Source organism: Mammaliicoccus sp. RAM2 (genome assembly GCF_045897195.1).
GTDB classification, from domain to species: Bacteria; Bacillota; Bacilli; order Staphylococcales; family Staphylococcaceae; genus Mammaliicoccus; species Mammaliicoccus sciuri.
Window position 1 is genome coordinate 1 of the sequence record NZ_JBJNWI010000010.1, and the last position, 57,671, is coordinate 57,671.

At 32.4% G+C, this 57,671-nt stretch carries 60 protein-coding genes and 1 riboswitch (1 of these 61 running past the window's edge); of the genes, 51 read left to right on the forward strand and 9 right to left on the reverse strand.

Annotation, left to right across the window (positions count from 1 at the left end; all coding sequences use genetic code 11):
• Window positions 1–230: 230 nt before the first annotated feature.
• Window positions 231–332, reverse strand: a complete 102-nt coding sequence (gene prli42 / locus ACJTHF_RS13140; protein ID WP_151452370.1) for a stressosome-associated protein Prli42 — start codon at window positions 330–332, stop codon at window positions 231–233.
• A gap of 95 nt (window positions 333–427) precedes the next feature.
• Here prli42 and ACJTHF_RS13145 point away from each other — a divergent pair, with 95 nt between their 5' ends.
• Together ACJTHF_RS13145 and gndA are read left to right on the forward strand one after the other, a co-directional pair.
• Window positions 428–1,543, forward strand: a complete 1,116-nt coding sequence (locus ACJTHF_RS13145; protein WP_058592324.1) for a M20/M25/M40 family metallo-hydrolase — start codon at window positions 428–430, stop codon at window positions 1,541–1,543.
• 110 nt (window positions 1,544–1,653) lie between these two features.
• Window positions 1,654–3,057: an NADP-dependent phosphogluconate dehydrogenase gene (gene gndA, locus ACJTHF_RS13150; protein WP_078355821.1), complete on the forward strand. Its 1,404-nt coding sequence runs from the start codon at window positions 1,654–1,656 to the stop codon at window positions 3,055–3,057.
• 50 nt (window positions 3,058–3,107) lie between these two features.
• On the opposite strand, the gene ACJTHF_RS13155 is transcribed toward gndA, so the two are convergent.
• A complete protein-coding gene (locus tag ACJTHF_RS13155) occupies window positions 3,108–3,968 on the reverse strand; it encodes an effector binding domain-containing protein (RefSeq protein WP_058592326.1) in 861 nt (286 codons plus the stop codon).
• A gap of 28 nt (window positions 3,969–3,996) precedes the next feature.
• Window positions 3,997–5,481 (reverse strand): glucose-6-phosphate dehydrogenase, encoded by a 1,485-nt coding sequence (zwf, locus tag ACJTHF_RS13160; RefSeq protein ID WP_058592327.1) that lies wholly within the window; start codon window positions 5,479–5,481, stop codon window positions 3,997–3,999.
• Window positions 5,482–5,676: 195 nt separating this feature from the next.
• Between zwf and rnz the strand changes: the two genes are divergently transcribed.
• Entirely contained in the window at window positions 5,677–6,594 is a 918-nt protein-coding gene (gene rnz, locus ACJTHF_RS13165) for a ribonuclease Z (RefSeq protein WP_048539753.1), read from the forward strand.
• Between the two features lie 58 nt (window positions 6,595–6,652).
• Here the strand turns inward: rnz and proC are convergent, their stop codons facing one another.
• Entirely contained in the window at window positions 6,653–7,468 is an 816-nt protein-coding gene (gene proC, locus ACJTHF_RS13170) for a pyrroline-5-carboxylate reductase (protein WP_048539754.1), read from the reverse strand.
• 139 nt (window positions 7,469–7,607) lie between these two features.
• Between proC and ACJTHF_RS13175 the strand changes: the two genes are divergently transcribed.
• Entirely contained in the window at window positions 7,608–8,366 is a 759-nt protein-coding gene (locus tag ACJTHF_RS13175; RefSeq protein ID WP_078355820.1) for an SDR family NAD(P)-dependent oxidoreductase, read from the forward strand.
• Window positions 8,367–8,404: 38 nt separating this feature from the next.
• Here ACJTHF_RS13175 and ACJTHF_RS13180 read toward each other — a convergent pair whose 3' ends face one another.
• Complete coding sequence (locus ACJTHF_RS13180; RefSeq protein WP_078355819.1) at window positions 8,405–9,316, reverse strand: aldo/keto reductase; 912 nt, start codon at window positions 9,314–9,316, stop codon at window positions 8,405–8,407.
• 77 nt (window positions 9,317–9,393) lie between these two features.
• Between ACJTHF_RS13180 and ACJTHF_RS13185 the strand changes: the two genes are divergently transcribed.
• From ACJTHF_RS13185 to xerD, 3 genes are all read left to right on the forward strand, one after another.
• Window positions 9,394–9,936, forward strand: coding sequence for an NUDIX hydrolase (locus ACJTHF_RS13185; protein WP_232157135.1), 543 nt, complete (start codon window positions 9,394–9,396; stop codon window positions 9,934–9,936).
• Window positions 9,937–10,036: 100 nt separating this feature from the next.
• On the forward strand, window positions 10,037–10,477 hold the full coding sequence (locus ACJTHF_RS13190) for a Fur family transcriptional regulator (RefSeq protein WP_025907044.1): 441 nt from the start codon (window positions 10,037–10,039) through the stop codon (window positions 10,475–10,477).
• Between the two features lie 91 nt (window positions 10,478–10,568).
• Window positions 10,569–11,483, forward strand: coding sequence for a site-specific tyrosine recombinase XerD (gene xerD / locus ACJTHF_RS13195; RefSeq protein ID WP_106417470.1), 915 nt, complete (start codon window positions 10,569–10,571; stop codon window positions 11,481–11,483).
• 86 nt (window positions 11,484–11,569) lie between these two features.
• Here the strand turns inward: xerD and ACJTHF_RS13200 are convergent, their stop codons facing one another.
• The gene (locus ACJTHF_RS13200; protein ID WP_232157136.1) at window positions 11,570–12,073 is read right to left on the reverse strand and encodes a DUF309 domain-containing protein; all 504 of its coding nucleotides are present in this window, start codon (window positions 12,071–12,073) and stop codon (window positions 11,570–11,572) included.
• Window positions 12,074–12,170: 97 nt separating this feature from the next.
• On the opposite strand from ACJTHF_RS13200, the gene ACJTHF_RS13205 reads away from it, so the two are divergent.
• From ACJTHF_RS13205 to ACJTHF_RS13245, 9 genes are all read left to right on the forward strand, one after another.
• Window positions 12,171–12,905, forward strand: coding sequence for a segregation and condensation protein A (locus tag ACJTHF_RS13205; RefSeq protein WP_058592333.1), 735 nt, complete (start codon window positions 12,171–12,173; stop codon window positions 12,903–12,905).
• Complete coding sequence (gene scpB / locus ACJTHF_RS13210; protein WP_078355816.1) at window positions 12,892–13,452, forward strand: SMC-Scp complex subunit ScpB; 561 nt, start codon at window positions 12,892–12,894, stop codon at window positions 13,450–13,452. Before ACJTHF_RS13205 ends, scpB begins: the two co-directional genes overlap by 14 nt.
• The gene (locus ACJTHF_RS13215; RefSeq protein ID WP_048539762.1) at window positions 13,452–14,189 is read left to right on the forward strand and encodes a pseudouridine synthase; all 738 of its coding nucleotides are present in this window, start codon (window positions 13,452–13,454) and stop codon (window positions 14,187–14,189) included. Before scpB ends, ACJTHF_RS13215 begins: the two co-directional genes overlap by 1 nt.
• Before the next feature lie 114 nt (window positions 14,190–14,303).
• On the forward strand, window positions 14,304–14,840 hold the full coding sequence (gene resA, locus ACJTHF_RS13220) for a thiol-disulfide oxidoreductase ResA (RefSeq protein WP_058592335.1): 537 nt from the start codon (window positions 14,304–14,306) through the stop codon (window positions 14,838–14,840).
• Between the two features lie 13 nt (window positions 14,841–14,853).
• On the forward strand, window positions 14,854–16,497 hold the full coding sequence (locus tag ACJTHF_RS13225; RefSeq protein ID WP_078355815.1) for a cytochrome c biogenesis protein ResB: 1,644 nt from the start codon (window positions 14,854–14,856) through the stop codon (window positions 16,495–16,497).
• Window positions 16,490–17,707 carry a c-type cytochrome biogenesis protein CcsB gene (gene ccsB, locus ACJTHF_RS13230; protein ID WP_048539765.1) on the forward strand — a complete coding sequence of 406 codons (1,218 nt, stop codon included), beginning with the start codon at window positions 16,490–16,492 and terminating at the stop codon, window positions 17,705–17,707. The genes ACJTHF_RS13225 and ccsB overlap by 8 nt, the downstream gene beginning before the upstream one ends.
• 27 nt (window positions 17,708–17,734) lie before the next feature.
• Entirely contained in the window at window positions 17,735–18,442 is a 708-nt protein-coding gene (locus ACJTHF_RS13235) for a response regulator transcription factor (protein ID WP_025907062.1), read from the forward strand.
• Window positions 18,442–20,184 carry an ATP-binding protein gene (locus tag ACJTHF_RS13240; protein ID WP_078355814.1) on the forward strand — a complete coding sequence of 581 codons (1,743 nt, stop codon included), beginning with the start codon at window positions 18,442–18,444 and terminating at the stop codon, window positions 20,182–20,184. Before ACJTHF_RS13235 ends, ACJTHF_RS13240 begins: the two co-directional genes overlap by 1 nt.
• 74 nt (window positions 20,185–20,258) lie before the next feature.
• A riboswitch (FMN riboswitch) is annotated at window positions 20,259–20,388 on the forward strand.
• A gap of 78 nt (window positions 20,389–20,466) precedes the next feature.
• Window positions 20,467–21,015 carry an ECF transporter S component gene (locus ACJTHF_RS13245; protein WP_058592338.1) on the forward strand — a complete coding sequence of 183 codons (549 nt, stop codon included), beginning with the start codon at window positions 20,467–20,469 and terminating at the stop codon, window positions 21,013–21,015.
• 41 nt (window positions 21,016–21,056) lie between these two features.
• Here the strand turns inward: ACJTHF_RS13245 and ACJTHF_RS13250 are convergent, their stop codons facing one another.
• Entirely contained in the window at window positions 21,057–21,305 is a 249-nt protein-coding gene (locus tag ACJTHF_RS13250) for a ferredoxin (RefSeq protein WP_016913182.1), read from the reverse strand.
• 104 nt (window positions 21,306–21,409) lie between these two features.
• Here ACJTHF_RS13250 and ACJTHF_RS13255 point away from each other — a divergent pair, with 104 nt between their 5' ends.
• From ACJTHF_RS13255 to ACJTHF_RS13275, 5 genes are all read left to right on the forward strand, one after another.
• Window positions 21,410–22,366, forward strand: coding sequence for a helix-turn-helix domain-containing protein (locus ACJTHF_RS13255; protein ID WP_048539768.1), 957 nt, complete (start codon window positions 21,410–21,412; stop codon window positions 22,364–22,366).
• Window positions 22,347–23,720, forward strand: coding sequence for a RecQ family ATP-dependent DNA helicase (locus tag ACJTHF_RS13260; RefSeq protein WP_078355813.1), 1,374 nt, complete (start codon window positions 22,347–22,349; stop codon window positions 23,718–23,720). The genes ACJTHF_RS13255 and ACJTHF_RS13260 overlap by 20 nt, the downstream gene beginning before the upstream one ends.
• A gap of 86 nt (window positions 23,721–23,806) precedes the next feature.
• A complete protein-coding gene (locus ACJTHF_RS13265) occupies window positions 23,807–25,300 on the forward strand; it encodes a LysM peptidoglycan-binding domain-containing protein (protein WP_078355812.1) in 1,494 nt (497 codons plus the stop codon).
• A 24-nt stretch (window positions 25,301–25,324) separates the two neighbouring features.
• Window positions 25,325–25,963, forward strand: coding sequence for a CBS domain-containing protein (locus ACJTHF_RS13270; protein ID WP_058592342.1), 639 nt, complete (start codon window positions 25,325–25,327; stop codon window positions 25,961–25,963).
• A gap of 421 nt (window positions 25,964–26,384) precedes the next feature.
• On the forward strand, window positions 26,385–27,371 hold the full coding sequence (locus tag ACJTHF_RS13275; protein ID WP_048539772.1) for a YpdA family putative bacillithiol disulfide reductase: 987 nt from the start codon (window positions 26,385–26,387) through the stop codon (window positions 27,369–27,371).
• A 45-nt stretch (window positions 27,372–27,416) separates the two neighbouring features.
• Here ACJTHF_RS13275 and ACJTHF_RS13280 read toward each other — a convergent pair whose 3' ends face one another.
• Window positions 27,417–28,385 carry an asparaginase gene (locus ACJTHF_RS13280; protein WP_058592343.1) on the reverse strand — a complete coding sequence of 323 codons (969 nt, stop codon included), beginning with the start codon at window positions 28,383–28,385 and terminating at the stop codon, window positions 27,417–27,419.
• Window positions 28,386–28,459: 74 nt separating this feature from the next.
• Between ACJTHF_RS13280 and cmk the strand changes: the two genes are divergently transcribed.
• From cmk to ACJTHF_RS13430, 30 genes are all read left to right on the forward strand, one after another.
• Window positions 28,460–29,113 (forward strand): (d)CMP kinase, encoded by a 654-nt coding sequence (gene cmk / locus ACJTHF_RS13285; protein WP_025907081.1) that lies wholly within the window; start codon window positions 28,460–28,462, stop codon window positions 29,111–29,113.
• A gap of 78 nt (window positions 29,114–29,191) precedes the next feature.
• Window positions 29,192–30,349 (forward strand): 30S ribosomal protein S1, encoded by a 1,158-nt coding sequence (rpsA, locus tag ACJTHF_RS13290; RefSeq protein WP_048539774.1) that lies wholly within the window; start codon window positions 29,192–29,194, stop codon window positions 30,347–30,349.
• Between the two features lie 127 nt (window positions 30,350–30,476).
• Window positions 30,477–31,787, forward strand: a complete 1,311-nt coding sequence (gene der, locus ACJTHF_RS13295; protein WP_025907085.1) for a ribosome biogenesis GTPase Der — start codon at window positions 30,477–30,479, stop codon at window positions 31,785–31,787.
• A 19-nt stretch (window positions 31,788–31,806) separates the two neighbouring features.
• The gene (locus ACJTHF_RS13300; protein WP_048539775.1) at window positions 31,807–32,811 is read left to right on the forward strand and encodes an NAD(P)H-dependent glycerol-3-phosphate dehydrogenase; all 1,005 of its coding nucleotides are present in this window, start codon (window positions 31,807–31,809) and stop codon (window positions 32,809–32,811) included.
• A gap of 17 nt (window positions 32,812–32,828) precedes the next feature.
• On the forward strand, window positions 32,829–33,035 hold the full coding sequence (locus ACJTHF_RS13305) for a DUF2768 domain-containing protein (protein WP_025907089.1): 207 nt from the start codon (window positions 32,829–32,831) through the stop codon (window positions 33,033–33,035).
• Window positions 33,028–33,753, forward strand: a complete 726-nt coding sequence (locus tag ACJTHF_RS13310; RefSeq protein ID WP_058592345.1) for a hypothetical protein — start codon at window positions 33,028–33,030, stop codon at window positions 33,751–33,753. Before ACJTHF_RS13305 ends, ACJTHF_RS13310 begins: the two co-directional genes overlap by 8 nt.
• 127 nt (window positions 33,754–33,880) lie before the next feature.
• On the forward strand, window positions 33,881–34,153 hold the full coding sequence (locus ACJTHF_RS13315) for an HU family DNA-binding protein (protein ID WP_016912122.1): 273 nt from the start codon (window positions 33,881–33,883) through the stop codon (window positions 34,151–34,153).
• Between the two features lie 131 nt (window positions 34,154–34,284).
• Entirely contained in the window at window positions 34,285–34,755 is a 471-nt protein-coding gene (locus ACJTHF_RS13320; RefSeq protein ID WP_058592346.1) for a hypothetical protein, read from the forward strand.
• Window positions 34,756–34,795: 40 nt separating this feature from the next.
• On the forward strand, window positions 34,796–35,500 hold the full coding sequence (locus ACJTHF_RS13325; protein ID WP_048539778.1) for a demethylmenaquinone methyltransferase: 705 nt from the start codon (window positions 34,796–34,798) through the stop codon (window positions 35,498–35,500).
• 12 nt (window positions 35,501–35,512) lie between these two features.
• Window positions 35,513–36,475 carry a polyprenyl synthetase family protein gene (locus ACJTHF_RS13330; RefSeq protein WP_078355810.1) on the forward strand — a complete coding sequence of 321 codons (963 nt, stop codon included), beginning with the start codon at window positions 35,513–35,515 and terminating at the stop codon, window positions 36,473–36,475.
• A gap of 75 nt (window positions 36,476–36,550) precedes the next feature.
• Window positions 36,551–37,003 (forward strand): nucleoside-diphosphate kinase, encoded by a 453-nt coding sequence (gene ndk / locus ACJTHF_RS13335; RefSeq protein WP_025907103.1) that lies wholly within the window; start codon window positions 36,551–36,553, stop codon window positions 37,001–37,003.
• Between the two features lie 553 nt (window positions 37,004–37,556).
• A complete protein-coding gene (gene aroC / locus ACJTHF_RS13340; protein WP_078355809.1) occupies window positions 37,557–38,723 on the forward strand; it encodes a chorismate synthase in 1,167 nt (388 codons plus the stop codon).
• Between the two features lie 8 nt (window positions 38,724–38,731).
• Window positions 38,732–39,805 (forward strand): 3-dehydroquinate synthase, encoded by a 1,074-nt coding sequence (gene aroB, locus ACJTHF_RS13345; RefSeq protein WP_058592367.1) that lies wholly within the window; start codon window positions 38,732–38,734, stop codon window positions 39,803–39,805.
• Between the two features lie 15 nt (window positions 39,806–39,820).
• Window positions 39,821–41,059 carry a tetratricopeptide repeat protein gene (locus ACJTHF_RS13350; protein WP_025905474.1) on the forward strand — a complete coding sequence of 413 codons (1,239 nt, stop codon included), beginning with the start codon at window positions 39,821–39,823 and terminating at the stop codon, window positions 41,057–41,059.
• Window positions 41,060–41,071: 12 nt separating this feature from the next.
• Complete coding sequence (locus ACJTHF_RS13355; RefSeq protein WP_037588155.1) at window positions 41,072–41,608, forward strand: YpiB family protein; 537 nt, start codon at window positions 41,072–41,074, stop codon at window positions 41,606–41,608.
• The gene (locus tag ACJTHF_RS13360; protein ID WP_058592350.1) at window positions 41,608–42,039 is read left to right on the forward strand and encodes a DUF2487 family protein; all 432 of its coding nucleotides are present in this window, start codon (window positions 41,608–41,610) and stop codon (window positions 42,037–42,039) included. Before ACJTHF_RS13355 ends, ACJTHF_RS13360 begins: the two co-directional genes overlap by 1 nt.
• A 397-nt stretch (window positions 42,040–42,436) precedes the next feature.
• Complete coding sequence (locus ACJTHF_RS13365; RefSeq protein WP_037588153.1) at window positions 42,437–42,940, forward strand: ubiquinol-cytochrome c reductase iron-sulfur subunit; 504 nt, start codon at window positions 42,437–42,439, stop codon at window positions 42,938–42,940.
• A 13-nt stretch (window positions 42,941–42,953) separates the two neighbouring features.
• Window positions 42,954–43,628 (forward strand): menaquinol-cytochrome c reductase cytochrome b subunit, encoded by a 675-nt coding sequence (qcrB, locus tag ACJTHF_RS13370; RefSeq protein WP_016912349.1) that lies wholly within the window; start codon window positions 42,954–42,956, stop codon window positions 43,626–43,628.
• Between the two features lie 37 nt (window positions 43,629–43,665).
• Window positions 43,666–44,454 (forward strand): menaquinol-cytochrome c reductase cytochrome b/c subunit, encoded by a 789-nt coding sequence (locus tag ACJTHF_RS13375; RefSeq protein ID WP_048539783.1) that lies wholly within the window; start codon window positions 43,666–43,668, stop codon window positions 44,452–44,454.
• 58 nt (window positions 44,455–44,512) lie between these two features.
• Entirely contained in the window at window positions 44,513–45,106 is a 594-nt protein-coding gene (locus tag ACJTHF_RS13380; RefSeq protein ID WP_048539784.1) for a DUF1405 domain-containing protein, read from the forward strand.
• A 53-nt stretch (window positions 45,107–45,159) separates the two neighbouring features.
• Window positions 45,160–45,846, forward strand: coding sequence for a zinc metallopeptidase (locus ACJTHF_RS13385; RefSeq protein WP_037588148.1), 687 nt, complete (start codon window positions 45,160–45,162; stop codon window positions 45,844–45,846).
• A 181-nt stretch (window positions 45,847–46,027) separates the two neighbouring features.
• Window positions 46,028–46,342: a nucleotide pyrophosphohydrolase gene (locus ACJTHF_RS13390; RefSeq protein ID WP_107603374.1), complete on the forward strand. Its 315-nt coding sequence runs from the start codon at window positions 46,028–46,030 to the stop codon at window positions 46,340–46,342.
• 19 nt (window positions 46,343–46,361) lie between these two features.
• A complete protein-coding gene (bshA, locus tag ACJTHF_RS13395) occupies window positions 46,362–47,483 on the forward strand; it encodes an N-acetyl-alpha-D-glucosaminyl L-malate synthase BshA (RefSeq protein ID WP_232157139.1) in 1,122 nt (373 codons plus the stop codon).
• Window position 47,484: 1 nt separating this feature from the next.
• Window positions 47,485–48,696 (forward strand): CCA tRNA nucleotidyltransferase, encoded by a 1,212-nt coding sequence (locus ACJTHF_RS13400; RefSeq protein WP_107603372.1) that lies wholly within the window; start codon window positions 47,485–47,487, stop codon window positions 48,694–48,696.
• Window positions 48,683–49,651 carry a biotin--[acetyl-CoA-carboxylase] ligase gene (locus ACJTHF_RS13405; protein ID WP_107603371.1) on the forward strand — a complete coding sequence of 323 codons (969 nt, stop codon included), beginning with the start codon at window positions 48,683–48,685 and terminating at the stop codon, window positions 49,649–49,651. Before ACJTHF_RS13400 ends, ACJTHF_RS13405 begins: the two co-directional genes overlap by 14 nt.
• Before the next feature lie 10 nt (window positions 49,652–49,661).
• A complete protein-coding gene (locus ACJTHF_RS13410; RefSeq protein WP_107603370.1) occupies window positions 49,662–52,355 on the forward strand; it encodes a helicase C-terminal domain-containing protein in 2,694 nt (897 codons plus the stop codon).
• A 62-nt stretch (window positions 52,356–52,417) separates the two neighbouring features.
• The gene (gene asnS / locus ACJTHF_RS13415) at window positions 52,418–53,710 is read left to right on the forward strand and encodes an asparagine--tRNA ligase (protein ID WP_048539790.1); all 1,293 of its coding nucleotides are present in this window, start codon (window positions 52,418–52,420) and stop codon (window positions 53,708–53,710) included.
• 68 nt (window positions 53,711–53,778) lie between these two features.
• Complete coding sequence (locus tag ACJTHF_RS13420) at window positions 53,779–54,471, forward strand: DnaD domain-containing protein (protein ID WP_048539791.1); 693 nt, start codon at window positions 53,779–53,781, stop codon at window positions 54,469–54,471.
• Window positions 54,461–55,129: an endonuclease III gene (gene nth / locus ACJTHF_RS13425; protein WP_048539792.1), complete on the forward strand. Its 669-nt coding sequence runs from the start codon at window positions 54,461–54,463 to the stop codon at window positions 55,127–55,129. The genes ACJTHF_RS13420 and nth overlap by 11 nt, the downstream gene beginning before the upstream one ends.
• Window positions 55,126–55,473 carry a YpoC family protein gene (locus ACJTHF_RS13430; protein ID WP_107603369.1) on the forward strand — a complete coding sequence of 116 codons (348 nt, stop codon included), beginning with the start codon at window positions 55,126–55,128 and terminating at the stop codon, window positions 55,471–55,473. The genes nth and ACJTHF_RS13430 overlap by 4 nt, the downstream gene beginning before the upstream one ends.
• A 230-nt stretch (window positions 55,474–55,703) precedes the next feature.
• Here the strand turns inward: ACJTHF_RS13430 and ACJTHF_RS13435 are convergent, their stop codons facing one another.
• Window positions 55,704–57,671 carry the 3' portion of a transglycosylase domain-containing protein gene (locus ACJTHF_RS13435; RefSeq protein WP_058592356.1) on the reverse strand. Its footprint extends 354 nt past the window's final position, so the window shows 1,968 of its 2,322 coding nt (coding positions 355–2,322); the start codon falls outside the window, past its right edge; it ends in the stop codon at window positions 55,704–55,706.

A 57,671-nucleotide genomic window follows, 5' to 3' on the forward strand; every position in this document is an offset into this window, starting at 1 on the left:
ATGGCTTAATGAAGGACTTAAGCCACGATATACCCAAACTCTTGGCTTAATGAAAGACTTAAGCCATGGAATCCTCAATCTCTTGGCTTAATGAAAGACTTAAGCCATGAAATGACCAATCTCTTGGCTTAATGGTAGACTTAAGCCATGAAATACCTCATTTTCTAGAATTGTCTACCCCAAAACAAAAAGCGCTACTCATCATGAGCTAGCGCTTTTAAATTATATTATTAATTTAATAGGAATGGTAAGATACCTGATAATACAAGTGCAGCTACGATTGCTACTAACATTACGATGATTATGATTTTACGTATATTCTTATTTTGCATGATAACCCTCTCTTTAAACATTAGTTTTGTATATATTTATCAACTATTATACACTAGATTATGAGATATTTAAATAAATGAAAAGAGGGACAATCATGATTAATGAAGAAAGATTATTGAATACTTTTATAGAACTTGTAAAGGTAGATTCTGAATCTAAAAATGAAAGAAAGATTGCTGACTTATTAAAGCAAAAGTTTACGGATTTAGGTTTAGATGTTAAAGAGGATGACTCTCAAAGTGAGACTGGTTATGGTGCTGGTAATTTAATTTGCAAATTAAAAGGTGAGGATTCTAGTAAGACACCGATTTATTTTACAAGCCATATGGATACTGTTACGCCTGGTAATAATATTGAACCTGAATTACGTGAAGATGGTTACATTTATTCTAAAGGTGAAACAATCTTAGGTTCTGATGATAAAGCTGGTTTAGCTGCCATTTTAGAAGCTATTCAAGTTATTAAAGATAACAATATTCAACATGGTGATATCGAGTTTATCATTACAGTAGGTGAAGAATCTGGTTTAGTTGGTGCTAAAGCTTTAAATCCAGATGATATTCAAGCGAAATATGGTTTTGCTATTGATGCGCCTGGTAAAGTAGGTACAACAGTTGTAGCGGCTCCAACACAAGCTAAAATAGAGGCAATTATTAAAGGTAAAACAGCACACGCTGGATTAGAACCTGAAAAAGGTGTTTCTGCTATTAATATCGCTGCTAAAGCTGTTAGTCATATGAACTTAGGACGTATCGATGAAGAAACGACTGCTAATATCGGTAGATTCGAAGGTGGAACAGCAACAAATATCGTAAGTGATCATGTATATATTTTAGCAGAAGCTAGATCTTTAGATGACGAAAAAATGAACCAACAAGTCACACATATGAAAGAAGCATTCGAGAAAACTGCTGAAGAATTCGGATGTTCTGCTGAAGTTAATGTACAAATTATGTACCCAAGCTTTAACTTAACTGAAGAAGACGATGTTGTTCAATTAGCTGTTAAATCTTCTGAAAAAATTGGACGTAAAGCAGACCTTGTTAAACTAGGTGGTGGATCTGACGGAAATGTTATTAGTGGATTTGGTATACCTACTGTTATTTTAGGTGTTGGATATGAATATATTCATACAACAAATGAACGTATGCCAGTTGAAGAATTACAAAAAATTACAGAACAAATCGTTGCAATTGCTGAACTTGCATAAAAATTCAGTATGTAAACGTATTCATTTGAAATTAAAGACTTTATAGACGAAAAACGTATTCAAACTATGTTAAAATGTACTAGAAAATGAAAAAAAGTGAGGTTAATTTCATGACACAACAAATAGGTGTAGTTGGTTTAGCTGTAATGGGTAAAAACTTAGCTTGGAATATTGAATCACGTGGTTACTCAGTTTCAGTGTATAACCGTTCAAAAGAGAAAGTCGACCAAATGGTTGAAGAATCACAAGGTAAAAATATACATCCAAACTATTCAATCGAAGAGTTTGTAGATTCATTAGAAAAACCAAGAAAAATTTTACTTATGGTAAAAGCTGGTGAAGCAACAGATAAAACAATCGATAGCTTATTACCATTATTAGATAAAGGCGACATCCTTATCGATGGCGGAAATACTAACTATTTAGACACGATTCGTAGAAACCAATATTTAGATGAAAGTGGAATAAACTTCATTGGAACAGGTGTTTCAGGTGGGGAAGAAGGTGCATTAACTGGTCCTTCAATTATGCCTGGTGGTCAGAAAGAAGCTTATGAATTGGTAGCACCAATTTTAGAAAGCATTTCTGCAAAAGCAAGCGATGGTTCTCCATGCGTAACATATGTTGGTCCAGACGGTGCTGGCCACTATGTGAAAATGGTGCATAACGGTATTGAATACGCAGATATGCAATTAATCGCTGAAAGTTATGACTTAATGAAACGTGTATTACACATGGATCATAAAGATATTGCTGAAACGTTCAAATCATGGAATGCTGGCGAATTAGAAAGTTACTTAATTGAAATCACTGGCGAAATCTTTAATAAATTAGACGAAGATGGTACACCATTAGTTGAAAAAATTATGGATAAAGCTGGACAAAAAGGTACTGGTAAATGGACTTCAATTAATGCTTTAGAATTAGGTATTCCTTTAACAATTATTACTGAATCCGTATTTGCTAGATTTATTTCTTCATTTAAAGATGAAAGAGTTAAAGCAAGCACAGCGTTTAGTCCAGAATTAACTGAGTTTACTGGTGATAAAGAAGCGTTCTTAGAGCAAATCAGACAAGCTCTTTATATGAGTAAAATATGTAGTTATGCACAAGGATTTGCTCAAATGAAAACTGCTAGTGAAACAAATAACTGGAACTTAAAATTAGGTGAGTTAGCTATGATTTGGAGAGAGGGTTGTATCATCCGTGCACAATTCTTACAAAAAATCAAAGACGCTTACGATAATGATTCATCATTAACAAATTTATTATTAGATCCTTATTTCAACGATATCGTTGCAAAATATCAAGGTTCATTAAGAGAAGTATCAGCAACTGCAATCAAAGCAGGAATTGCAACACCTGGTTTCTCTTCAGCAATCAATTACTTTGATAGTTACCGTTCAGAAGATTTACCTGCCAACTTAATTCAAGCACAACGTGATTACTTTGGTGCGCATACTTATGAACGTAAAGATAAAGAAGGTATTTTCCATACTGAATGGACTAAATAATTTGATATAACGAAACACCCCGTTATCTAAATAAGATAGCGGGGTGCTTTTTAATTCATACTTTTATGATCAATAGGTATCCAAAGTTGGACTTTAGAAGTTTCTTGATCAAAATTAACATCAAGAGGATAAACCTCAACATAAAAATCATCATGTAAATAAGGCATTTTAAGTTGCCATTGATTTTCAATATGGTGCCAAGCTTCACTCACTACAAAATCTAATTCACCTTGTAAATTAAACGTCGCGAAATGATGTCCAGGTAAATAATAATTATCTAAATGACCTGGATATCTTTCGCTAGGTACGCCTACAAAAACTTCAAGTCCATCTACAAGTGGTCTTCGAACAACAAATAGTTGGTTAGGTTTAACATCATTATATTTAATAAAGTCTTCTATGTAATTATTCTCTAATAACATTTCTAATAAGTCAGGTATTAAAAAATGATTATCTAGTTCATTTGAATGATAATGATGATTTTTACCAACTAACTTTAAATCATCTTTGTATTGTAACGAATAATTTAACGGTTCTGTTTCTGTAGAAGTTAATTTAATAGAGACTCTTTTTTTAATTTTAAGCATAGATTGATGTGTCTTCGTTTGTAGCGGACTTATGCCATGATATGCATTAAAATCATGAGCGAATGCATGTGCATCTCTGTATCCATACTTTAAGGCAATATCTAAAATACGTGTATGACCACTTAAAATATCAAATGCCGCTTCAGTCATTCTTCTAGCAAGTTGATATTCAATAGGCGTCATACCAATAACCATCGTAAAAGATTGATTTAAGTGAAAAGGGGACTTTTCAACGTGATCACTCAAAGTTTGTAAATCGATATCGCTTAATAGATGATCTTCAATGTACACAATTGCTCTTTGTAAATCTTTAATTACTTCCAATGTTCAGTCACTCCTGTTGGCAGAAAGATTAGTTAATATCGTCCCACCATTTAAATCCATCAATTGACAATAATAATTGACTCTTAATCGGTCCATTAGTGCCAGCTCTATAATTAGGGAACGGTGCTTTATCATTGTCCCACACATTTTGTATCACATCTACATATTTCCATGTCGCTTTTAATTCTTCCCAATGTGTAAAGTTTGTTGAATCACCTTTAAGGCAATCGAAGATTAAGTTCTCATATGCATCAACTGTGTTCATTTTATCTTGTGCACTCATTGCGTATGATAATTGTACAGGTTCTGTTTCTATACCTTGAACTTGTTTTTTAGCATTTAAGTGTAGTGAAAGTCCTTCATTAGGTTGAATATTTATAACAAGTAAATTAGATTCTAATTCTGAATCACGTTGGTAATATAAATTCATTGGTACTTCTTTGAATTCAACAACTACTTGAATACCTTTTTTCTTCATTCTTTTACCAGTTCTAATAAAGAATGGTACGCCAGCCCATCTGAAATTATCTATCATTAATTTACCTGCGACGAAAGTAGGGGTATTAGAGTCATCTGCTACTTTATCTTCTTCTCTATAGCTTTTAACTTCTTCACCTTCAATTTTGCCTTTATCATATTGCCCTCTAACAAAGTTCTGTTTGACTTCTGACTCATCTAAAGCTCTAATTGAACGCAATACTTTTACTTTTTCATTTCTAACATCTTCACTGTTTAAACTAATAGGTGGTTCCATTGCTAATAATGCAACCATTTGTAACATATGGTTTTGGAACATATCTTTTAATGCGCCACTATTTTCATAGTATCCGCCACGATCTTCTACACCTAATATTTCAGATGATGTTACTTGAATATTAGAAATATATTTATTATTCCATAATGGTTCGAACATCGCATTGGCAAATCTTAACACTTCGATGTTCTGTACCATATCTTTACCTAAATAATGGTCGATTCTGTAAATTTCTTCTTCTTTAAATGAACGTCTAATTTGTTCATTTAATTCTTCGGCAGATGCTAAATCTGTGCCGAAAGGTTTTTCAATAATTAAGCGTTTGAAACCGTCAGTATCTGTTAAACCTGAAGACTTTAAGAAATCTGTAACAGTACCAAAGAATTGAGGTGCCATTGCTAAATAAAATAATCGATTACCTTCTAATTGATATTGTTCGTTTAACTCATTTGAAAAAGCTAATAATTCTTCATAACTAGAAGGGTCACTAACATCGTGCGATTGGTAAAACACATGTTCCATAAATTCATCTAACTTTTCTGTATTCTGTACATGTTTCTCTACTGAAGCTTTAATTTCACTTCTGAACTTTTCATTAGTCCAATCCCTTCGACCAACACCGATTATTGCGATATGTTCGTCTAATTGATTTTGTTGATATAAATGAAAAATAGATGGGAATAATTTACGGTGACTTAAATCACCTGTAGCCCCAAATATTGTAATTAAGCATGGAATATTTCTAGTTTCGGTTGTCATTTATTTACCTCGATTCTCTAACTTTTTCACAATTTACAATATTAATTATTATAACATGTTAGTGATTGATATTCTTCAATTTGAACTTTTAAATTTTCAATTTATTCAGTAAGTTGTATAATCAACATCATTTTTATGTATTTTTATAAATCATTGTACGATACATGTTATAATAATAACGTAAGGAGGAAGACGATGGAACTCACATTTTTAGGCACAAGTGCCGGATTACCGACTAAAGAAAGAAATACACAATCAATTGCCTTTAATTGCCTACCTCACGTAAATCAACTATGGTTGTTTGATGTTGGTGAAGCAACGCAACATAGAATATTACATACTGGCATTAAACTTGGCAAAATAAGTCATATATTTATTACGCACTTACATGGTGATCATATATTTGGATTACCTGGATTATTAACAAGTCGTTCCTTCCAAGGTGGTAAAGATAAACCTTTAACAATAATCGGTCCTAAAGGTATAGCCAAATTTATACAAACGGCATTAGAAATTTCTCAATCAAATTTAAATTATCCGATAACTGTAAATGAATTCAACACTGAAACAGAACTTAATATCGATGGCTTTCATATTAAAGCTTTACCTTTAAAACATGGTATATTATCTGTCGGTTATCGAATCACAGCACCTGATATTGAAGGAAAGCTAGATGTTGAAAAACTTAAAGCTATCGGCATAGAGCCTGGTCCCAAATATCAAGAAGTGAAAGCAAATGAAACTTTTGAATATGAAAATCAAACTTATCAGTCTAAAGATTTCAAAGGTCCTAAGAAAAAGGGTAAAGTGATTACAATCTTTGGTGATACGATGCCATGCCAAAATGAACATATCCTTGCACAAGATGCAGACGTTATTGTTCATGAAACAACATATATCGAAGGCGATAAAAATTTAGCAAATTCATATTATCATAGCCATATTGAAGATGTCTTTCAATTAATGTCTGATGTTCATGTAAAAAAAGGTCTATTCACACATTTATCTAATCGATATGAATTAGAAGATATTCAATCAGTTGAATCATCATTACAGTCAGCAGTTAATCATGACTTTAAATTTGTAAAAGATTATGATCAATTCCAAATATAGAAAAACATCTCATCTTAAAATATATATAAGATGAGATGTTTTTTAAAAGAATATTCAATTAATCTTCATCCGCTTCTGCTAGTTCGATACTTCTCTTAACAGCTGCGTTTAAACAATCTAAGAAAATAGCTTCTATATCATGGTTGCTTAACGCATTTAATCCTGCTTGCGTTGTACCGCCTTTAGACGTAATATTTTTTCTTAATTGATCCATTTTTAAATCAGAACGTTCAATCATTTTACCAGTACCAATAATCAGTTCTTTAATGGATTCTTCAACTTGAGATTGCTCAATACCTAATTTAGTACCTGCATTTACATATTGTTCAAATACATGGTATAAGAATGCTGGTCCGCTACCTGTGATAGCTGTCACTTGATGTAAGTGGTCTTCTTTAACTTCTAATGCTGTACCGAAAGCTTCAATAAGCATCAATACTTCTTGCTTAGAATTAGGATCGAAGTTTGTAGAGAAGCTGATACCCGTTACTGAATGACCAACGTGCGCATTCGTATTTGGCATAATTCTAGCAATTGGATTATCAACTTGTAAATTATCTCTAATATAACTAATCGGTAAACCAGCCATAATTGAAATGAATTTATTATCACTCGTTATAAAAGGTCTAATCCGTTCAGCTAACTTTAAGAAATCATAAGGTTTTGTACTTAAGAATACATAATCTGCATCTTTTAACAATTCTTCATCATCATAACTATAGCTTACGCCTAAAGTTTCATGATAATTTTCCAATGCTTCTTGATTCGACTTATTTGTTAAATAAATATTTTCAGGTTCAATCGACTTACTGTTAACAATTCCAGTGAATATCGCGTTTGCCATATTACCAGATCCATAAAACACAATTTTCATAATAAAATCACTCACTTCCATATGAATTCATTTTAATTATAAAGAAATATAATCTTATGTCAAAATTGCTTGTATCGTATTTAGTTTTTTTGAAGTGTTATGATACATTATACATAACAATGAATAAAGGGTGAGTTAAATGATCGGTAAACATTATTTATTAACTGGTGCCACAGGTTCACTAGGGGAGAGCTTGATACAATCAATGAATAATCATGGTGCTTATGTTTCCATAATTGTAAGAAATGAGGATAAGGCCAATCATTTAATTACTAAATATAAAAATATTAAAGAAGTCTTTATATTAGATATGAATGACACGGCGCAAGTCGAACAATATAGTCTTTCACATAACAACATGTATGACGGGATTATTAATAACGCTGGGTTAGGTTACTTTAAATCTAACGAGGCGCATACAAGTAATGAAATTAAAGACATTTATCATACAAATCTCGTCAATTTAATTATTCTTTTGAACCGTATATTACCTTATTTAAAAAGAGGGGCATCAATCGTTAATATATCATCGATTTCTTCTAAAGTGACAACGCCATATGGTAGCCATTATTCAGCGTCAAAAGCAGCTTTGAGTAGTTTTACAAATGCATTCAGACTTGAACGCGAAGATTTACATGTACTCACAGTAAATCCGGGACCTTTCAAATCACAATTTCATGCTAAAGCAGATCCTTCAGGTCACTTTGAAAAGCTCACATCTCAAATACAACTTAATGTTGAAGATTTGAGCGAACAAATTGTTAAAAGTATGATTAAAAGAAAAATAGAAATAAACGAACCGAAATGGATGGATTTAGGATTGAGATTTTATCAATTAGCACCTCGTACATTTGAAAAATTATTTAAACAAAGTTTTTTAAGTAAAAAGATAGAATAAGAGTCTGGAAAATTTATACTCTCCCAGACTCTTTTCTTTTATTGTAAGTGATTTGTGTATTCAATATTTTTAACGATTGAACGGGCGTGCTTAATTTGAGCTTCTGATAATGTTCCATTATAACTTTGAATACTTTCTGCCAATTGCTCTGGTGAACTTGCACCCGTAATAATAGAGCCAAGTGCATCAAATGATTTCAAATAATTGAATGTAACACTAGATAAGTCATCATATTCTTTATTTAGTTGAGAAATGGTATCGGACAAATCGTTATAATTGTATTCTAACAATCCGTCTTTAAATTTACGATCTAACACTTCGTTTGATTTATGTGTTAATAAACCTTTAGAAACAGGACCTCTTGCTAATATTTTGACACAATGATCATTAATTTTTTCTAATAGATATTCAGGACGATTATCTAAAATACTAAACTGCATCATAATCGTTTCAATATGACTGTTTTTTAAGTAATAATCGATTACATTGGGTCTGATTGACGAAATGCCATATGCTTTTATGAGACCTTGTTCTTTTAATCTTTCGAATGCTTCTATCGTTTCATCTTTATCATCTTCAATAGTACCGCCATGTAACATATATAAATCTAATTGTTCAAGATCCAATCTTTGTAACGATTCTTTAATGCTTTTCATAATGTGTTCTTTAGAAGGATCCCAAAAGTGTTCTTGTTTATCTTTATCAAAATGATTACCTACTTTTGATCCAATGACGATATCATGTTGATTTTGATATTTTTTCAAAAGTTGACCTACGATTTTTTCATTCTCACCGTAATCATATAAATCAGCAGTATCAAAATATGTTATACCTTGTTTGATTGCTTCATCAACAATTGTTTCTGCATGGTTAATATCTGTTCCTAAACTCATACAACCTAATCCGACTTCTGAAATTTCAATGCCACTTTTCAATATATTTTTTTGCATATTGAAGCTCCTTTCGCTACACTTTATTTATTAAGTTTACCAGATAAATTATTTTAATGAAAAGAGGCACACTTATAATGAAACTAACTGAAGAAACGATTTCGAAAGAAACGATATATGATGGTCGTATTATTAAGCTAGAAAAACATCAAGTATCACTTCCAGATGGTCAAACGAGTGAACGCGAAGTCGTATTACATAATGGTGCAGTATCTGTATTAGCTATAACACCAGAAAACGAAGTATTAGTGGTGGAACAATATAGAAAGGCAATGGAAAAGACATTAATCGAAATTCCGGCTGGCAAATTAGAAATAGGTGAGGAACGTGAGTTAGCTGCACTTAGAGAATTAGAAGAAGAAACAGGATACGTCGCAGACAAACTCGAACTTATTGGTGAAGTTTATGGATGCCCAGGGTTCTGTAATGAAAAAGTAAGTATTTATATCGCTAAAGATTTAAAAGAAGGAAAAGTAAATTTAGATGAAGATGAATTCTTAAATTTAACTAAAATTTCAATCAATCAAATACAGTCATTATTATCAGAACATAAAATTGAAGATGCCAAAACAATGATTGCCTTCCAATACTTATTATTAAATTATAATCATTCTAAATAAAAAGATATTTTTTCTTGCTTTTTGAGAAGATTATTGGTATTTTAGTATACGAATACATTACTAATTGATAATGATTATTTTTTAGAAAGAAGGTGTCAAGTTGGAAGAACGCATACAACGTGTGAAAGAACAATTACACAAAGCTTCCTACAAACTAACTCCGCAAAGAGAAGCGACAGTTAGAGTATTACTTGAGAATGAAGCCGATCACTTAAGTGCAGAGGATGTTTACCTAAAAGTTAAAGATAAGGCACCTGAGATTGGTCTCGCAACAGTGTATCGTACATTAGAACTTTTAGCAGAATTAAAAGTAGTCGACAAAATTAACTTTGGCGATGGTGTTGCTAGATTCGATTTAAGAAAAGAAGGGGCAAAACATTTCCACCACCATATGGTATGTATGGAATGTGGTGCAGTTGATGAAATCGAAGAAGATTTATTAGAAGACGTAGAACGTCGAGTTGAAAAAGAATTTAACTTTAAAATTTTAGACCATCGATTAACTTTTCATGGTATTTGTCATAGATGTCACGAAGAATAAATCTATAATGGACGTTACTAAATGAAGTTTTATACTGATTTTAGTGATGTCTTTTTTTATGGTAAAATAATGACAACAATGAGGTGAATTCATGGAACAAATCATAAATGAGTTTATAGATTTTATAAGATTAGAAAAAGGCTTGAGTCAAAATACAATCCAATCGTATCAAAGAGATTTAAAACAATATAACCAATACATAACAGAACATAAAATTAGCCATATAGACAACATTGATCGTATAGTGATACAAAAATATTTTGCACATCTTAAACAAGAAGGTAAGTCAGCTAAAACAATTGCGAGATTGGCAGCGACGATTAGAAGCTTTCATCAATTTGCGATTAGAGAAAAATATGCCGTTAAAGACCCAACAATATTGATTGAAACACCTAAATACGAACAAAAACTTCCAGATGTATTGAGTGAAGATGAAGTGAATCAACTATTAACATTTACACATATTACAAATCCTAGAGATGAACGAGACCGTACGATGCTTGAACTCTTATATGGCACGGGCGTTCGTGTAAGTGAATTGATTCAATTAAATGTAGAAGACGTCAATTTAACGATGGGATTTATTAGAGTCTTTGGTAAAGGAAATAAAGAACGAATCGTACCGCTTGGTGAACATTTAATAGGCATTTTAAGAAACTACATCCAAGAAGTTAGACCAAATTTATTGAAGAAACATGTTACAGATATATTATTCTTAAATGCACGTGGTACAGCTTTAACGCGACAAGGATTTTGGAAAATACTAAAAAAAATCGGCTTAGAAAAAGGGATAACGAAGACTTTAACACCTCATACTTTAAGGCATTCTTTTGCGACGCATTTGCTTGAAAATGGTGCGGACTTGAGGGCAGTGCAAGAAATGCTCGGACATTCCGACATTTCTACAACACAACTTTACACACACATCTCTAAAAAACAAATACGCGAGATGTATTTAACGTATCACCCTAGAGCCAAGAAGGAGAAGAACAATGAAGAACAATAAACAACAACAACATGAATCAAAAAAATATGTCACATTAGCAATTTTATTAACATTTGCTGTCGCATGGGGTCTCATTTATTGGTTATTTATTGTCTAGCGTGACGTTGCTTATATGCTGAAATACGACTTTCTATCACTTCAGTACGATCTCTTAGTAGATGATGGTGTTTAATATACTCTGATACATCTGTATTATAGTTAAATTCAAAATCATCAAAAGAACTTTCTAAAGCACGATAACTTGCATCTGTTAAAGGGAGTTGAATATTTTCATAAGGATGACCTTGCTCAATGCGCATGATTTGAGAATGAATTAAAGATTGAAATGATGCTTTTTCAATACCTAAATGGCTAAAGTCATCATTTAATTCTGCAATTTGTAATGCTTTTTTATAAGTTTTTAGCGCACCTTTCGTATTATCACGTCTATAGTGGTAACATGCTGTAGAGAACAATATTAAACTTACAATTGCATCATGTTTACTAAATTGAGTTTGATCTTTCCAATGATCTTCTAATATATCGTGACATTCAAAATAATGTCTTAAGACATGGAAATGATAGTGAAATGACATTATTTGTGTTTCCATTTAAAATCCCTCTCAGCATAGAATATTTATACGTAATCATGGTATAATAATTTTTAGATTTATGCACGTAAAAGGAATAGAAATGAGGAAGTTTTAAATGTATGAAGTAAAACTTGATGCCTTTGAAGGACCTTTGGATTTATTACTTCATTTAATACAAAAATACGAAATAGATATTTATGATATTCCAATGAAGGAACTAACCGAGCAATACTTAAGTTATATACATCAAATGAAAATATTAGAAATAAATGTAGCGAGTGAATATTTAGTTATGGCATCAGAGTTATTGATGATCAAAAGCAAATTATTACTACCTACACAACCATCAGATATTGATGAATTTGAAGATGATCCAAGGGACGATTTAGTTAGACAATTAATCGAATACCAAAATTATAAAGAATATGCTAAATTATTAAATCATAAAAAACAAGACAGAGAACAAATATTCATCAAAAAGCCAGCAGATTTATCCAAATTTGAAGCCGTTCATGACAAACGTGCACCTTTAGATTTAGATATGACGGATTTAATTATTGCATACCAACGTACTAAACGTAGACAAAGATTTAATAAACCTCAGAATGTCACAGTTAATGAAGATAGTTATACGATTGAAATGGCAACAGCTTCAATACAAGCACAACTTGCCCAACATAAGAGTTATAAATTTTTCGAAACATTACCTTCTGATTTATCTACAAATGTATTGGTAACGTTGTTCTTGGCAATATTGGAAATGATGAAATTAAGACAAATTGATGTATTCCAACAATATCAATTTGGAGAAATAACTATAAATCGAGGCGTGAATTATGTCAGTGAGTAAATTAGGATTATTAGAAGGATTATTATATTCATTAGGTGATGAAGGCATTGAAATCAATCAGTTATGTGAGTTATTAGAATTAACACCATCACAATTAAAAGATTTAGCAAATGAATATGAACGCGAAACATTACAAATCATTTTTTACGGTAATAAATGCATTCTTACTGCAAAGCCAATTATGCATGAATATCTTGAAAAATTAATGATAGATAATATGAATACAAAATTATCACAAGCTGCGTTAGAAACATTATCTATTATTGCATACAATCAACCAGTTACAAGAAGCGATATAGAAGTGATACGTGGTGTGAATTCAGATGCATCTGTGAAGACTTTAATTGCTAAAGGTGTCGTTGAACCGAAACATAATGATCAATCTAGAAGCCAATTATTGTATACGACAGATTATTTTTTAAATGTATTTGGACTAACTTCTTTAGACGAATTACCTAAATCAACAAATGAAGAAAATGAACAAGAAGAAATGGATTTGTTTTTTAGTAGCATGAACGAAAAACAAAACAATGAGGAGCAATCATAATGAGTGAAGAATTAGAGAGATTACAAAAAGTTATTGCAAAAAGTGGATATACGTCACGTAGAAAAGCAGAAAAATTAATAGAAGAAGGACTTGTATATGTTAATCATAAACAAGTGACAGAACTTGGAACTAAAGTGAAAGATTCTGATTATATCGAAGTAGAAGGTATTCCATTAGAAATGCCAGATAAGCTATATATTTTATTCCATAAACCAACCAAAGTGATTACAAGTGTATCTGACGATAAAGGAAGAGCCGTGGTGACAGATTATTTTAAAGATATTAAGACGAGAATTTTCCCAGTTGGTAGATTAGATTATGACACATCTGGTTTATTAATTTTAACGAATGATGGTGAGTTTACAAATTTAATGACCCATCCTCGTTATAAAATTCAAAAGAAATATGTAGCAAAATTAAAAGGCTATTTACTTAGAGAAGAAGTAAAACAATTGGAAAAAGGTATACAGCTAGAAGATGGATTGACACAACCTGCAATTGTAAAAGTAAAAAGTCAAGACAGAGAGCGTAATGTAACGCATGTAGAAATTACGATTACTGAAGGTAGAAATAGACAGGTTAGAAGAATGTTTAGTCATTTTGGACATGAGGTTATTAAACTTACGAGAGTAGAATATGGTCCACTTAATTTAAAAGGCTTAAATGCTGGTCAGGGCAGAACATTATCACCTCATGAAATCAAAGTTTTAAGACATTTGGCACAAGAAGGTAAATAATCTGTAAACGTTCACAATAATGCCACTAAACTGCTTTTTAGTCATGATATACTAAACAAAACACCATAACATTGCATATGTATGGTTTTTTTATTGTGTTAGGGAGGATTTTAAATGAAGAAAAAACAGAAGACTGTACTCCAAATTGTTATAACAGCAGTAATCTTAATTGCAATTATATTTACAGTTTGGTCCAGTCTTACGAAAGATAAGGATAAAGTAGCGCAAGTTGGAGACGATGCGCCACTTTTTGAACTCCAAACAGTTGATGGGAAAAAGGTTAATTTAAAAGATTTACGTGGGAAAGGTGTTTTAATTAACTTTTGGGGGACTTGGTGTGAACCTTGTAAACGTGAAATGCCTGAGTTGGAAAGACAATATCAAAACTACAAAGACAAAGGTGTTGAAGTCGTTGCGATACATGTCAGAAATAATCCTCAACAAATCAAACAATATTTAAGTTCGTTAAAAGAAACACCAACATTCACAGTTGCGATGGATAACGATAATTTAGTAACAGATGCATATGGTATCAATCCATTACCAACTACGATAACGGTTGATAAAGATGGTAAAATAAAAACAAAGCATACTGGTGAACTTTCTAAAAAGCAAATCATAGAAGAAATGGAAAAGGTCAAAGTGAAATAGAGGGGGATTTAAAGTGAGCAACAAGCAAATTGTTTGTGAGTGCGGGCATAAGAACCCAGAAGGAACTCAATTATGCTTAAACTGTGGTCGCTTAATAAATGACGACTATGATAAGAAAAAGACAACCGACGTTATGCGTTACGATGGGCAAGCGATACGTTCAAAAACGAAAAACAGAACAATATTAGATCGCATATGGAATTTCTTCGCTTCAATCAAAACAGGTGTTACGTTACTCGTGTTAACCGTCATAGCAGCTTCAATCGGAACAATATTCCCGCAAGAATATTTTATTCCGATGAACGTGAATCCAGAACAATATTATTATGAACATTATGGTTCTCTAGGTTTACTATATTATAAACTTGGATTCCACAATTTATATAGTTCATGGTGGTTCTTAATTCTGTTAGGTTTAGTAGCGTTCTCTATTATTACATCAAGTATTGATAGAGGGATACCTTTACATAAATCTTTGAAAAATCAAAGAACGAAAAAGCACAGTTCATTCTATAAACGTCAAAGATTAAACTTACATTCAGATGATCAAGTTAATCTAGATGAAATAAGTCAATCTTTTAAAGATAAAAGATACAAAGTTAAACAAGATGGGAATCATATCTTACTTGAAAAAGGACGTTTATCTAGATACGGTCCTTATATCAACCATACTGGTTTAATCATTTTATTATTTGGGGCAATGTTAAGATTCTTACCAGGCTTTTACTTAGATGATATGGTCTATGTGAAAGAAGGAGAAACTAAACCAGTACCTGGTACAGATAGAGGCTATTATATAAAAAATAATGACTTTATATATGAAGAATATGATCAAAAATCTCAATCCAATACAAACCCTGAATCAATTGACCCAAGTTTAAACAAAATTGCTAAGAACTACGAAACAAAAGCTACTTTGTATAAAAACAGTCAAGAAGAAGTGATTGGGTCAGATGCTAATCTAAAAGAAGTCGCTTCAGATTCAATTAAAGTCAATCATCCATTGAAATATGATCACTTACAATTTTATCAAAGTAGCTTTGACAACTCATTGTTAAAAGATATGACATTTAACTTAAAAACAAAAGATGGTAAACCTTTAGGAAAACCATTTACAGTTAATTTGGAAAGTCCGAAAAAGATTTATAAAATAACTGATGATTTAACAGTTAAGTTAAGAAGTTATGCACCCGATTACGAAAAAATAGAAAATGGTGTACTTGCAACTAAATCTCCAAATCCAAATAATCCAGCTTTTGTGTTTGAAGTAACTGATAAAGGTAAACAATCAGAATTTAGTTTCTTAAGAATTAAAGAATCACAAGATATATCTAAAGATAATAAATACGATGTGAAATTTGCGAATGCAACAAATCAATGGGCAACAGTGTTGGCAGTGAAGAAAGACTTAACACTTCCAATATTATTTACAGGTTTCGTTATCTTCTTATTAGGTTTAGCAGTTGGATCATATATTAACCATAGACGTATTTGGATTAATACTGATAACGGTGAATTTAATATCGCTGCACATACAAATAAGAATTATTATGGTTTCTCAAAAGAGATTAACCAAGTCTTAGATAAACATCACATTTCACATATAGAAGATACTAAACAAGACATTCACGAAAGTAAGGAGGCAAACAATGGATAAAGATATGTTTTTAAATATTAGTAATATTAGTTTATATTCTGCTTTTATTTTATACTTAGTTGCGATTGTCCCATATTCATTTTCAATCCGTTCACCTAAGAAAAGAGCAGAAAAAGTAGGGGTGACATTAACTGTCATCGGCTTTGTATTACAAATTCTATACTTTATTACTAGATGGATTGCTGCGGGACATGCACCAGTAAGTAATATGTATGAATTCTTAACGATGTTTGGCATTATGATGGTAGGTGGCTTCCTCGTTATTTACTCTATATATAAGACACCTATTTTAGCGCTATTCGTATTACCAATTGCGATGTTGTTAATTGCATATGCAAGTATGTTCTCTAGAGATGTTTCGCCGTTAATTCCTGCGTTACAATCTAGTTGGTTAGCAATTCACGTTATAACAGTAACGATTTCATATGGTATTTTATCAATCAGCTGTATAGCAGGATTAATTTATTTATTTGCAGCTGTTAGTCCAGAAGAAAAATCTATACATAGTTTCTTTGTAGAAGTCATTATGTATTTCATTGTTATTGTAATTGGGTTTATATTAACAACGATTATTATGAAAGATATCGTTGGTTACGATGACACTTATTTCTTTATCGATAAAAATGATAATAACTCTGTTCAACATTATCATCTTCCAGCATTTGTAACACAACAAGATAGTTTACTTGTAGATCATGTTTCTGGTAGTGATTATGAACCAAAAGAAAGAACAGATATCTTAAAATGGAGCAAGATTGAATTACCTGCTGTTATCAATTCACAAAAATTAAACACTGTTGTTTGGTCAATTGTAGTTGGTACAGTCTTGTATGGTATACTAAGATTGATTTTGAAAGGCAAGACTTTGTTTAGTCTTATCAAACCACTTACGAAAAAAGTCAATCTATCCTTGATGGATGAAATAGGGTATCGTTCAGTAATCATTGGCTTCCCATTATTTGCACTTGGCGGAATATTATTTGCTAGTATCTGGGCACAAATGGCTTGGAGTAGATATTGGGGCTGGGATCCTAAAGAAGTTTGGGCGCTTATAACATTCTTATATTATGCGATATTCTTACATTTAAGATTAGGTAAAGGTTGGGAAGGCAGAAAATCAGCATGGTTAGCTGTTGGTGGCCTTGCAATCATTCTATTTAATGTTATTGCCGTTAACTTAATAGTAGCTGGTTTACATTCTTATGCTTAAAAAATGCTAGAAGGGAGTCAACGAAGCATGACAGATCGTATTTTAGTAGTAGATGATGAAGATAGAATTCGAAAATTAGTTAAAATGTATCTCGAAAGAGAAGGTTATGAGACTGATGAAGCGGATAATGGCCAAGATGCCTTAGATAAAGCTTTAAATGAAGATTATGACTGCATATTGTTAGACTTAATGTTACCTGAAATAGATGGAATTGAAGTTTGTAAGAGAGTAAGAGAAACAAAATCAACACCTATTATTATGCTAACAGCTAAAGGTGAAGAAAATAATCGCGTTGAAGGTTTTGAAATTGGGGCAGATGATTATATTGTCAAACCATTTTCACCTAGAGAAGTTGTCTTACGTGTAAAAGCATTACTAAGACGTACAACGAATCATTCAATGGTTAATCAAACTAATACGGCTAAAGATTTAATTGTATTTGAAAACTTAGTCATTGATAATGACGCACATCGCGTATTAGCAGATCAAAAAGAAGTGAATTTAACGCCTAAAGAGTATGAATTATTATTATATTTAGCAAAATCACCTGATAAAGTATTTGATAGAGAGCAACTGTTAAAAGAAGTTTGGCACTATGAATTTTATGGTGATTTAAGAACAGTTGATACGCATGTTAAAAGATTGCGTGAAAAGTTAAATAGAGTTTCTGAAGATGCTGCACAAATGATTCATACTGTATGGGGCGTCGGTTATAAATTTGAGGTTCCTGAATAATGAATCGGTTAAATAGTGTTGTTGTAAAACTGTGGTTATCTATTATTTTAATAGTAACGACAGTTTTACTTTTATTAAGCGGATTTCTTATAACTTTCTTACAATCTTATAATACATCTACTACAGGTGAAAATTTGTATAATAATGCAAGCAAAATAGAACGTTTATTACTGAGTTCACATGAAAAAGCTTCAGCTATCGATTATGCAAGAGAACTCGTTGAAGACCCAGCCGGACTCATTATCGTTAAAAATAGCGATGATCTAACAGCAAAGTCTGAAGATCCGTTAAAAGAAGTTATGATCAACGAGATTAGAACAAATCATGCATTCGATAAAGTGTTTAACGAAGATAAACATGTATTGAAAGAAATCAATTTAACTTATAACAGTGAAAAACATCAATATATTTTATTAGGATATCCTTCTCAAGCTTTTCCTGAAGAAGATGCAGGTATCTTTTTATTCCAAGATATCAATTCCATTAAAGAAGCTCAAAATGTTGTCACACTTAGTATACTTGTTTCAGCCATTATATTGTTAATCGTGAGTACGGTCTTTGCATTCTTCCTTTCAAACAGAATAACGAAACCTTTAATTCAACTGAAACATGCTGCCTTTAAAGTTGCTAAAGGTCACTATACTGAAAAAGTACCAATTTATACGCGTGATGAAATAGGCGAGCTCGGTTTAGCATTTAATAAAATGAGTAAAGATATACGTACTAATATAGATGATGTTAAATCAAAAAATAATATACAAGAAAAACTCATTAATTCAATGATAGATGGTGTGCTAGGCATCAATGATAAGAATGAAATCATTATTTCTAACTCCAAAGCTGACATATTCTTAAAAGAAGTAAAAGAGTTTAATCATGTTGATATATCTACTCAAAGAAATGACACATTTAAAGAAAAGAATACGCAGTTTTTCGAATACGAATTGGGTCATAAATATTATGTCGTGATATCAACATATATAAATAGTATTCAAAATGATGGTTCATCAGGTATAGTCGTAATCATTCGTGATATGACAGACGAACACCATATGGATCAAATGAAAAAAGACTTTATCGCAAGTGTTTCACACGAATTAAGAACACCAATTTCTATGTTACAAGGTTATACTGAGGCAATTGTTGATGGTATTGTAACAGAGAAGAAAGATGTAGATGATTTCTTATATATTATTTTAGATGAGTCTAAAAGACTAAGTAGATTGATAAATGAATTATTAGAAGTCGCAAAAATGGATGCTGAAGGTATAAAAGTTCATTTAGACGAATTTAATATTTCTACATTAATGAACAAAATTGATACTAAATTCTTACCGCAAGCTAGAGAAAATGGATTGAATTTATCCGTTAAACATATTGGAAATCTTACAAATTGGTATGGTGATAGTGATCGTGTCGAGCAGATTTTAACAAATTTAATCGATAACGCGATTAGATACACACATCAAAATGATTCTATTAATGTCATCTTTGATGATACAGATGAAGAAGACTTTGTTATAACAGTCCAAGATAGTGGCGTAGGTATCGCAAAAGAACATTTAGATCAAATATTTGATCGTTTTTATAAAGTAGATGCTTCTCGCACAAGAGGTAAACACGGAACAGGACTTGGTCTCTTTATCGTTCAAAAAATTATAGATGCACATCATGGTACAATTAAAGTCGATAGTAAAGAGGGTGAAGGCACTCAATTTACAATAACTTTACCAAAAGTTTAATTAGTTGAGTTATTTAGATGAAAATACCTGACCAATGTGCTAATATATATTTTGTAATTAAAACTAAATAAAAAATTCATCTTCGGGGTTTGGTGAAATTCCATACCGGCGGTTAAAGCCCGCGACCCAATATATGTATGTATATTGGCTGACTTAGTGAAATTCTAGGGCCGACAGTTAAAGTCTGGATGGGAGAAGATGGAGGAAAAATCTAGTCTTGGCTAGGTTTATTTTGCGATAATTTTTCCTCCTATTCTTACGAGATGAATAGGAGGAGTTTATATGTCTAACGATAACAAAACAAAACGCTTACTTACTGTAAGTATGCTCATCGCAATCAGCTTTATTTTGATGTTTTTGAAATTTCCATTGCCATTTTTACCACCATATTTAACAATGGATTTCAGTGATATTCCTGTGCTTGTCGCAACATTTGCGTTTGGTCCAGTTTCAGGTATATTAGTAGCATTATTTAAAAACGTATTGAATTTCTTAATTGTGTCTCATGAACCGATTGGAAATACGGCTAACTTTTTAGCATCAATATGTCTCGTAATTCCAACTTACTATTTCTATCGCATAAAGAAAACAAAATTATTTATGGGATATGGATTAGCAGTTGGTACAATCTTGATGACAATTCTCATGAGTTTAATGAATTACTTTGTTCTATTACCTTTATACGGACAAATTATGAATCTTGCAGATATCGCACATAATTTAAAATTAATCGTATCTGCCGGTATTATTCCATTCAATTTAATTAAAGGTATTGTCATTTCAGTCATATACATTTTAATATTTGATAAACTTAAATCTATTATAAAATAAAGAAAGGCTAGGACCTCGCGTCCTAGCCTTTCTCATATATATTATTCGAACTTAAGTGCGTCTCCGTCGAATGATTCATCTGCTATTTTAATTGAATCTGTCGGACAACCTTCGAAAGCATCTTCCATATCTTCTAATAATTCCTCTGGGACAGCTTCGATTCCCTTATTGTCGTCTAGTATTACGTAGGCGATTCCCTCATCATCATAGTCGTATATATCAGGGGCAGCTGCTCCACATGCGCCACATGCTATACATGTATCCATATCTACTATTGTGTATTTAGCCAAAATTTTCGCCTCCTTTAAAAAACATGCTACACTTATTATACATACTTATTTTAGTGATAACACTTATATATTTCAACATATTTATGTTATTTGAGGTGACTTATTTGAAACAGATTATACTGAAAACCCTTTCCATAAAGCATGAAAACAAAACTGATAAAAGTATTTATAATATTTTAATCGGTAAAAAGACCCATCAAACATATTTTGATGCAACGATTGAACATTTAAAATTGTATTATGGCTGTTTGCCAAATTTGAAATTTGAACAATTCGAACAAATTATTAACGAACCTATAGAACATATTGATGAGCCAATTATAGGCGACTTTTTCTATAGTCAGGCCATTCAATCTGTTAATACAATCTTATTATTAACTCAGATGATTAGTCAAAAAAAGCATAACCATTTAACGTATCAACCGATCATCAATGATAAAGAGATACAATTTAAAGCTAAAGAAATTTATGTACTTATTAAAGAAATAGGTGAAGATCATTTTATAGAAGAAATTTATCAGTTATTTGAAGACATGAATACATACTTCCAAACAATTTATATTCACTATTTATTAGCAGGTTTTCGGGAAACGCCATATACAATTGAACAAATTTCATTGATTGAAGAAATTGGTATAATGGATTTAAGAGAACATTTAGTAGAAGAATATCAATTTATCCAAGTAGCGATACAAAATAAAGAACGTTATCCAATATTATCTCAGATTAACTATCAACCGATGTTAAACCAACAAACGTTCACTACATATGAATTATTAAATCGCACATATGATATGGATCAACTCGCAAATATTAAACGTGTTAAGACACATACAATTCACGACCATATTATAGAGATGTACATTAAAGGTTATTTAAATGATAAGAATTTATATATTAGTGATGACCAATACGCAAGATTTGTAGAAGTTATTCAACAAACACCTAATCAAAATTTAAAATTTTACTATGAAGCGTTAAATGATTTTACATATTTCGAAATCAAACTCATGTATGTTTTGTATGCAATGGAGGGATTAAATGCTACAACAAGAACTTAAAAAGTATTTTGGATATGATGATTTTAGAAGTGGGCAAGAGGAGACAGTCCAAAACATATTAGACGGCCATGATGTGTTGAGCATCCTTTCAACTGGCGCTGGGAAAAGTTTGTGTTATCAATTGCCAGCTTATATAACAGGGGGCAGAGTGCTCATTATTTCTCCACTCATTTCTTTAATGGATGATCAAGTCGTTCAAATGAAATTAAATGGTGAGAAGAATGCTGTTGCGATCCATTCTGCTATTGATAAAAAAGAAAGGACAGACATATTTAGAAACTTATCAAATTTTCAATTTATATTTTGTAGCCCGGAATTTATATATGAAGAACATAATTTTAAACGCTTTAAATCTATTGGTTTTAAGTATATTGTTCTAGATGAAGCACATTGTCTAAGTGAATGGGGCTTTGATTTTAGGCCACATTATGCACTGATTTCAAAAGTCACACAATACTTTAACCAAGCACAAGTTATCGCGTTATCTGCGACTTTGACAGAAAAGATGATGCAAGATATAGAAGTGATTACAAAGCGCCAATTTAAAATACATAAAGAAGGACTCAATCGTTCAAATATTATGTACCATCATGTTAATTTTGATGATGAAAAAGAAAAAGATCATTATCTATTAGACACTATAAAAGACTCAGGACCAACCATTATCTATGTGTCATCTAAGAAGAAATGTCATGAATTAGCTGAATTGATTTATAAAGAAGGATTTTTAACAGGGATTTATCACGGAGATTTAAACTACCAAGAAAGAACAACTGTACAAACACAGTTTATTAATAATGATATTAAAATCATCGTCGCTACAAGTGCATTTGGAATGGGTATTAATAAACAAGATTTACGAACCGTTATTCATTACCATTTACCTACTTCACCTTCAAAATATGTACAAGAAGTAGGACGTGCAGGGCGTGATGGCGAAGCTTCTCAAGCAATTAGTTTATTTACATCAAGTGATATTCATATTTTAAGCCATTTAGCTAATGAGCATGGAATTGATATAGATATGCTTAATTTATTCGAACAAGGGTATCAACTAAATGAGGAGATATCTAAAAATATCCAGTATCTTCTTGAATTATATCCACTTAACCAATTAAAAAAGAAAATCCAAGCTGAGCAGAACCAAAAACAATATGCATTTAGTTTTATGAGAAATTATATTCAAATCGATACATGTAGACGCACGTATTTAATGAACTATTTTAATGAACATGTGACTCAAGATAATCATTGTTGTGACAATTGTAAGAATGCAAATTTATTAAAATTACCAAATATAAAAGAAGTCAAATACAAAACCTCTTATAAAAATAGATTAAATGCAATATTTTAATAGGATTGCTTTACTTGGTAAGTTCAACAAGGATATAATAAAGTATAATTCAATATATACAAAAAGATAATGATGAGGTGAGTTTATTGTCTAAAGATAATTTTAAAGACGAATTCGAAAAAAGTCGTCAAAAGATAGAACGACCTGAAGACAAGACACAAGAAGTAGAAAGTAACAACGAAGAGGTAAACGATCAAAGTCAGCCAAATCGAAAAGAAACAGACAACCAAAAAGAAGATAAGAAAGAACAAAGTAAACAAGAACAACAATACCCACCAAGAGGCGCGCTTAGAAGACAACGTAGAAAAGAAGAAGCTAGTAAACAGAAATCAAATGAAGAACTACCTAAACAAGAAACACCTAAAGCTTCAGAAACACCAAATAATGAAGATAAGTCGTCTAAAAAAGCTGGTGCAGCGGGCGCTGCAGGTGCAGTTGGTGCTGGAGCGGCAGGCGCAAGTGCTGCTAACGCCATTAAAAACACTCAAAATAATAAACCAAAACAAAAAAGATCTTTAACAGATAAACCCGAATCTAAGGATCAACAACCTAAAAATCAAAATGATCACAAAAAAGCTGCAGGTGCCGCAGCTGCTACTGGTGCTGGCGCAAGTGCCGCAAGTAATTCTGCAAAACAGAATAACCCTAAAGATCAAAACAAAAAAGAGTCTCAAAAAGACAAGTCAAACGGTAAAAAAGGTGCAGCTGCAGCTGCTGGAGCTGCCGCAGTTGGTGCTGGTGTAGCAGCATCTGCTTCATCAAATAATAACAACAAACAAGAGTCAAACAGTAAAGATAACAAAGATAAGCAATCTAAAAACAAAAAAGGTGCAGCAGCAGCGGGTGCCGGAGCAGTTGGCGCTGGCGCAGCAGGAGCGGCAGGAGGCGGATCAGCCGGTGGAGGTACACCACCAAGTAATGGCAGTGGTGGACAAAACGGTGATGATAACAACTCAAATAAATTCAAGAAAGCACTTGTTCCAATAATAGCTGCAATACTTATACTTGGTGCACTTGCCTTATTCTTAGGTATGTACTTAAATGGTGCAAATAAAGATAATGGTAAAGAAATTGCTGAAAAAACAGAGCAAACTAATAGTGACGCTAAGAAAAAAGCCGATGAACAAGCTGAAAAAGATAGAGCTAAAAAAGAAAATGAAGATAAAGCGAATGAAGACTCTGACAAAAATAGTAATTCAAGCGACTCAAATAATGCTTCTAAAAATAGTTCAGACGAAAGTAATTCAGATTCAAACGCAAATACTAATGAAGATAGTCAAAGCAACCAAGATCAAAACAGTGACGACAGCGTAAATCAATATAATGATAGCGCAAGTAATGAAGATGTACAAAATGCAGCTGATGATGCAGCCAACAACCAAACAAATCAAAATACACAAAGTAATCAAAACCAAAATCAGTCTCAAGAATCACATACTGTAACTGGTAAAGAAAACTTATACCGTATTGCGATACAATATTATGGTAGTGGATCACCAGAGAATGTAGAAAAAATTAGACAAGCAAATGGTATTTCTGGCAATGAAATATCTCAAGGTCAGAATTTAGTAATACCATAGACATAAACAAAAGGGGATGGCTTTATGTATTTAACGAACATTATGATACCAAAAGAAAAATGTTATATCGCGAATCCGAAAGATGCTATTCACTCAGCACTTGATAAATTAGAACATCATGGTATAGATGGGTTACCAGTAGTTGCTGATGGAAAGTATATTGGAATGATCACGAGATATAGTATTTTTAGACATTACTTCTTCAAAAAAGAAAATGTCTCAAGGGATGAATTTATTGAAAGTACTAAAATTGAAGAAATCTTAACGTTAGATTTACATTCATTAAATGCAAACCAAGTAGTAGAAGAATCACTACTTAATCTGCAAGATTTTCCAATATTAGCAGTTGTAAATGATGAGAAAGATTTTCTTGGTATCGTAACAAGATATGATGTTATGGAACAATTTAAATCAGCATTCGGTATGAAACAAAAAGGAATCCGTATTGCGATTACTTCTTTAGAAGCTGAAGGCAGAATTAAACGATTATCAAGTATCATTGCGAAATTCAAGCTCAACACAATTTCATTTGTAACATTTGATGAAACAGATAAAATGTATCGCAGAATGATCATCAAAGTTGAGAAAACAAATAATTTAGACAAATTCATTAAGTATTTAGGAAAAAATGGTTTCAAAGTACTTGATGTATCAGAAGAATAAATTAAGTAAGAACCTGAACATGTGCATTGTTCAGGTTCTTTTCATTTTAGTGGTGTTGAATATGTTGGTGTGGCAGCCTTTTTGAACACTTCTGCCTAAACTTGTTCGTAACGAGGGTTTTAGTTACAAAAGTCAGTCGAAATGTCACTAAGGACAGCTATAGTTACAAAAGTCGGCCGAAGTGTTACTATGGGCATCCTTAGTTACAAAACTACTCAGAAGTGTTAATACTGGTATCCTTATTTGCACCTTCACCCAAAACTGCTCGTAACAACCCCAGTATTTGCACTTCTCACTCAACTTTCTTTTAACAACTGATCACGCTTCAATCCCAATCTTTTCATATATTCAGTTTCATTTTATTTTACTAATCTCTCATTATTGATATAATGATTGAGGATATTATAAGGAGTGAAAGTACATGCAAGAATATGAAAGCTTAATAATCGGTGGTGGCCCTTGTGGATTGAGTGCAGCAATCGAACAGAAGAGAAAAGGTATTAATGCTGTCGTGATTGAAAAAGGTAATGTTGTAGATGCCATTTATCATTATCCTACTCATCAAACATTCTTTTCTTCTAGTGATAAACTTGGTATTGGTGATGTACCATTTATCGTGGAAGACTTAAAGCCTAAAAGAAATCAAGCACTCGTTTATTATAGAGAAGTTGTTAAACATCACCAACTTGATGTAAGAACTTTTGAAGAAGTATTAGCTGTTAAAAAGGTTGATAATAGATTTTTAGTATCAACAACTAAACAAACGTATAAAGTTAGATTCTTAACAATTGCTACTGGTTACTATGGTCAACCAAACGAATTAGAAGTAGAAGGTCAAGAATTAAGTAAAGTGATGCATTATTTCAAAGAAGCTCACCCGTACTTTAATCAAGACGTTGTTATTATTGGCGGCAAGAATTCAGCTGTAGATGCAGCAATTGAATTAGAAAAAGCAGGTGCAAATGTAACAGTCTTATACCGTGGATCAGAATACTCTAAAAGTATTAAACCATGGATATTACCTAACTTTGAATCATTAGCAAAACATGAAAAAATCACGATGCATTTTAACAGTGAAGTAGAACGTATCGATGAAGACACGCTTACATTCAATAAAGAAGGTAAATCATATACAATTAAAAATGACTTTGTCTTTGCTATGATTGGTTATCACCCTGATTATAAATTCCTAGAATCTTGTGGCGTAGAAACAATTACAAATGAATTTGGAACTGCACCTTCATATAATAAAGATACAATGGAATCGAATGTTGAGAATTTATATATCGCTGGTGTTATAGCTGCTGGTAACGATGCTAACACGATATTTATAGAAAATGGTAAATTCCATGGTGGCACAATTGCTCAGGATATTGAAAGAAAAAAGCAAACGCCTCTAGAATCATAAAAACAACCATGTTATTGGACAATTAGCCAGTAACATGGTTATTTTTTATGCAAAATATTCAACTAAATCTTCTTTAGATAAATGATTACTTAAACCAACAAGTAGTTTAAGACGTGCTTTCTGTCCATTTAATCCGTTTGATAATATAATACCCATTTGTTGAAGTTGGTATCCGCCGCCTTCATATGCATAAATACCTCCTACAATTCCATTAAATGAACGTGAAACCATTACAACCGGAATATCAGCATCGAGCAAGTTCTGAATACCTTGTAATGAAGTTGGTGGCATGTTGCCTTGACCTAGCGCTTCAATAATTAAGCCATCGTATTGTTTTTCTACAAAGAAATCTAATAAATCACTTGATAAATCCATGTGAGCTTTTACAATGCCTATTTTGATATTCGGATTGATGCTTGGATATTTTTTATATGGAAAAGGTTGATGATGGAATATGACATGCGTCTTTGTAACACTGCCAATTGGTCCATAGTTTGGACTTTGAAAAGTGCTCGTGTTTGACGTATGTGTTTTTGTTACATTCTTAGCTGTATGAATTTCATCATTGAATACAACCATAACCCCTTTATTTTGCGCATCATCTGTAGATGCTACTTTTAACGCTGAAACATAATTGTATAATCCATCTGAACCTATTTCATTTGAAGATCTCATGGCACCTGTTAAAATAATAGGTAAGTTCGTATCTATTGTTAAATCTAGTAAATACGCCGTTTCTTCTAAAGTATCTGTCCCATGTGTAATCACAAATGCATCATATTCATCTCGTTCAATTGATTGCGTAATAATATCTTTCAATTGATTAATATATTGATTATTCATATGTGGGGAAGGTACTTGGAATGGATTTATTTCTGTAATATCACCTAGAGATTGTATAAATGCTTGATGTCTATGCATCGGATGTTCAGCATTTGTTTCTACTTTACCTGTATCTTTATCTTCAGACATACTAATTGTTCCACCAGTATGTATAACTAATATTCTCTTCATTTCTTTCCTCCTATTCATATGATTATAATTTATGATAAAATATATAAGATTAAAGAACAAGAGAGGTTATACAAATGAAGAAAATAAATATCGCAATAGATGGTCCAGCAGCAGCTGGTAAAAGTACAATCGCTAAACTCGTAGCGCAACATTTTAATATGATATATGTGGATACAGGCGCTATGTATAGAGCGATTACACTTTATTATATTGAGCAAGGCTCAGAAGACTTTGACCATCTTGTTAAAGAAATTGACTTAAAAATCGTATTAGATAACGGTCAACGTGTTATTTTAAACGGTAAAGATGTTTCAGAAAGAATCAGAGAAAATGATGTAACCGAAAAAGTTTCATATGTGGCCTCAAAAGAACCTGTAAGAACATTTTTAGTAGAAGAACAACAAAGATTAGCAGATGAGAAAAATGTCGTAATGGATGGTAGAGATGTCGGTACAACAGTATTACCTGACGCAGAATTAAAAGTATACATGATAGCATCAGTTGAAGAGCGTGCTATTAGAAGATTTAAAGATAATGAATTACGTGGCATCGAATCTGATATCGAATCATTAAAGATTGATATTGAACGTCGTGACCAATATGATATGAATCGTGAAATCTCACCTTTAGTGAAAGCAGAAGATGCTATTAGTATCGATACAACTGGATTGTCAATTGAAGAAGTGACAAATAAGATTGTCGAACTTGCAAAAAGCAAAATGGTCTAAATAGTTCGAATTTCTTGACAATTTAGCCGCTTTATAAGAAGTTATTATTATGATATTTATTTAAAGGAGGCAATTTTGATGACGGAAGAATTCAACGAATCCATGATAAATGAAGTGCAAGAAGGTGACAAAGTTAAGGGTACTGTACAACAAGTAGAAGATAAACATGTAGTTGTGCATATAGTGGGTGGTAAATTTGATGGCATCATTCCAATTAGCCAACTGTCAACTCAACACATCGAAACAGCTAACGAAGTCGTCAATATTGGTGATGAAATCGAAGCATTCGTAACTAAAATCGAACAAACTGATGAAAGCGGTCATTATATATTATCGAAACGTAAATTAGATGAAAATCTATCATACGAAAAGTTACAAAAGATTTTAGAAGATGACGACACAATCGAAGCTGAAGTAACTGAAGTTGTTAAAGGCGGTTTAGTCGTTGATGCTGGTATTAGAGGCTTTATTCCAGCTTCATTAATCTCTGTGAACTATATTGATGATTTCTCTGACTATTTAGGTAAAGTATTAACACTTAAAGTTGAAGAGTTAGATCAAACAAACAACAGAGTCATTTTAAGTCACAAGAAAGTTGAACAAGAAGCATTAAGTTCTAAAAAAGAAGATTTACTCAATAATATTTCACAAGGTGACGTATTAGAAGGTACTGTCGCTAGAATTGCGAACTTTGGTGCATTCATTGACTTAGGTGGCGTAGATGGACTTGTACATGTATCTGAGTTATCTCACGATCATGTTAAATCACCTGACGAAGTCGTAAAAGTTGGGGATACAGTTAAAGTTAAGGTACGTGCTGTTGACAGAGAAGCAGAAAGAATTTCTTTATCTATTAAAGATACGTTACCAAGCCCATTTGAACAAATCGATTCACAATTTACTGTTGGTGATATCGTACCAGGTAAAGTCGTGCGTTTAGCTCAATTTGGAGCATTTGTAGAAATTGCGCCTGGCTTACAAGGTTTAGTTCATATTTCTCAAATAAGCCACGAACACATCGGTAATCCTGACGAAGTATTAGAAAAAGGACAAGATGTACAAGTGAAAATTCTTGCTGTCGATAAAGATGAAGAAAGAATTTCTTTATCTATTAAAGATACAATCGAACAAGAAACTGATTTTGATGAATCATATTTAAACCAACAAGATACAGATGATGACAATCCTACTTTAGGTGATGTCTTCGGAGATAAATTAAAAGATTTTAAATTATAATATGTGTATATATAAGAGACTGGAACATAATGAAATGTTTCAGTCTTTTTTAGTTTTTTAATTCGATAGGCTAAACAGTCATCATATGTTAAAATAGAAAGGATTATGAAAGAGAGGAAGTAGGTTTATGACGAAACCCATTATAGCAATTGTAGGTAAACCAAATGTAGGGAAATCTACAATTTTTAATAGAATTATAGGCGAGAGGGTATCTATCGTTGAAGATACACCAGGTATAACGCGAGATAGAATATATTCAAGTGGAGAATGGTTAACACATGACTTCAACTTAATAGATACAGGTGGAATAGATTTAGGTGATGAACCTTTCCAACAACAAATAAGAGCACAAGCAGAAGTAGCAATTGATGAAGCGGATGTTATTATCTTTATGGTTAACGGCCGTGAAGGCGTAACTCAAGCTGATGAAATGGTCGCTAAAATATTATACAAATCAAATAAACCTGTCGTATTAGCAGTCAATAAAATTGATAATCCAGAAATGCGTAGTGAAATTTATGACTTTTATTCATTAGGATTTGGTGAACCATTCCCAATTTCAGGTTCACACGGACTAGGTTTAGGTGACTTATTAGATGAAGCAGCTAAACATTTCCCTGAAGATGACGAACCAGATTATGATGATGAGACAATTAGACTATCACTAATCGGTCGACCAAACGTGGGTAAATCTAGTTTAATCAACGCTATTCTTGGAGAAGAACGTGTCATTGTTTCGCCAATTGCTGGTACAACTAGAGATGCAATCGATACAATTTATACTTATGATGATCAAGAATATGTATTAATTGATACTGCAGGCATGAGAAAGAAAGGTAAAGTATACGAAAGTACTGAAAAATATTCAGTATTACGTGCTTTAAAAGCCATCGAACGTTCTAATGTCGTACTTGTTGTTATCGACGCTGAAGAAGGCATCATTGAACAAGATAAAAAAGTTGCTGGATATGCTCATGAAGCCGGTAAAGCAATTGTCATTGTTGTAAATAAGTGGGATACGGTTGAAAAAGATTCTAAAACAATGAAGAAGTTTGAAGAAAAGGTAAGAGATAACTTCCAATTCTTAGATTATGCACCAATTGCTTTCGTATCAGCTTTAGAAAAATCACGCTTAAAAACATTATTCCCATTAATTACGATGGCAGATGAAAACCATCGTAAACGTGTACAAAGTTCGACACTAAATGAAGTTATTACAGATGCTGTTGCGATGAATCCAACGCCTACTGATAATGGTAGAAGGTTAAATATTTTCTATGCAACACAAGTAGCGATTCAACCTCCAACATTTGTAATATTTGTTAATGATGTTGAATTAATGCATTTCTCTTACAAACGTTTCTTAGAAAATCGTATAAGGGATGCGTTCGGTTATGAAGGTACACCAGTTCATTTAATCTCAAGAAAAAGAAACTAATATTAAAGGATTGATAACTATGACAAATATAACTGTATTTGGTACAGGAAGTTGGGGTACTGCTTTAGCAAATGTATTAGCAGACAACCAACATAATGTATTAATGTGGGGTAAGACTGAAACGACAATTAACGAAATCAACAAGGAACATAAGAATACAAAATATTTAAAAGAAATCACTTTAAATGAAAATATTAAAGCAACAACTGATTTAAAAGATGCTGTCCATCATGCATCTATCTTTATTATAGCTGTTCCGACAAAAGCCATTCGTGAAGTGAGTGAAAACATTAATGAAATCGCTTATGGCAAAAAAGTATTCATCCATGTATCTAAAGGTATCGAACCTGGTACTTTCAAACGTATTTCTGAAATGATTGATGAATCAATCGATAGCAAAATAAATGGCGGTATCGCTGTATTATCAGGACCAAGTCATGCAGAAGAAGTTGCGATTAAACATCCAACAACAGTTTCAGTATCATCTGAAAACGAAGAAGTTGCACGCTTAGCTCAAGATTTATTTATGACGGATTATTTCCGTGTATATACGAACAATGATCTTGTCGGTATTGAAATAGGAGGCGCGTTAAAAAATATTATTGCACTTGCTGCTGGTATAACTGATGGCATAGGATATGGTGACAATGCGAAAGCAGCACTTATGACGAGAGGTTTAGCTGAAATAACACGATTAGGTGTTAAAATGGGCGCTGATCCTATGACGTTCTTAGGTCTTGGTGGTATCGGTGACTTAATCGTTACTTGTACTTCTGTACATTCACGAAATTGGAAATGCGGAAATATGCTTGGTAAAGGGGCTACATTAGACGAAGCATTAGAAGAAATGAATATGGTCGTTGAAGGTGTAAGAACAACAGAAGCTGCTTACAACTTGGCAAAAGAATATGATGTTGAAATGCCAATAACATCAGGGTTATATAAAGTGTTATTCGAAGATTATCCAGTTTCTGAAGGTGTCAAAGATCTTATGGAACGTGACAAAAAGTCAGAGAATATTTAAGCAAGAGGGGTATTTAAATGTTTGATATATCAAGAATGGATTTAATGTGGGTGTCATTTTATTCTATTGGTTTTATGATTTTGGCAATTATACTCGTATATTTATCAAGATTTAAATTAAAAAATAAAATCATCAGTAGTATAACAATGTTTTTAGCAGTCATTTCTCTTATTATTGCTGGTATCTTTATGATTGTTGTATTAGGTGGATCCAGCCATGCATAATTACAAAAAAATATCGTTCTTATTAATATTAAGTACTTTAATTTTGTCAGCTTGTGCTTTTCCTAATAAAGAGAAAGCAGAAAACCAAGTGCCAGCGAAAGACCAATTAAGTATGGTTCAAACAGCGGTAGATGAATACAAAAAGGCGAGTGGTGGATTATTACCTATTAAAGATAGAGATGATAGTTATTCATTATACTTAAAACACCCAGTTGACTTTAATAAATTAAAACCAAAGTTCTTATCTCAATTACCAGGTAATTCATTTGAGAACGGCGGTATTTATCAATATGTAATCATGGATGTCGACAAAGACCCTAAAGTGCATTTAATCGATTTAAGAACGTCAGAAGTCTTAAAAGATATTCGAATTCGAATAGATGCATCAGGTAAACCATTACAATTAGGTAAAAAAGTTGCACCTAATGTATATGAAATTGAATACAAAAAATATGGTTTCAAAAAACAGCCAACTGTTCCAAGTCCATATAGTAATGAACGATTACCAGTATATATGAACGGCGGAAATGATTTTGTTATTGATTATAGATTAGATTTAGCAAAAGCAATTAAAAAAGAAAAATCACTTCCTAAACCAGGTCAAGATATTCGATATTTATTATACAAAGATTCACCGATATTACCGGCTTATTCGCCTGAATTTACAATAAATAGTAAAAATGAGCCTGTTTTTAAATCAAAAGTGAAAAAATATTAATAAAAATATAGAAATTATGCATTTATAGCTTGTAAATCGTTGCAGTGGCACAGGTTGTTGTGTTAAAGTCTTATCATAATGGTATTTATACATATCATTAGATAACCTTTTGGGAGGTGAAATTGAAATGAACAAAACAGAATTAATCAACTCAGTAAGTGAAAAAGCTAATTTAACTAAAAAAGAAGCTGGTCTTGCTGTAGATGCAGTGTTCGAATCAATTCAAAAATCTTTATCTGACGGTGAAAAAGTACAATTAATTGGTTTCGGTAACTTTGAAGTACGCGAAAGAGCTGCTCGTAAAGGACGTAACCCACAAACTGGTAAAGAAATTGATATCCCTGCAAGCAAAGTTCCAGCTTTTAAAGCAGGTAAAGCATTAAAAGATGCAGTTAAATAATTGATTGTATCAAAGCCCTTTTTAAGGGCTTTTTTTATTTGTCTTATTTCTTTATATGAAATGAATATATGCATTTTCAATTCATTTAACTTAGTGTTAAGATATATAGGTGATATTGTTGAGGTGATAAGATGGATAAAATTGAAAAAATTTATAAAAAAGATATTTCTAATTTGTTAAAAGGTGTAGAGAATAGTAATGTACCTGTAGTTAACCCAATCATAGCTGACGTATTAGATGAAATGAACATCGATACTAATGCTAAATTAGCTACATTATCTATTGATGCCTCAATGCGCTTTTTAAATAGAATAGGCGAACCAACTGTTTCTAATCAAGATATCTTAATAGGTGATCTTGTTAGTGCATATTTTTATAAATGTGCTACATTAAATAAAGACCTCGTATTTTTAGATATTATGACTCAAGCAATTAGTAAACAAAATGAATTAAAACAAACGTTGGCTCATGATAAAATAAATCAAGATACAGCTATTATAAAAGAAATAGAATCAATCTTTATTACAACATTGATTGATTACTACAAAATTAATATGGATAAAGAAACCTTGAAAGATCAAATTTATGCATATTATTATTAATGAATAACTACATTTTTAAACTTAAAGGAATGAATAACTAGTGGATAATAAATCGAAATCAGAACACGTACATGAAGTTTTCCAAAATATATCAGGTAAATATGATACATTAAATAATATCATCAGCTTTGAGCAACATAAAAGATGGCGTAAATATACAATGAAACAAATGGATGTTAAGCCAGGTTCTAAAGCTTTAGATGTTTGCTGTGGAACTGCAGATTGGACTATTCAATTAAGTCACGCAGTTGGACCATATGGTGAAGTAGTAGGTATCGATTTTAGTGAGAATATGCTAGAAGTCGGTAAGAAGAAAACAGACAACATGGCAAATATTCATTTAATTCATGGTGATGCTATGAACTTACCATTCGAAGATAATGAATTTGATTATGTAACGATCGGATTCGGCTTACGAAACGTACCCGATTATAAACATGTCTTAAGTGAACTTAAAAGAGTCGTTAAACCAGGTGGTATGGTTGTTTGTTTAGAAACAAGTCAACCAACAATGCCAGTATTCAAACAATTATATAGATTTTATTTCAAAAATATCATGCCACTATTTGGTAAGATTTTTGCTAAATCTTTACAAGAATACAACTGGTTACAAGAATCTGCTGGAAACTTTCCTGGCAAAAAAGAATTGGCAGAAATGTTTGCTGATGTTGGTTACGAAAGAATTAAAGTAAAAAGCTTCACTGGCGGCGTTTCAGCAATGCATTTAGCTTACAAACCTAAATAACAAGGTGATTACATGTATGACAAAACTAAAATTCATATAAATAAAGAAGTAAAAGAAATAGAAAAACAATTGAATAGTTATATAAATAGTGAACAAAACACTATAAACGAAGCTTGCCAATATTTATTAACTTCTGGTGGTAAACGTATACGACCATTATTCACTTTAATTGCAAGTCAATTTGGTGAGCATTATTCAAGAGATGTAATCACTGTAGCAACTACATTAGAACTTATACATATGGCCAGTTTAGTTCATGATGATGTCATTGATAAAAGTGACAAAAGAAGAGGTAAGCCAACTATAGCAAAGAAGTGGGATGTGCAAACTGCAGTTATTACAGGTAATTATTTATTATCACAATCTTTAAATGCAGTTAGCCAAATAGAACATCCAAAGCTTCATGAACAATTAGCAAATGGTATTATCGAAGTATGTCGTGGAGAACTATTTCAATTCGAAGATCAATTCGTTTCCAATCAATCAATAACAAATTATCTACGCAGAATTAAACGTAAGACCGCACTGCTTATTTCACTTTCTACAGAATTAGGTGCGTACGCTGCACGTGCAGATGATGAAACTGTGAACAAGTTAACTAAAATTGGATATTATATTGGTATGAGTTATCAAATAGTAGATGACATTTTAGATTTTACGAGTACTGAAAAGAAACTCGGTAAACCAGTTGGATCTGATTTAAGAAACGGACATTTAACTTTACCAGTCTTATTAAGAATGAAAAATTCAATAGATTTTAAAGCAAGCATTAATGAACTACAACCTGATAGTCCTTCAGAGGTATTTGACGGATTAGTACAAGAAATTATTGCGTCAACAGAATTACAAAAATCTAAAGAAGTGAGTAACCATTATTTGCAAAAAGCAGAAAATTTAATTGATACATTAAATAATGAATCAGGGAAAAAAATGCTATTGGAAATAATTGTGAAAATAAGAGATAGAAACCACTAGAAAGCGCTTGCAAGTATGCGTAGTCAATGATAAACTTATCTTGGATTTACATAAAACAAAGGTAGGGATTACGCAATGGAAAGAACTTTTTTAATGATTAAACCTGATGCAGTACAAAGAAACTTAATCGGTGAAGTCGTTTCACGATTAGAAAGAAAAGGCTTGAAATTAGTTGCAGCTAAATTATTCCAAGCTAATGAAGAATTAGCTAAAGAACATTATGCTGAACATGTTGAGAAACCTTTCTTCAATGATTTAGTAAGCTTTATTACATCAGGACCAGTATTTGCAATGGTAGTAGAAGGTAAGAATGTAGTAGAAGTAACAAGAACACTTGTTGGTGAAACAAACCCTACTAAAGCAGCGCCAGGTACAATAAGAGGGGATTATGGTATCGACTTAGGCAGAAATATTATTCATGGATCAGATTCAAACGAATCAGCAGAACGTGAAATTGGTCTCTGGTTTGATCAATCAGAACTAAATGATTATAAATTAAACAATGAAAATTGGGTTTACGAAAAATAAATACAATAGAGAAGTAGTTCAACGAGAATTTGTTGAACTACTTTTTTTAATGTGGAAGTTCGTATTGTGGGGTATTGGCTGAAATTCGCATGGGTTCGTGGGTTGTTGACGGGTATTCTCGGGGCGGTGATTGGAATTCGCGGGCGTTATGAGTACTTCTAGCTAAACTTGTTCATAACGGGGGTGTTGGTTACAAAACTTGGCCGAAGTGTTACTATGGACAGCCTTAGTTACAAAACTCAGCTGAAGTGTTACTATGGACCGTCTTAGTTACAAAACTACTGAGAATTGTAATTACTGGTCTCATTATTTACACTTCTAACCAAAACTGCTAATAACGCACTCAGTATTTGCACTTCTTGCCAAAACTGCTAATAACGGGATCCAGTATTACCACCTCATAACCGACATGCTCTAAACAACATAAAATTCACACTTATTTAAAATCAAAAAATCTAAAACTTTATTAAACTATTCGTCTGTTTTTGTTAATTTAACGCGCTAAATATGATATGATTAATTTTATATTTAATTAACAGTAGGGAGAGATAATATGCGTTACTTAACATCTGGTGAATCACATGGACCACAACTAACTGTCATTATAGAAGGTGTACCATCAAACTTGAAAATTGACGTAAACGAGATTAATGAAGAAATGTTTAAACGTCAAGGTGGATATGGACGCGGTCGTCGTATGCAAATTGAAAAAGATTCTGTAGAAATCGTTTCAGGTGTGAGACATGGTTATACATTAGGTAGCCCTATTACACTCATCGTTAAGAATGATGATTTTAAACATTGGAGAAAAATTATGGGCGCTGACCCATTAACTGAAGAAGAGTTAGAAAATATGAAAAGAGTTATCACTAAACCAAGACCTGGCCATGCCGATTTAGTTGGTGGTATGAAATATAATCATAGAGATTTAAGAAATGTACTTGAACGTTCTTCTGCTCGTGAAACAGCTGCAAGAGTTGCTGTCGGTGCAGTTTCTAAAATTTTATTAAAAGCTTTAGACATTGAAATTTATTCAAGAGTTATTGAAATCGGTGGCGTTAAAGACGATTATGAATACACACTTGAAGAAGTCAAACAAAATATTGATCATAATGACGTACGTTGTATTAATGATGACGTAGCTGAAAAAATGAGAAATCGTATTGATGAAGCTAAAAAAGATGGTGATTCAATCGGTGGTATCGTAGAAGTAGTCGTTGAAAATATGCCTGCTGGAATTGGAAGTTATGTTCATTATGACCGTAAACTTGATGGTCGTTTAGCTCAAGCAGTCGTAAGTATTAATGCATTTAAAGGTGTTAGTTTCGGTGAAGGCTTTAAAGCTGCTGAAAAACCAGGTAGTGAAATACAAGACGAGATTGCTTACGATAGTGAAATTGGATACCATCGTTTATCTAATCACTTAGGTGGACTTGAAGGCGGAATGTCAAATGGAATGCCAATCGTCATCAATGGTGTTATGAAGCCGATACCAACATTATATAAACCATTAAACTCTGTAGATATTGACTCTAAAGATAGCTTTAAAGCGACAATTGAAAGATCAGATAGTTGTGCTGTTCCTGCTGCAAGTGTTGTTTGTGAAAATGTTATCGCATTTGAAGTTGCAAAAGCTTTAACTGAAGAATACCAATCTAATCACATTGACCAATTACAAGAAGCTATCAAGAATCATCGTAATTGGAACTTAAACTTCTAGGTGATGAAATGATTTTTGAAACAACATATACTAACAACAACTATCCGATAATATTAAAGCAGAACGCACTAGCTGAACTTAATCAATATCTTAAAGCAGATGAACAAAATATTGTATTAATTGACCAAGATGTTTATAGATTTCATAAAGAATATATTAAGTCGCATCTTCAAGACCAAGATATTAAATTTTTAACAGTTATGAGTGGTGAAGCTTGTAAGCAAATGTCATATTTTGAATCGCTAAGCGAAAAGCTATTATCAATGAATATCACAAGACAATCTCAACTCATCGCTATCGGTGGTGGCGCAACTGGAGACTTTGTTGGTTTTCTAGCTGCAACTTTGTTACGTGGCATTGATTTTATACAAGTTCCTACAACACTTTTAGCACACGATTCAGCAATCGGTGGAAAAGTGGGCATTAATGCATCGGTCGGTAAAAATTTAATCGGTGCATTTCATAGACCACGCGCTGTTATATATGATATAAATTTCCTAGAAACATTGCCACATATTGAAATACGTAGTGGTTATGGTGAAATATTTAAACATGCCATTTTAAATAGTGAAGCTGACACGCTTCATTTAATGGATGTTTATCCTTCTATAAAAGAATTAGCGCAATTGAAAAATATAGAAGATTATTTAAAAATGGGCATCGAAACTAAATTAAAAATTGTAATTGAAGATGAATTTGAAGGTGGCGTACGTAAACATTTAAATTTAGGACACACTTTTGGACACGGTCTAGAATACTTAACAAAAATTGCTCACGGTGAAGCTGTAATGATCGGTATTCTTTTCCAGAAAGTGATAAATAAAAATAGAAATATGTACGATAACACATCAAGTGTTCATCTGTTCATTAATTATTTAAAAGAATTAGGTTACCCATTAAACGTCTTAGATCATGCTGATATTGAACAAATTTTTGGATATATGAAAAAAGACAAAAAGAATATTGGACAAACGATTCAAATGGTTTTACAAAATGGTGAAGCTTCATTTACAATTGAATCCGTTTCTAAAGAAGAAGTATTAGATGCATTTAAAGAACTTAAATCTCTAATAAATGAATAGAAGGAGTCCTTTAACATGGAAGATGTATATAAAGTAATTGACGATATTCACATGAAGAATATCGAACATTTAGATGAGAAAGTAAACAGAGTTCTACAATCTGACGATCACGACGCATTATTTATGTTAGGCGAAACATTATACAAATACGGTATTGTCGATCAAGGCGTTAAAATATTCGAAGAACTTTATTTACTTTATCCAGATGAAAATGAATTGCTTGTTTATTATATAGAAGGGCTAATTGACCAAAACGACTTAGATAAAGCGCATGAAGTATTGTATAACAGCCCACATTCTACAGAGAAGTTAATGCTTGAGGCTGATTTATACCAACAACAAGGCTTATTCGAAGTAGGAATTGAGAAATTGATTGAAGCAAAAGAAATGGAACCAGATGATATTGTCATTACATTCGCTTTAGCTGAAATGTACTATTATGATGGTCAATATTTAAAAGCAATTTCTAACTATGAAACAATCACACAAACTGGTGAAGATATAATTAACGGTATTTCGATTTATGCACGTATGGCAGACGCAAGTTTACAAAGTGGTGCATACGAAGAAGCAATCAAATATTATGAAAATGTATCTGAAATGGATATGACAGCTGAAGATTATTTCAAACAAGCAATTAGTTATCAAAAAAATGACTTAACAAGAGAAGCGATAAAGCAACTTGAAAAGTTATTACAAAAAGACCCAGACTTTATGCAAGCTTACCATTACTTATTGCAAATTTATGAATCAGAAAAAGATTATGAAAAAGCAATAGAAATTGGTAAAGAAGGGCTTCGTTTAAACGCATATTATAAAGAACTTATGACAGATACTGCTAGACTGATGTTAACAACAAATGATGAGCATGGTGCAATTCTGTTACAAGATGCATTAACAGTTGATCCTTCTTATACTGAAGCTGCCATTATACTTGCTGATTATTATCGAGAAAAAGATAATATAACAGGTCTTATTAATTTATTAACGTATGTTGATCATGAAGATATAGACCCTGTAGTAGCTTGGCATGTTGCATATGCATTCGGTGAAGAAGAAAGAGATAAAGAAGCTCAACACTTCTACGAATTAGCATATCCAGATTTAACACAAAATATTGATTTCTTAAACGACTATTACCATTACTTAATTGAAATCGGTCATGTCGATAACGCTAAAAATATATTAGAATCTGTTCGCAAACTTGATCCTGAAAATCCATATTGGGACCAAGAATACGAAAGATTATTATAAGTAGGGTTAATTATGAATCATACATGGTTAAATTATGAAAAACAGCGATTTATTGAATATATTCTATATCAATACGATTTTAAAATTGCTGAAAGTGTATGGATATTAAATTTATTAAAAAGTAGCCCTAAATATTTATCTAACATTTCATTCGTCAATGAATTTTCAGATGAACGCATACTGTCCATTAGTACCGAGCAATCTAAACAACTGCCTTTACTTTATTGCAAAGATCGTTTCTGTATAGAAGATGGTCGTCAAATCTTCCACGATATCAGACTGGATAATACGCATTTAAATGTACTTTTATATTTGAACAGAAATGATGATCGACTGAATAAGTTGTTGTTGTTACAAATGCTTGTTGATTATTATGGAGATGATAAAGATATTCGTGCTTTAAATAATAACAATACACACGGACTAGGACATTGGCGTAAACTCATCAGTAATGAAATAGATAAATCTTTAGATAATAACGATCAAGACATGTTTATAGAAATGTCTAAAATATTACAATTCATTAATGAGTTGGAGGAACATCGATAATGTTATTTAATCATGTTGACTTAAAAGAATTAAAAAACAACTTAGAATATATCGATACAGCCATCATACCTGTATCAAATATTGATATGAATCATCAATTATTAACATCATGCGACCAAAATGAAACAGTTCAACTTGTTGGCATATTAGCAGAAAAACAATTTAAAGGTAGATTACTACTTACACCAACATTTTTCACAAGTGGTAACCAGTACGATCACGTCGTATCTTTTATTCAAAGTTTAAAAGATTATGGCTTGAACAATATAATTATTTTAAGTAGTGATCAAGTAGAACTGAACGACGATCACGAATTGTATAAAGTAAACACGATTCCAATGGGTGACTTAGACGATGATATGAAACGCACACTCATTGAAGATGAAGTTAAACAATTTATGAAGTTTATCATTAGAACCTGGAATAAATAATAGGTAGCTGCACGATATTTCAAAGTCTTCGTGCGTTACACCCTGATTTTGTACCTTATCGCACGATATCTCGTAGTCTTCGTGCGATAATAACCAACTTCTAGATAACTCCACATCATAATAACCGTAACAAATCTTATTGAGTTAAGATTTGTTACGGTTATTTATTACAAAAACACATTTGTCCTTTCTATGTGGAAAACAGGGTTATTTTCACAGTTTTTTTGCTATATTTTCTCCTTCATAATAAAGCCTTTTCATTTTTTTGAAAATTCCTAGATAAAAGGTTAATAAATAAACATTTAAATTGTGACAAAGCGTTGACCGTCTTGAAATAATAGGCTAAAATTAAGTTGTCCTAGTTATAAAAGAACGATTAATAGAGGGGGGAATCTAAATGAGCCAACGTGTCACACGACGCCAATTTTTAAACTATTCATTGATGGGTGTTGGGTCATTTATGGCTGCTGGTATGATTTTACCTATGGGTAGATTTGCGCTTGATCCTGTATTCAAAGCTGATGCACAAGGCGATTTGATTGCTACAGGCGTAAAGGAGTCAGAACTTGGTAAAGAGCCTATTAAAGTGGACTTTAAATTCGAGCAAGAAGATGCTTGGTACACAAGTGAAGTTACAGAATTTGCTTGGGTATACAAAGACGGAAATGAAATCGTAGCATTATCACCAGTCTGTAAACATTTAGGATGTACAGTACAGTGGAATGGCGATAAATCAAATCCTAATCAATTCTATTGTCCATGTCATAACGGTCGTTATGAAAAGAACGGTAAGAATATTCCAGGTACGCCGCCATTAGCACCACTTGATCAATACGAAGTAAAAGTTAAAGGTGGCATTATTCAAATCGGTAAAAAGCACGAGAACGAATTAGCTAAATAAGGAGGGATTAACAATGATAGATAAAATCTATGATTGGGTCGATGACAGACTTGATATTACACCAATTTGGCGAGATATTGCTGATCATGAGGTGCCAGAGCATGTTAACCCTGCTTATCACTTTTCAGCTTTCGTTTATTGTTTTGGTGGTCTAACGTTTTTCATTACAGTTATACAAGTTTTATCAGGCATGTTTTTAACGATGTACTATGTTCCAGATATCGTTAATGCATGGAAATCAGTTTACTATCTACAACACGATGTAGCTGCTGGTGTTATCGTACGTGGTATGCACCATTGGGGAGCAAGTTTAGTAGTAGTAATGATGTTTTTACATACACTTCGTGTATTCTTTACAGGATCTTATAAACAACCTAGAGAATTAAACTGGGTTGTCGGTGTATTAATATTCTTCGTAATGCTTGGATTAAGTTTTACTGGTTATTTATTACCATGGGATATGAAAGCACTATTCGCAACAAAAGTAGGTTTACAAATTGCAGAATCTGTTCCTATCATTGGGCCGTGGGTTAAGACATTACTAGCAGGGGATGCAGAGATAGTTGGTGCACAAACTCTAACTCGTTTCTTTGCGATACATGTATTCTTCCTACCAGCTGCACTATTCGCGTTACTAGCAGCACACTTTATAATGATCAGAAAACAAGGTATTTCAGGTCCACTATAAAATTAACGTGAATAAATGAAAAAGGAGGTCATGCGACATGCATCGCGGTAAAGGGATGAAGTTTGTTGGTGATTCAAGAATAAAGTCATACGACAAACCGAAATTAAATCGAGATTATTCAGAATTTCCAGGTCGTACAGAAAGTTTCTGGCCTGACTTTCTATTAAAAGAATGGATGACTGGTGCGGTATTCTTAATCGCTTATTTATGTTTAACAGTCGCTCATCCATCGCCACTTGAACGTGTGGCAGATCCATCTGATACTGGTTATACACCATTACCAGACTGGTATTTCTTATTCTTATATCAAATACTTAAATATTCATTCGCATCTGGTCCTTATAACACATTCGGAGCAATTATCTTACCAGGTATCGCATTCGGTGCTTTATTATTAGCACCTTGGTTAGATAGAGGCCCTGAACGTAAATGGACAAAGAGACCATTTGCTTCTGGATTTATGTTAATCGCAATTGCAATCTTATTCTATACAACATGGGAATCAAGTTATTACCATGATTGGAAACAACAAGCTAAACAAGGTGAAATCGTCTTCTCTAACTTAGACAAGTCAGACCCAGTTTATACTGACATCATTAAGTCAAACTGTACAAGTTGTCACGGTGGTGAGTTAACGGGTGGACAAGGTCCAAACCTAGTTGAATCGAAATTACCTAAAGATGGCGTTAAAGGATTCGTAGAAAATGGTGCAGGTAAAATGCCTAGCTTTAAAGACACCCTTTCTAAAGATGAAATTGACAAAGTTGCTAAATACGTTTCTAATTTACATGAAACAGATGCAAACGGTAAAGAATTGAAAAAATAATTAAATTTGAGCCTGGGGCATATGACGTGCCCTGGGCTCTTTTCAAAGGAGTAATAAAATGGAATTTTGGAGATATGTAATGGGCCAGAAATCTATTCTCATTACGCTATTTATTGCAAATCTTCTCGGCACCATTTACGGATACATATGGTATGGCAGTCAATTACTTGATAGCAAATGGTACTTTTGGCCATTTATACCCGATAGTCCAACAGCAACTTTATTCTTAGTGATTGCGATTGCTGCAATCTATTTCAATAAACATTTAGGGTTGTTTGAATGTTTAGCATTTATTACATTAATTAAATATGGTGTATGGGCGGTTATTATGAATATATTTGTAATGATTCATTACGATCAACTTGTTCCAATGGCCATTATGCTCATGACTTCACACGGTATCATGGCTATACAAGCATTGATGTTCTATCCTTTATTCAATATTAAAAAGTGGCATATTGTTGTAACAATGATTTGGGTATTTCACAATGATGTTATTGATTACGTGTATCATCAATATCCCGTTTATAGTATGTTAAGCCAATATGAATCACATATAGGATACTTTGCTTTTTGGCTAAGCGTTATTGCTTTTCTGTTATTACTATATTTCCAAAAAAACATCAAATTACGTTCAAAATATTTGACGTAAGAGCCGTCACTCCGTAATATAATAAATAACAGGGATAAAAAGGAGGAAGTTATTTGTTTTCATATATCATATATTTTATTATCATTATGATTGTCCCTATGTACTTCCAATTTAGAGTAAAATCAACTTACAATAAATACTCAAGAGTACGTTCAACAAGTGGGAAGACGGGTAAACAAGTTGCAGAAGAAATTTTAGCTGCAAATGGAATTCATGATGTAGAAGTGTTACAAGGTGAAGGATTCTTATCAGATCATTTTGATCCAACTAAGAAACGTGTCGTATTATCACCTGCAAACTATCAACAACCAAGTGTTGCGGGGACAGCAATTGCAGCACATGAAGTAGGACATGCTATTCAACATGCTCAAGGATATGGTTTCCTTAAATTTAGATCAGCGCTTTTACCGCTTGCTAATTTAGGAAGTTCGTTATCATACATTATCATTTTAGCTGGTATCGTATTAACAGCAATGAGTAGTACATTCGGTACAACATTATTATGGGTTGGTATTGTATTTATGTCATTCGCTGTATTATTCTCGATCATCACATTACCAGTTGAATTCGATGCAAGTAAACGGGCAATGCGACAAATTGAAAAATTAAATATCGTTAACCAACAAGAATATAGACATGCTAAAAAAGTATTATCTGCAGCTGCTATGACATACGTTGCAGCAACAGCTGTAGCCGTAGCTGAATTAGCAAGATTTATTCTGATGGCACGTAATAATTAATGAAATCATTTTAATACCAATAAAGTCTTTAGACTTTGTTGGTATTTTTTATTTTATAAATATTTATGAGGTTTGTATTTATAAGCTTATTACGTTGTCATTATGCGTGATTATCATATATAATTTTATTATGTGAGTTCTTTTATATAGAGATATAAAAGATAGGTGAGGAGGAAGTTTTATGGACATGAAAGAGATGCAATATGAAGTTGATCAATATATTTCTCAGTTTAAAACAGGTTATTTTTCGCCATTAGCAAATTTAGCAAGATTAACAGAAGAAGTTGGAGAACTAGCTAGAGAAATTAATCATAGTCATGGTGAAAAGAAAAAGAAACCAACAGAAGAAGACAATACAATAGAAGCTGAATTAGGTGATAATTTATTCGTCTTAATTTGTTTAGCAAATTCTTTAGATATAGATTTAAATAAAAGTTTCCAAGATACAATGAATAAATTCAATGTAAGAGATAAAGATAGATTTGAACGTAAATAAGTCATAATGGAGGATTAATATGAAAATCGGTATAACTTGTTATCCATCAATGGGGGGCTCAGGAATTGTTGCAACTGAGCTTGGTTTGGAAATGGCAAAAAGAGGTCATGAAATCCACTTTATTACTTCTAATATGCCTTTTAGAATGAGAGAGCCTGTTCCAAACGTAACATTTCATCAAGTTGACGTAAATCAATATTCTGTATTCCAATATCCACCATATGATATTACATTAAGTGCAAAAATTGCAGACGTCATTAACGATTACGACTTGGATATATTACATATGCACTATGCCGTTCCGCATGCGATTTGTGGTATTTTAGCGCGCCAAATATCCGGAAAAGATGTCAAAATCATGACGACTCTGCATGGAACAGATATTACAGTATTAGGTTATGATACATCATTACAAAGTGCCATTCGATTCGGTATTGAAAAGAGTAACGTTGTGACAAGTGTCAGTGATAGTCTTAAACAAGAAACATACGACATTATAGAACCTGATAAAGAAATCAAAACAATATACAATTTTGTGCAGGAAGAAAGTTTCCCACAAATTTATAATACAGATTTAAGAAGCCGTTATGGTATAGAAGAAGATGAAAAAGTCATCACATTTGTATCAAACTTTAGAAAAGTTAAACGCGTACCAGATGTCGTTGATACTTTCTACAAAGTTAACAAACAAATTAAATCTAAATTATTACTGATAGGTGATGGTCCTGAATTACAAGTGGCAAGAGAACAAATTAAACAACTTAATATTGAAGACCAAGTTCTATTTTTAGGTAAACAAGATGAAGTGAATATCTTCTATCAAATGTCTGATTTAACGTTGTTATTAAGTGAAAAAGAAAGCTTTGGACTTGTATTGCTTGAAGCTATGCTTACAGGTGTCGTGCCGATTGGTACTAATGCAGGTGGTATTAAAGAAGTCATTAAAAACGGTGAAACAGGTTATACGGTTGACGTCGGTGATACGGATAAAGCGAGTGAATATGCGGTTAAATTATTAACAGATTCAGAACTTTATCACAAAATGCAAAGTGCTATGATTCAAGATGTTTGTGAAAGATTCTCATCTAAAGTGATTGCAGATCAATACGAAGCTTGCTACAACGATATGTTAGGAGAATAATATGCGTGAATATCAAGTATTTGAAGATGCGAAATGGATAATTGAAACACTTGAATGTAATGGACATCAAGCATATTTTGTCGGTGGTTCTGTAAGAGACTATTTAATGGAGAAAGAAATTTCAGACGTTGATATCACAACGAGTGCTTTACCTGATGAAGTTGAACAATTATTTGATAAGACTTTACCAATTGGCAAAGAGCATGGCACGATGATTGTAATGGGTGAAAATCAACAGTTTGAAGTCACAACATTTAGAAAAGACGGGGATTATGTTGATCATAGACGGCCAGCATCTGTTCAATTTGTAACGGATTTATATGAAGACGTAGCAAGAAGAGATTTCACAATGAATGCTATCGCTATGGATAAGTCTTATCAACTTCACGATTATTTCAACGGGTTAAACGATATACAATCCAAAATCATAAAAGCAGTCGGAACACCTATTGATCGAATGGAAGAAGACGCATTACGTATTATGAGAGGTGTAAGATTCCAAGCACAGACTGGCTTTGCACTTGATCACGATACTAAAGACGCCATGCATCAAACAGCACATTCTTTAAATGCCATCGCAATTGAAAGAATTGTTGTTGAACTAAAAAAAATGATTCAAGGTAAATATATTCATGATACAAAAAAGACCGCTCATGAACTAGAAATATTTAAATGTATACCTTTTTTCAAAGAAATCAACCAAACTAATATCTTCATGCCAGAACATGCCCATTTCAATTTATGGGTTGCTGCATTATGTTATTTATACGAATTAGATTTAACAAGCTTGAACAGTTTGAAAATCAGTAATCAAGAAAAGCGCGATATCTCATCATACTATCAATTATTGATATCACTTTCTGAAAATAACATTTCAAAGCAAGATATGATTCATCTCGTATATACGTATCATCGTGATAAAATGAAAGAAATCATTCACTTTATTTCCGAGCATAATGCACAACTGAATATCTCTATACATCCTACAATTATGAATGACCGTGTAATTGATGAAATATATGATAAACTACCTATATATGATAAATCAGAATTACAAATTAACGGTCAAATATTGATGGCTACATTTAATAAAAAAGGTGGACCATGGATAAAAGATATTTTAAATAAAGTTGAACAAGCTGTCATTAACCATAAAGTATATAACACAGAAAATGATTTAATAGAATGGGTGCGAGAGAATGTCAAAATATAAACATGAAATTATTAAATATTTATATCAAAATAATGAATATTTGTCAGGACAACATATAGCTGAAACGTTAAATTGTTCACGTGTAACAGTTAAAAAAGTCATCGATCAATTGAGAAAAGAAGGCTTTGAAATTGAGTCTATTTCTAATAAAGGGTATAAAATCTCAGAAATCCCTTTAACTTGGCAAGAAGACATTGTGAATATTACACTTCAAGATCAAAGTATATTGAATCTTGCTATTGTTCAAACACAAGTGGATTCAACACAATTGTTAGCCAAGTCTCGTGTTACTGAGATTGATCAAGACTTTATTGTTTTGAGTGATGAACAAACAAATGGAAGAGGGCGTTTCCAAAGAGAATGGTCATCTCTTAAAAGTAAAGGGCTTTGGATGTCAGTTGTATTACGCCCAGATATACCAATTCAAAGAATGTCGACTTTTAATCTCTTTATAAGTCTTGCAATTCAAGAAGTTATGGAACAGCATTATGACATTCAAAGTAAAATTAAATGGCCAAATGATATTTATATAGGCGATAAAAAAGTTTGTGGCTTTTTAACAGAAATGATTGCAGATACCGATAGCGTCAATGCGATTATTTGTGGAATTGGTATTAATTTAAACCAAACACAAGAAGATTTCGATCATGCTGGTCAATCGCGCGCGATAAGCTTAAAAATAGAAAACGAACAATCAATAGAACCTTATCAATTTTTAAAATTATTAATTGAAGCCATTGAACTGAGGTACAATCAATTTTTAGAATTACCATTCAGTGAAATCAAAGAGTTATATAAAACTAAAAGTATGATTTGGGACAAAAAATTAACTTATACAGAAGGTAAAAAACAAGTATTTGGTCGAGCAATTGATATACAAGATAATGGGTTCTTAACCGTGATATCTGATGATGGTCAATTACACCAATTTATGAGTGCAGATATCGAAATATAGGAGAGATAATATGGCGCAAAGATACGCTGTTGTAGATTTAGAAACAACTGGAAACCAAATTCAATATGATGAAATTATACAAATTGGGATAACATTTATAGAAAATAACCAAATTATCGATACATATCATTCATATGTGAAAACGGATTTGGAAATTCCATCTTTCATCCAAGCCTTAACCAATATAAATGAATTAGACTTAGAAGAAGCTCCATACTTCGAAGAGATTAGTCAATCTTTATTTAACTTGTTGAAAGATTGTGTATTTGTCGCGCATAATGTTCTATTTGATTTAAACTTTCTCAAATCCCATTTCGAAAAGTATCAAATACAATTTGAACCTAAATTAACTATTGATACGATGGAATTGTTTAAAATCGCATTTCCAAACGAAGAAAGTTATCAGTTAAGTGAATTAAGTCAATCGTTACAAGTTGATTTAAACCAAGCGCATAGTGCTTATGAGGATGCTAAAGCAACTGCACTATTGTTAATTAAAGCCATAAAAAAAATAAATAGTCTTCCGATTGATACCATTAAACAACTTTATTATTTATCTAAATCGTTAAAGCATGATTTAAAAGACGTTCTATTTGAACTTGTAAGAACACATCAAAGTTCTGAAACGCATAATCGCAATATTAAAAAGTACCAGAACATCCATTATTTAAAGCAAATGCCTATACGTCATTCAAGCGATCGAACATCCATTACGCTTGATGAAGCTTATGATAGAATACTTAAAACATTTAACTTCGATTATCGTAAAGAACAATATCAACTCGTTCAGCAATTGTTTGATTCTTTAATGCATAATGAGAATGCTTTGATTGAAGCACCACTTGGAAGCGGGAAATCAATGAGCTTTGTGCTCGCTGCATTATTGTATTATTTAGAGACAGGTGAGCACATTCTCGTTTCAACACATACGAAGTTACTTCAAAATCAACTTTTAGAACAAGAATTTAATAAAGTCTTAAATGCATTAGATTTAGACTTAAAAGCAATGATTATTAAAAGTAAAGATCATTATATTTCGCTAGGTTTAATCTTAAATATATTACAAGATGATACAGACAACTATGAAGCGACAATTTTAAAAATGCAGTTGCTTGTATGGATTCTTGAAACTGAAACAGGTGACATTGAAGAGCTCCATCTTAAAGGCGGTCAAAAAGTCTTCTTTGACCAAAAACGCACGACTTATGTACCGTTTAAGAATGATATACATTACTATCAATTTATTAAAGAGAGTGCGCAACATGTAGAGATTGGTATTACGAATCATGCACACTTGTTACAACATAGCACTGAAGATACGGTATATCAATTGTTCAAACATATCATTGTTGATGAAGCACATCGCATTCAAGATTACGCACTTAACCAAGTGACAGATGATTTAAGTTACCAACATATTAAATATCATCTCGGTTTATTAGGTAAAAATGAGCAAGAAAAATTATTTAAACGATTAGATAAATTAGAAAATAGAAGAGTCATAGAGCAATACCCAATTGAACCAATTGATATTTATCAATTGAAGCGTGATATTGATTTACTGCATGAACAAAACGAACAACTATTTGATGATTTAATGGCTCAAATTTCAGATAAGCATCAAGAATCTCATGAAGATGACAAACAAATACATTACTTCTATGATATTGATGTCGCGAATATATCTGAAATATTTAAACGACAAATTAGTACAATCAACCAAATATTATCTAGATTTAAATCATACTCACATGCACATGTAAAAGCATTCAAGAAAGAGTTAATTTATATCTATCATCAATATACTAAAATTTATAACATGATTAAGTCTGGTCAAGTGCCATTCGTATCCATTAAGAAAATTTCTCAGAAATCTACACTTTCACTCTTTGTTAAAAAAGCAGAAGTAAAAGATTTATTGAATGAAGTGTTTATTGAACAATTCAATAGCAATATTTTCATTTCAGGAACATTAACCGTTAATCATTCATTTACATCATTTAAATCCATGTTTCCTGAAGACATTCAATTTAACACGTATTATTTAAATGATATTTATGACTTAAAAAATCAAGCAACATGTTTTGTACCGCAAAATATGCCAACTTATCAATATCATCAACAAGATGACTATATTGAAACGATTATTAGTTATTTATCTACATTTGTTAGTGAAACCAATCAAAAATGTTTAGTACTGTTTACGAATTATTCTATGTTGTATCAAGCATACCGATATATGGAAGAACTTGAAATATTTGATGATTATGTCGTATTGATGCAGCAACAACATTCACACGTGTATAAACTCGTACAACAGTTTAACCAATTTGATAAAACCATTTTACTTGGCACTTTATCATTTTTTGAAGGGTTTGATTACCAATCTTCAGGTATTAAATGTGTCATGATGACGAAATTACCATTTATACATCAAGATGATCCACGATACCATTTAATGAAAGATGAATTTGACAATCCCTTTAAAGACTTTGTCTTACCAGACGCAGTAACTAAGTTCAGACAAGGCATTGGTCGATTAATTCGAAACAAGCATGACCAAGGTTTATTAATTTGTTTTGATAGAAGAATACTAGATAGTAATTACAGTAAATATTTCATAAATGCTTTAGGTGAAATACCTGTTATTGAAGGCGATTTAAATAAATTCCAAGATAAACTAAGAAAATATCCAAACAGATAGCAGTTGTATGCATAATTTGATAAAATAACTATAGGTAATTTATTTGAATAGGAGAAATAATAATGAATATTACGATTAAACAAGCTAAAGATTATGTCAATCAAGAAGTGACAATCGGTGCTTGGATTGCAAACAAGCGATCAAGTGGGAAAATAGCATTTTTACAATTAAGAGACGGAACAGGATTTATGCAAGGGGTTGTTGTGAAAGCTGAAGTATCAGAAGACATCTTCCAATTAGCTAAATCATTAACACAAGAAACATCTGTTTATGTTACGGGTACAATTACAGAAGATGACCGTTCTAAATTTGGATATGAAATGCAAGTAAGTGGTGTAGAAGTCATTTCAGAATCATATGATTATCCAATCACACCAAAAAATCATGGTACAGAATTCTTAATGGATCACAGACATTTATGGTTACGTTCTAAACGTCAACATGCCGTTATGAAAATTAGAAACGAAATTATTCGTGCGACATATGAGTTCTTTAACGAAAGTGGATTCACTAAAATTGATCCACCAATTTTAACAGGTAGCGCACCTGAAGGTACTAGTGAATTGTTCCATACGAAATATTTCGATGAAGATGCATTCTTATCTCAAAGTGGTCAGTTATACTTAGAAGCTGCAGCTATGGCGCATAATAGAGTATTTAGTTTCGGTCCGACTTTCAGAGCTGAAAAATCAAAAACAAGAAGACATTTAATTGAATTCTGGATGATTGAAGGCGAAATGGCATTTATGAAACATGACCAAAGCTTAGAAGTTCAAGAAAATTACGTACACCACATCGTTAAAGCTGTGTTGGCAAATTGTAAATTAGAATTAGAACTTCTTGAAAGAGATACTTCTAAGTTAGAACAAGTTTCAACACCATTCCCAAGAATCACTTACGATGATGCCATTACATTCTTACATCAAGAAGGATTCGATGATATTGAGTGGGGCGACGATTTCGGTTCTCCTCATGAAACAGCAATTGCAAACCATTATGATAAACCAGTATTTATCATTAATTATCCAACAAAAATTAAACCATTCTATATGGAACCAAACCCTGAAAATCCAGACACTGTATTATGCGCAGATTTAATCGCACCAGAAGGTTACGGAGAAATCATTGGTGGTTCTGAAAGAATTAGTGATTTAGATTTAATTAATCAAAGAATTAATGAACATGGTTTAGATCCTGAAGCATACAGTTACTACACTGACTTAAGAAAATACGGAAGTGTACCACATAGTGGATTTGGCTTAGGACTTGAAAGAACAGTAGCATGGTTAAGTGGCGTAGAACACGTTAGAGAAACTGCACCATTCCCACGTTTATTAAATCGATTATATCCATAATAATATGCGAGTCTGGGGCTGAATAGTGATCCCAGACTCTATATTTTTATAATGAAGTAGGTGAAAATATGTATACAAGTGCTATGTTAAAAGAAAAGCCAGTCGTTGTACAAAGAGCTTTGTTTGATCATTATGCCAATTTGGGATTAAATGAAAAACAATTCGTTATCCTAATTAAATTGCTAGATCAAGAGAATGATCGAAACTTACAGCCTCCATTAGAAGATATTCAACGTGGCACGACTTTATCTATACAAGAAGTGAGTCATATCATTAATCAACTTTCTCAATTAAAAATTATAGACATTAAAATTGAAAAAGATGACCAACATAAATATAATGAATTCATATCATTTGATCCTTTGTATGAACAACTTGCATTAATCAAAAACGAAGCGATGCAACAAGGTACAGTAGAAGATCAAAACTTACAATTCAAGAAATTATTCCAAGAATTCGAATCCACTTTCGGTCGACCATTAACACCATTAGAAGTTCAAACATTAAACCACTGGATTGATACTGATAAACATTCAAACGAACTCATTATGAGTGCACTTAACGAAGCGCATAGTTTAGACAAACTCAGCATCAAATATATCGACCGCATTTTATTAAACTGGAAGAAGAAGCACATCACTACTGTTGAATCTTCCAAAGAAGAAAGTGAAAAGTTTAATCAAACTAAAAAAGTAAAACAAAATGTTAATTTAATCCCGACTTTTGATTGGGTAAATGGGGAGAATCCTTATGATAAGTAAAAAGAAAGCATTAGAAATGATGGATGTTATTGATGAAATGTTTCCAGATGCCGAATGTGAACTCGTTCATGACAATCCATTCGAACTTACAATCGCAGTATTACTTTCTGCACAGTGTACAGACGTACTCGTCAACAAAGTGACGAAATCACTTTTTGCAAAGTATAAAACACCTGAAGACTATTTAAATGTAAGTTTAGAAGAACTACAAAATGACATTCGTTCAATCGGTTTATACCGCAATAAAGCTAAAAATATACAAAAACTTTGTCAATCGCTGTTAGATAATTTTAATGGTGTCGTACCAAGTACACATCAAGAATTAGAATCATTAGCTGGTGTAGGGCGTAAAACAGCGAATGTTGTGATGAGTGTAGCATTCGGAGAACCATCATTAGCAGTAGACACACACGTTGAGCGCGTATCTAAACGCCTTGCAATATGTAGAATTAAAGACAATGTGCGCCAAGTTGAAGATCGTTTATGTAGCATTATTCCAAGAGAAAGATGGACAAAAAGTCACCATCAGCTTATATTCTTTGGACGCTATCACTGTGTAGCACGTAAACCGAAATGCGAAGTATGTCCATTATTTGCAGATTGTAGAGAAGGGCAAAAACGATTAAAAGCTGGGTTAGTAAAGGTTGAGGGCGCATGATACAAAAAAATGACTTCACAGAACTTGAACAGCAAATAGAGCCACTTGTTAAAAATAAAAAGCTTAAAACAAGTGAAGCACATCAATTGTTAGATCAATATTATCATTTAATCATCGCTTATATAGAACAAATCAATCAAATAGAAACATTTGATATCGCACATATCGAAGAATATCCAGTTATACCAATGAATTTCGAAGAACGATACCACTATATAAACGATAGAGTATATCACTTTATGGGATATAGACAAATGGTAACATTGAAAGAAGAATTAATCAGAATGAATGCGAGATATCAGATCCAACTTAAAAGAGCCGCACAACGCGAAAGCGGAGAATAAAAATTATAGGCCTTATCGCACGATATCTTCGAGTCTTCGTGCGATAAAGCTTATTTTTATACCCTTGCGCACGATATCTTTGTGTCTTCGTGCGATACGGCTTATTTTTATACCCTTGCGCACGATATCTTTGTGTCTTCGTGCGATATACCCGACTATAATTTAACACACTTTTATATAAATCAAAAAAGCATCACATCCCACAAAGGATGTGATGCTTTTTCTATATCTTAGTCATCTTTCTCTTCTTTGGCAGCTTGTTTTGCTGCATCAGAGGCCGAAGTATTATCTCCCGAGTCTGAATCTGATTCTTCCGATGTTGGTGTTTCAGTCGTTTGCTCTTCAGTTGTTACGTTCTGATTAGTAGATGACTGTTGTTGTGTTGTTGATGAATTTGAATTCGTCTGTGGTTCGTTTGTTGTTACATTATTATTGTTATTTGAGAAGTTATAATTATTTTGCTGACTGCTACTATTACCATTACTATTGCTAGGTGCTGAGCTTGATGTTGTATCATTGTCTTCATTACCTGCAACGCTCAAGCTTTTACCGCTTCCTGTTACTGAATCTGGTTTTTCGAAGTCTGCACCGTCATAATTAGAGATTTCTGACATAACTTCATTGAATAATATTTGTGGTTTCGTTTGTTCATCATGTCCTAAGAATGAGTTTTCACCGTATTCTTTAACTTTATTGAAGCCCATCCATACTGACATTGTGTATTGTGGCGAATAACCTGTAATCCAAACGTCTTTCGCTGCATTTTCAGGTAATTGATATTCATTGTATACTTCATCACCATAAGTACCAGTACCTGTTTTAGCTGCTACGTTCACGCCGTTAATTCCATATCCATAAGCTGAACCGTATGCTTGGAATGTTCCTTTTAGCATTTCAGTTAACATGTATGCTGTGTAGTCTTCCATTGCTTTATGGCTTTCGCTTGAGAATTTGATAGTTTCATCATCTTGAGTGACAACTTTTCTAATTGATTTTGCTTCATTGTATGTTCCACCATTACCCATTGATGCAAATGCTGATGCTAATTGAGTAGGGGAGAATTCTGATTGTGAACCACCAAGTACTTCTGAAGGTCCTATTTCATCTTTATAATTTAAATTCACTTTAGAAGCAAAATCTTTAACTGCTTTTTCACCAGCATTTTGGTTTGTTTCTTGCCAAGATTTCAATGCTGGGATGTTGTATGATCTTGCTAATGCATCTGCCATTGTAACTGAACCGTGACCTTGACCATCATAGTTCTTGAATATACTACCGTTGATATTATATTCGCTTTCATCTTGGAACTTATGGTTTGTCGCATATTGCATATTCTCAATTGCTGGCCCATAAGCTAATATCGGTTTTAGAGATGAACCTGTTGGATGGACATCTGTTGCTTGGTTTCTATCCACTACGTCTTTGTAATTCTTACCACCACTGATACCGACTAATTTACCAGTCTTCGTATCTACTATAGATGAACCAGTAATTTGGTCTTTATTCTTGTAGAATGTACCGTTATCAACTGACTCTTGTAATGTTTTTTGAACATCTTTATCCATGTTTGTGTAGATTTTAAGACCGCTTGTCATAATATCATTTAATGATTGACCTTTGAACGCTTTGTTTTGAGTAATTTCTTGTTTAACATAGTTAATGTAAGAAGCGTACTCATTATCAGGCGTATCTGTCATCGCGTCATTTCTTTCTTCGACTGTACGTTTCACTAAGTTCTTATCGATAGGTGTATCTTGTGCTTCTTTCATTTCTTTCTTAGTGATTCTACCGTGTCTTTCCATTAAATAAAGAACAGTGTCTTTACGTTTTTCAGCCGCTTCAGGATTATCATAAATATTATATTGATTTGGTACTTGTGGTAATCCTGCTAAGTAAGCTGTTTCAGCTAAGTTTAAATCTTTCAATTTCTTATTGAAATAATATTTAGCTGCTGTTTGAGAACCGTAAATACCATCTGAGTAATAGATTTTGTTTAAGTACATTTCAAAGATTTCATCTTTAGAATATTCTTGCTCTAATCTATATGAAAGGTAAGCTTCTTGAGCTTTTCTTTCAATTGATTTCTTATCAGTTAAGAATGAACGTTTTACAACTTGTTGTGTTAATGTAGATGCACCTTGTGAACCAAAGCCACCTGTAAAGTTCTTCATGACTGCTCCAGATAAACGTTTATAATC

What these genes read in the sequence shown, in the direction of transcription:
- asnS (WP_048539790.1), top strand. Translation starts at nt 52,418, where the DNA reads ATGAATATTACGATTAAACAAGCTAAAGATTATGTCAATCAAGAAGTG.
- ACJTHF_RS13215 (WP_048539762.1), top strand. Translation starts at nt 13,452, where the DNA reads ATGAGTGAAGAATTAGAGAGATTACAAAAAGTTATTGCAAAAAGTGGA.
- qcrB (WP_016912349.1), top strand. Translation starts at nt 42,954, where the DNA reads ATGATAGATAAAATCTATGATTGGGTCGATGACAGACTTGATATTACA.
- ACJTHF_RS13200 (WP_232157136.1), bottom strand. Translation starts at nt 12,073, where the DNA reads ATGGAAACACAAATAATGTCATTTCACTATCATTTCCATGTCTTAAGA.
- ACJTHF_RS13410 (WP_107603370.1), top strand. Translation starts at nt 49,662, where the DNA reads ATGGCGCAAAGATACGCTGTTGTAGATTTAGAAACAACTGGAAACCAA.
- gndA (WP_078355821.1), top strand. Translation starts at nt 1,654, where the DNA reads ATGACACAACAAATAGGTGTAGTTGGTTTAGCTGTAATGGGTAAAAAC.
- ACJTHF_RS13380 (WP_048539784.1), top strand. Translation starts at nt 44,513, where the DNA reads ATGGAATTTTGGAGATATGTAATGGGCCAGAAATCTATTCTCATTACG.
- ACJTHF_RS13240 (WP_078355814.1), top strand. Translation starts at nt 18,442, where the DNA reads ATGAATCGGTTAAATAGTGTTGTTGTAAAACTGTGGTTATCTATTATT.
- xerD (WP_106417470.1), top strand. Translation starts at nt 10,569, where the DNA reads ATGGAACAAATCATAAATGAGTTTATAGATTTTATAAGATTAGAAAAA.
- ACJTHF_RS13305 (WP_025907089.1), top strand. Translation starts at nt 32,829, where the DNA reads ATGTTTGATATATCAAGAATGGATTTAATGTGGGTGTCATTTTATTCT.
- ACJTHF_RS13375 (WP_048539783.1), top strand. Translation starts at nt 43,666, where the DNA reads ATGCATCGCGGTAAAGGGATGAAGTTTGTTGGTGATTCAAGAATAAAG.
- ACJTHF_RS13260 (WP_078355813.1), top strand. Translation starts at nt 22,347, where the DNA reads ATGCTACAACAAGAACTTAAAAAGTATTTTGGATATGATGATTTTAGA.
- ACJTHF_RS13350 (WP_025905474.1), top strand. Translation starts at nt 39,821, where the DNA reads ATGGAAGATGTATATAAAGTAATTGACGATATTCACATGAAGAATATC.
- ndk (WP_025907103.1), top strand. Translation starts at nt 36,551, where the DNA reads ATGGAAAGAACTTTTTTAATGATTAAACCTGATGCAGTACAAAGAAAC.
- ACJTHF_RS13245 (WP_058592338.1), top strand. Translation starts at nt 20,467, where the DNA reads ATGTCTAACGATAACAAAACAAAACGCTTACTTACTGTAAGTATGCTC.
- cmk (WP_025907081.1), top strand. Translation starts at nt 28,460, where the DNA reads ATGAAGAAAATAAATATCGCAATAGATGGTCCAGCAGCAGCTGGTAAA.
- ACJTHF_RS13180 (WP_078355819.1), bottom strand. Translation starts at nt 9,316, where the DNA reads ATGCAAAAAAATATATTGAAAAGTGGCATTGAAATTTCAGAAGTCGGA.
- ACJTHF_RS13420 (WP_048539791.1), top strand. Translation starts at nt 53,779, where the DNA reads ATGTATACAAGTGCTATGTTAAAAGAAAAGCCAGTCGTTGTACAAAGA.
- bshA (WP_232157139.1), top strand. Translation starts at nt 46,362, where the DNA reads ATGAAAATCGGTATAACTTGTTATCCATCAATGGGGGGCTCAGGAATT.
- scpB (WP_078355816.1), top strand. Translation starts at nt 12,892, where the DNA reads ATGTCAGTGAGTAAATTAGGATTATTAGAAGGATTATTATATTCATTA.
- ACJTHF_RS13205 (WP_058592333.1), top strand. Translation starts at nt 12,171, where the DNA reads ATGTATGAAGTAAAACTTGATGCCTTTGAAGGACCTTTGGATTTATTA.
- ACJTHF_RS13280 (WP_058592343.1), bottom strand. Translation starts at nt 28,385, where the DNA reads ATGAAGAGAATATTAGTTATACATACTGGTGGAACAATTAGTATGTCT.
- ACJTHF_RS13365 (WP_037588153.1), top strand. Translation starts at nt 42,437, where the DNA reads ATGAGCCAACGTGTCACACGACGCCAATTTTTAAACTATTCATTGATG.
- ACJTHF_RS13270 (WP_058592342.1), top strand. Translation starts at nt 25,325, where the DNA reads ATGTATTTAACGAACATTATGATACCAAAAGAAAAATGTTATATCGCG.
- aroB (WP_058592367.1), top strand. Translation starts at nt 38,732, where the DNA reads ATGATTTTTGAAACAACATATACTAACAACAACTATCCGATAATATTA.
- zwf (WP_058592327.1), bottom strand. Translation starts at nt 5,481, where the DNA reads ATGACAACCGAAACTAGAAATATTCCATGCTTAATTACAATATTTGGG.
- ACJTHF_RS13360 (WP_058592350.1), top strand. Translation starts at nt 41,608, where the DNA reads ATGTTATTTAATCATGTTGACTTAAAAGAATTAAAAAACAACTTAGAA.
- ACJTHF_RS13320 (WP_058592346.1), top strand. Translation starts at nt 34,285, where the DNA reads ATGGATAAAATTGAAAAAATTTATAAAAAAGATATTTCTAATTTGTTA.
- ACJTHF_RS13330 (WP_078355810.1), top strand. Translation starts at nt 35,513, where the DNA reads ATGTATGACAAAACTAAAATTCATATAAATAAAGAAGTAAAAGAAATA.
- aroC (WP_078355809.1), top strand. Translation starts at nt 37,557, where the DNA reads ATGCGTTACTTAACATCTGGTGAATCACATGGACCACAACTAACTGTC.
- ACJTHF_RS13185 (WP_232157135.1), top strand. Translation starts at nt 9,394, where the DNA reads ATGAAACTAACTGAAGAAACGATTTCGAAAGAAACGATATATGATGGT.
- proC (WP_048539754.1), bottom strand. Translation starts at nt 7,468, where the DNA reads ATGAAAATTGTGTTTTATGGATCTGGTAATATGGCAAACGCGATATTC.
- prli42 (WP_151452370.1), bottom strand. Translation starts at nt 332, where the DNA reads ATGCAAAATAAGAATATACGTAAAATCATAATCATCGTAATGTTAGTA.
- ACJTHF_RS13310 (WP_058592345.1), top strand. Translation starts at nt 33,028, where the DNA reads ATGCATAATTACAAAAAAATATCGTTCTTATTAATATTAAGTACTTTA.
- ACJTHF_RS13400 (WP_107603372.1), top strand. Translation starts at nt 47,485, where the DNA reads ATGCGTGAATATCAAGTATTTGAAGATGCGAAATGGATAATTGAAACA.
- rpsA (WP_048539774.1), top strand. Translation starts at nt 29,192, where the DNA reads ATGACGGAAGAATTCAACGAATCCATGATAAATGAAGTGCAAGAAGGT.
- ACJTHF_RS13235 (WP_025907062.1), top strand. Translation starts at nt 17,735, where the DNA reads ATGACAGATCGTATTTTAGTAGTAGATGATGAAGATAGAATTCGAAAA.
- rnz (WP_048539753.1), top strand. Translation starts at nt 5,677, where the DNA reads ATGGAACTCACATTTTTAGGCACAAGTGCCGGATTACCGACTAAAGAA.
- ACJTHF_RS13300 (WP_048539775.1), top strand. Translation starts at nt 31,807, where the DNA reads ATGACAAATATAACTGTATTTGGTACAGGAAGTTGGGGTACTGCTTTA.
- der (WP_025907085.1), top strand. Translation starts at nt 30,477, where the DNA reads ATGACGAAACCCATTATAGCAATTGTAGGTAAACCAAATGTAGGGAAA.
- resA (WP_058592335.1), top strand. Translation starts at nt 14,304, where the DNA reads ATGAAGAAAAAACAGAAGACTGTACTCCAAATTGTTATAACAGCAGTA.
- ACJTHF_RS13315 (WP_016912122.1), top strand. Translation starts at nt 33,881, where the DNA reads ATGAACAAAACAGAATTAATCAACTCAGTAAGTGAAAAAGCTAATTTA.
- ACJTHF_RS13405 (WP_107603371.1), top strand. Translation starts at nt 48,683, where the DNA reads ATGTCAAAATATAAACATGAAATTATTAAATATTTATATCAAAATAAT.
- ACJTHF_RS13175 (WP_078355820.1), top strand. Translation starts at nt 7,608, where the DNA reads ATGATCGGTAAACATTATTTATTAACTGGTGCCACAGGTTCACTAGGG.
- nth (WP_048539792.1), top strand. Translation starts at nt 54,461, where the DNA reads ATGATAAGTAAAAAGAAAGCATTAGAAATGATGGATGTTATTGATGAA.
- ACJTHF_RS13430 (WP_107603369.1), top strand. Translation starts at nt 55,126, where the DNA reads ATGATACAAAAAAATGACTTCACAGAACTTGAACAGCAAATAGAGCCA.
- ACJTHF_RS13275 (WP_048539772.1), top strand. Translation starts at nt 26,385, where the DNA reads ATGCAAGAATATGAAAGCTTAATAATCGGTGGTGGCCCTTGTGGATTG.
- ccsB (WP_048539765.1), top strand. Translation starts at nt 16,490, where the DNA reads ATGGATAAAGATATGTTTTTAAATATTAGTAATATTAGTTTATATTCT.
- ACJTHF_RS13355 (WP_037588155.1), top strand. Translation starts at nt 41,072, where the DNA reads ATGAATCATACATGGTTAAATTATGAAAAACAGCGATTTATTGAATAT.
- ACJTHF_RS13390 (WP_107603374.1), top strand. Translation starts at nt 46,028, where the DNA reads ATGGACATGAAAGAGATGCAATATGAAGTTGATCAATATATTTCTCAG.
- ACJTHF_RS13145 (WP_058592324.1), top strand. Translation starts at nt 428, where the DNA reads ATGATTAATGAAGAAAGATTATTGAATACTTTTATAGAACTTGTAAAG.